The 55199-nt window shown below is 66.6% G+C and carries 56 protein-coding genes and 2 tRNA genes (2 of these 58 cut by a window edge); 21 read left to right on the top strand and 37 right to left on the bottom strand.

Features of this window, described 5'->3' with window-relative positions:
- The 4 genes from JNK84_RS11780 to JNK84_RS11795 form a co-directional block, all read left to right on the top strand.
- Positions 1-629, top strand: partial view of a class I SAM-dependent methyltransferase gene (locus JNK84_RS11780; protein WP_293424277.1) — the 3' portion only. It extends 463 nt beyond the left edge of the window; 629 of the gene's 1092 nt are visible here — the last part of the coding sequence; the start codon falls outside the window, past its left edge; it ends in the stop codon at positions 627-629.
- A gap of 153 nt (positions 630-782) precedes the next feature.
- Positions 783-1868 carry a siderophore-interacting protein gene (locus JNK84_RS11785; RefSeq protein ID WP_293424279.1) on the top strand — a complete coding sequence of 362 codons (1086 nt, stop codon included), beginning with the start codon at positions 783-785 and terminating at the stop codon, positions 1866-1868.
- Positions 1869-1926: 58 nt separating this feature from the next.
- Positions 1927-2694 (top strand): peptidoglycan editing factor PgeF, encoded by a 768-nt coding sequence (pgeF, locus tag JNK84_RS11790; protein ID WP_293424281.1) that lies wholly within the window; start codon positions 1927-1929, stop codon positions 2692-2694.
- 138 nt (positions 2695-2832) lie between these two features.
- Positions 2833-3783 (top strand): ribose-phosphate pyrophosphokinase, encoded by a 951-nt coding sequence (locus JNK84_RS11795; protein WP_293424283.1) that lies wholly within the window; start codon positions 2833-2835, stop codon positions 3781-3783.
- An 11-nt stretch (positions 3784-3794) separates the two neighbouring features.
- Here JNK84_RS11795 and ureG read toward each other — a convergent pair whose 3' ends face one another.
- From ureG to JNK84_RS11840, 9 genes are read right to left on the bottom strand one after another with little or no spacing between them, the layout of a single operon-like run.
- Complete coding sequence (gene ureG, locus JNK84_RS11800; protein WP_293424285.1) at positions 3795-4415, bottom strand: urease accessory protein UreG; 621 nt, start codon at positions 4413-4415, stop codon at positions 3795-3797.
- A gap of 4 nt (positions 4416-4419) precedes the next feature.
- A complete protein-coding gene (locus tag JNK84_RS11805) occupies positions 4420-5145 on the bottom strand; it encodes an urease accessory protein UreF (RefSeq protein ID WP_293424287.1) in 726 nt (241 codons plus the stop codon).
- The gene (locus JNK84_RS11810) at positions 5105-5785 is read right to left on the bottom strand and encodes an urease accessory protein UreE (RefSeq protein WP_293424289.1); all 681 of its coding nucleotides are present in this window, start codon (positions 5783-5785) and stop codon (positions 5105-5107) included. Before JNK84_RS11810 ends, JNK84_RS11805 begins: the two co-directional genes overlap by 41 nt.
- 35 nt (positions 5786-5820) lie before the next feature.
- A complete protein-coding gene (gene ureC / locus JNK84_RS11815) occupies positions 5821-7536 on the bottom strand; it encodes an urease subunit alpha (protein WP_293424291.1) in 1716 nt (571 codons plus the stop codon).
- 12 nt (positions 7537-7548) lie between these two features.
- A complete protein-coding gene (locus tag JNK84_RS11820; protein ID WP_293424293.1) occupies positions 7549-7854 on the bottom strand; it encodes an urease subunit beta in 306 nt (101 codons plus the stop codon).
- Positions 7851-8102, bottom strand: a complete 252-nt coding sequence (locus tag JNK84_RS11825; RefSeq protein ID WP_293424295.1) for a DUF1272 domain-containing protein — start codon at positions 8100-8102, stop codon at positions 7851-7853. Before JNK84_RS11825 ends, JNK84_RS11820 begins: the two co-directional genes overlap by 4 nt.
- Positions 8103-8117: 15 nt before the next feature.
- The gene (locus tag JNK84_RS11830) at positions 8118-8708 is read right to left on the bottom strand and encodes a HupE/UreJ family protein (RefSeq protein ID WP_293424297.1); all 591 of its coding nucleotides are present in this window, start codon (positions 8706-8708) and stop codon (positions 8118-8120) included.
- 22 nt (positions 8709-8730) lie between these two features.
- Positions 8731-9033, bottom strand: a complete 303-nt coding sequence (locus JNK84_RS11835; RefSeq protein ID WP_293424299.1) for an urease subunit gamma — start codon at positions 9031-9033, stop codon at positions 8731-8733.
- 9 nt (positions 9034-9042) lie between these two features.
- Positions 9043-9867: an urease accessory protein UreD gene (locus tag JNK84_RS11840; protein WP_293424301.1), complete on the bottom strand. Its 825-nt coding sequence runs from the start codon at positions 9865-9867 to the stop codon at positions 9043-9045.
- Between the two features lie 242 nt (positions 9868-10109).
- Here JNK84_RS11840 and JNK84_RS11845 point away from each other — a divergent pair, with 242 nt between their 5' ends.
- Entirely contained in the window at positions 10110-10307 is a 198-nt protein-coding gene (locus JNK84_RS11845) for a hypothetical protein (protein WP_293424303.1), read from the top strand.
- On the opposite strand, the gene pssA is transcribed toward JNK84_RS11845, so the two are convergent.
- The 12 genes from pssA to JNK84_RS11905 form a co-directional block, all read right to left on the bottom strand.
- Positions 10285-11154, bottom strand: coding sequence for a CDP-diacylglycerol--serine O-phosphatidyltransferase (gene pssA, locus JNK84_RS11850; RefSeq protein ID WP_293424305.1), 870 nt, complete (start codon positions 11152-11154; stop codon positions 10285-10287). The genes JNK84_RS11845 and pssA overlap by 23 nt on opposite strands.
- A 31-nt stretch (positions 11155-11185) precedes the next feature.
- Positions 11186-11932: a phosphatidylserine decarboxylase gene (locus JNK84_RS11855; protein WP_293424307.1), complete on the bottom strand. Its 747-nt coding sequence runs from the start codon at positions 11930-11932 to the stop codon at positions 11186-11188.
- Positions 11933-11965: 33 nt separating this feature from the next.
- Positions 11966-12850 carry a twin-arginine translocase subunit TatC gene (gene tatC, locus JNK84_RS11860; RefSeq protein ID WP_293424309.1) on the bottom strand — a complete coding sequence of 295 codons (885 nt, stop codon included), beginning with the start codon at positions 12848-12850 and terminating at the stop codon, positions 11966-11968.
- Positions 12847-13491 carry a Sec-independent protein translocase protein TatB gene (tatB, locus tag JNK84_RS11865; protein WP_293424311.1) on the bottom strand — a complete coding sequence of 215 codons (645 nt, stop codon included), beginning with the start codon at positions 13489-13491 and terminating at the stop codon, positions 12847-12849. Before tatB ends, tatC begins: the two co-directional genes overlap by 4 nt.
- A 71-nt stretch (positions 13492-13562) precedes the next feature.
- Entirely contained in the window at positions 13563-13847 is a 285-nt protein-coding gene (locus JNK84_RS11870) for a twin-arginine translocase TatA/TatE family subunit (protein WP_293424313.1), read from the bottom strand.
- Positions 13848-13937: 90 nt separating this feature from the next.
- Complete coding sequence (locus JNK84_RS11875) at positions 13938-15044, bottom strand: ABC transporter ATP-binding protein (RefSeq protein ID WP_293424315.1); 1107 nt, start codon at positions 15042-15044, stop codon at positions 13938-13940.
- Entirely contained in the window at positions 15041-15763 is a 723-nt protein-coding gene (scpB, locus tag JNK84_RS11880; protein WP_441343233.1) for an SMC-Scp complex subunit ScpB, read from the bottom strand. The genes JNK84_RS11875 and scpB overlap by 4 nt, the downstream gene beginning before the upstream one ends.
- Before the next feature lie 12 nt (positions 15764-15775).
- Positions 15776-16603: a segregation and condensation protein A gene (locus JNK84_RS11885; RefSeq protein WP_293424317.1), complete on the bottom strand. Its 828-nt coding sequence runs from the start codon at positions 16601-16603 to the stop codon at positions 15776-15778.
- A gap of 50 nt (positions 16604-16653) precedes the next feature.
- Complete coding sequence (gene nagZ / locus JNK84_RS11890) at positions 16654-17718, bottom strand: beta-N-acetylhexosaminidase (protein WP_293424319.1); 1065 nt, start codon at positions 17716-17718, stop codon at positions 16654-16656.
- 4 nt (positions 17719-17722) lie between these two features.
- Entirely contained in the window at positions 17723-19480 is a 1758-nt protein-coding gene (locus tag JNK84_RS11895; RefSeq protein ID WP_293424321.1) for an SPOR domain-containing protein, read from the bottom strand.
- Positions 19481-19525: 45 nt separating this feature from the next.
- Complete coding sequence (argS, locus tag JNK84_RS11900) at positions 19526-21280, bottom strand: arginine--tRNA ligase (RefSeq protein WP_293424323.1); 1755 nt, start codon at positions 21278-21280, stop codon at positions 19526-19528.
- A gap of 30 nt (positions 21281-21310) precedes the next feature.
- Positions 21311-22528 (bottom strand): deoxyguanosinetriphosphate triphosphohydrolase, encoded by a 1218-nt coding sequence (locus tag JNK84_RS11905; RefSeq protein WP_293424325.1) that lies wholly within the window; start codon positions 22526-22528, stop codon positions 21311-21313.
- Positions 22529-22692: 164 nt separating this feature from the next.
- Here JNK84_RS11905 and erpA point away from each other — a divergent pair, with 164 nt between their 5' ends.
- Positions 22693-23034: an iron-sulfur cluster insertion protein ErpA gene (gene erpA / locus JNK84_RS11910; protein ID WP_293424327.1), complete on the top strand. Its 342-nt coding sequence runs from the start codon at positions 22693-22695 to the stop codon at positions 23032-23034.
- On the opposite strand, the gene JNK84_RS11915 is transcribed toward erpA, so the two are convergent.
- Positions 23035-23568, bottom strand: a complete 534-nt coding sequence (locus tag JNK84_RS11915) for a pyridoxamine 5'-phosphate oxidase family protein (RefSeq protein WP_293424329.1) — start codon at positions 23566-23568, stop codon at positions 23035-23037.
- Between the two features lie 165 nt (positions 23569-23733).
- Between JNK84_RS11915 and xth the strand changes: the two genes are divergently transcribed.
- The gene (xth, locus tag JNK84_RS11920; RefSeq protein ID WP_293424331.1) at positions 23734-24516 is read left to right on the top strand and encodes an exodeoxyribonuclease III; all 783 of its coding nucleotides are present in this window, start codon (positions 23734-23736) and stop codon (positions 24514-24516) included.
- 6 nt (positions 24517-24522) lie between these two features.
- Here the strand turns inward: xth and JNK84_RS11925 are convergent, their stop codons facing one another.
- The 5 genes from JNK84_RS11925 to JNK84_RS11945 form a co-directional block, all read right to left on the bottom strand.
- The gene (locus tag JNK84_RS11925; RefSeq protein ID WP_293424333.1) at positions 24523-24915 is read right to left on the bottom strand and encodes a cupin domain-containing protein; all 393 of its coding nucleotides are present in this window, start codon (positions 24913-24915) and stop codon (positions 24523-24525) included.
- Positions 24916-24989: 74 nt separating this feature from the next.
- Positions 24990-26366, bottom strand: a complete 1377-nt coding sequence (locus JNK84_RS11930; protein WP_293424335.1) for a cytochrome P450 — start codon at positions 26364-26366, stop codon at positions 24990-24992.
- Positions 26367-26379: 13 nt separating this feature from the next.
- A complete protein-coding gene (locus JNK84_RS11935; protein ID WP_293424337.1) occupies positions 26380-27195 on the bottom strand; it encodes a tetratricopeptide repeat protein in 816 nt (271 codons plus the stop codon).
- Complete coding sequence (gene ilvD, locus JNK84_RS11940) at positions 27182-28909, bottom strand: dihydroxy-acid dehydratase (RefSeq protein ID WP_293424339.1); 1728 nt, start codon at positions 28907-28909, stop codon at positions 27182-27184. The genes JNK84_RS11935 and ilvD overlap by 14 nt, the downstream gene beginning before the upstream one ends.
- Before the next feature lie 339 nt (positions 28910-29248).
- A complete protein-coding gene (locus JNK84_RS11945) occupies positions 29249-31915 on the bottom strand; it encodes a valine--tRNA ligase (RefSeq protein ID WP_293424341.1) in 2667 nt (888 codons plus the stop codon).
- Positions 31916-32068: 153 nt separating this feature from the next.
- On the opposite strand from JNK84_RS11945, the gene JNK84_RS11950 reads away from it, so the two are divergent.
- On the top strand, positions 32069-33283 hold the full coding sequence (locus tag JNK84_RS11950) for an MFS transporter (RefSeq protein ID WP_293424343.1): 1215 nt from the start codon (positions 32069-32071) through the stop codon (positions 33281-33283).
- 4 nt (positions 33284-33287) lie between these two features.
- Here JNK84_RS11950 and JNK84_RS11955 read toward each other — a convergent pair whose 3' ends face one another.
- The 3 genes from JNK84_RS11955 to JNK84_RS11965 form a co-directional block, all read right to left on the bottom strand.
- Entirely contained in the window at positions 33288-33959 is a 672-nt protein-coding gene (locus tag JNK84_RS11955) for a PopZ family protein (RefSeq protein ID WP_293424345.1), read from the bottom strand.
- Positions 33960-34115: 156 nt separating this feature from the next.
- Complete coding sequence (locus JNK84_RS11960) at positions 34116-35444, bottom strand: TolC family outer membrane protein (protein WP_293424347.1); 1329 nt, start codon at positions 35442-35444, stop codon at positions 34116-34118.
- A 284-nt stretch (positions 35445-35728) separates the two neighbouring features.
- Positions 35729-36394, bottom strand: coding sequence for a protein-L-isoaspartate O-methyltransferase family protein (locus JNK84_RS11965; protein ID WP_293424349.1), 666 nt, complete (start codon positions 36392-36394; stop codon positions 35729-35731).
- Between the two features lie 169 nt (positions 36395-36563).
- Between JNK84_RS11965 and JNK84_RS11970 the strand changes: the two genes are divergently transcribed.
- From JNK84_RS11970 to JNK84_RS12000, 7 genes are all read left to right on the top strand, one after another.
- Positions 36564-36637 (top strand) — tRNA-Cys (locus tag JNK84_RS11970).
- Positions 36638-37464: 827 nt separating this feature from the next.
- Positions 37465-38472, top strand: coding sequence for a glycosyltransferase family 2 protein (locus JNK84_RS11975; RefSeq protein ID WP_293424351.1), 1008 nt, complete (start codon positions 37465-37467; stop codon positions 38470-38472).
- A complete protein-coding gene (locus tag JNK84_RS11980) occupies positions 38469-39392 on the top strand; it encodes an NAD-dependent epimerase/dehydratase family protein (protein ID WP_293424353.1) in 924 nt (307 codons plus the stop codon). Before JNK84_RS11975 ends, JNK84_RS11980 begins: the two co-directional genes overlap by 4 nt.
- Positions 39393-39442: 50 nt before the next feature.
- Positions 39443-40147 carry a class I SAM-dependent methyltransferase gene (locus JNK84_RS11985; protein ID WP_293424355.1) on the top strand — a complete coding sequence of 235 codons (705 nt, stop codon included), beginning with the start codon at positions 39443-39445 and terminating at the stop codon, positions 40145-40147.
- A gap of 17 nt (positions 40148-40164) precedes the next feature.
- Complete coding sequence (locus JNK84_RS11990) at positions 40165-40593, top strand: GtrA family protein (RefSeq protein ID WP_293424357.1); 429 nt, start codon at positions 40165-40167, stop codon at positions 40591-40593.
- Between the two features lie 16 nt (positions 40594-40609).
- Complete coding sequence (locus JNK84_RS11995) at positions 40610-41251, top strand: SAM-dependent methyltransferase (protein WP_293424359.1); 642 nt, start codon at positions 40610-40612, stop codon at positions 41249-41251.
- A gap of 533 nt (positions 41252-41784) precedes the next feature.
- On the top strand, positions 41785-43305 hold the full coding sequence (locus tag JNK84_RS12000; protein ID WP_293424361.1) for a hypothetical protein: 1521 nt from the start codon (positions 41785-41787) through the stop codon (positions 43303-43305).
- Positions 43306-43365: 60 nt separating this feature from the next.
- On the opposite strand, the gene JNK84_RS12005 is transcribed toward JNK84_RS12000, so the two are convergent.
- Both JNK84_RS12005 and JNK84_RS12010 read right to left on the bottom strand, forming a co-directional pair.
- Positions 43366-43710, bottom strand: a complete 345-nt coding sequence (locus JNK84_RS12005; RefSeq protein ID WP_293424363.1) for a transposase — start codon at positions 43708-43710, stop codon at positions 43366-43368.
- A 27-nt stretch (positions 43711-43737) separates the two neighbouring features.
- Positions 43738-44094, bottom strand: coding sequence for a hypothetical protein (locus JNK84_RS12010; RefSeq protein WP_293424365.1), 357 nt, complete (start codon positions 44092-44094; stop codon positions 43738-43740).
- 113 nt (positions 44095-44207) lie between these two features.
- On the opposite strand from JNK84_RS12010, the gene JNK84_RS12015 reads away from it, so the two are divergent.
- The 6 genes from JNK84_RS12015 (at position 44208) to sseA (ending at position 50107) form a co-directional block, all read left to right on the top strand.
- Positions 44208-44282: transfer RNA gene (locus tag JNK84_RS12015), tRNA-Asn, on the top strand.
- Between the two features lie 90 nt (positions 44283-44372).
- Positions 44373-45824: a cryptochrome/photolyase family protein gene (locus JNK84_RS12020; protein WP_293424367.1), complete on the top strand. Its 1452-nt coding sequence runs from the start codon at positions 44373-44375 to the stop codon at positions 45822-45824.
- 203 nt (positions 45825-46027) lie between these two features.
- Positions 46028-47284 (top strand): SAM-dependent methyltransferase, encoded by a 1257-nt coding sequence (locus JNK84_RS12025; RefSeq protein WP_293424369.1) that lies wholly within the window; start codon positions 46028-46030, stop codon positions 47282-47284.
- A gap of 87 nt (positions 47285-47371) precedes the next feature.
- The gene (locus JNK84_RS12030) at positions 47372-48412 is read left to right on the top strand and encodes a cysteine synthase A (RefSeq protein WP_293424371.1); all 1041 of its coding nucleotides are present in this window, start codon (positions 47372-47374) and stop codon (positions 48410-48412) included.
- Positions 48412-49131 (top strand): alanyl-tRNA editing protein, encoded by a 720-nt coding sequence (locus JNK84_RS12035; RefSeq protein WP_293424373.1) that lies wholly within the window; start codon positions 48412-48414, stop codon positions 49129-49131. The genes JNK84_RS12030 and JNK84_RS12035 overlap by 1 nt, the downstream gene beginning before the upstream one ends.
- A 115-nt stretch (positions 49132-49246) precedes the next feature.
- Positions 49247-50107, top strand: a complete 861-nt coding sequence (gene sseA, locus JNK84_RS12040) for a 3-mercaptopyruvate sulfurtransferase (protein ID WP_293424375.1) — start codon at positions 49247-49249, stop codon at positions 50105-50107.
- Positions 50108-50130: 23 nt separating this feature from the next.
- Here sseA and JNK84_RS12045 read toward each other — a convergent pair whose 3' ends face one another.
- From JNK84_RS12045 to JNK84_RS12065, 5 genes are all read right to left on the bottom strand, one after another.
- Complete coding sequence (locus JNK84_RS12045) at positions 50131-50601, bottom strand: hypothetical protein (protein WP_293424377.1); 471 nt, start codon at positions 50599-50601, stop codon at positions 50131-50133.
- A gap of 23 nt (positions 50602-50624) precedes the next feature.
- Positions 50625-51374: an amino acid ABC transporter ATP-binding protein gene (locus JNK84_RS12050; protein WP_441343242.1), complete on the bottom strand. Its 750-nt coding sequence runs from the start codon at positions 51372-51374 to the stop codon at positions 50625-50627.
- A 57-nt stretch (positions 51375-51431) separates the two neighbouring features.
- Positions 51432-52919, bottom strand: coding sequence for an amino acid ABC transporter permease (locus JNK84_RS12055; RefSeq protein ID WP_293424381.1), 1488 nt, complete (start codon positions 52917-52919; stop codon positions 51432-51434).
- A gap of 10 nt (positions 52920-52929) precedes the next feature.
- Entirely contained in the window at positions 52930-54123 is a 1194-nt protein-coding gene (locus JNK84_RS12060) for an amino acid ABC transporter permease (RefSeq protein ID WP_293424934.1), read from the bottom strand.
- A gap of 146 nt (positions 54124-54269) precedes the next feature.
- On the bottom strand, positions 54270-55199 hold the 3' portion of the coding sequence (locus JNK84_RS12065; RefSeq protein WP_441343243.1) for an amino acid ABC transporter substrate-binding protein. The gene runs 45 nt beyond the window's last position; only the last 930 of its 975 coding nucleotides appear in the window; the start codon falls outside the window, past its right edge — the gene reads right to left on this strand; the stop codon is at positions 54270-54272.

A 55199-nucleotide genomic window follows, 5' to 3' on the forward strand; every position in this document is an offset into this window, starting at 1 on the left:
TGCTCGACGCCCTGCCGGTGCGCCAGTTCGCGATGACGCCGAAAGGGTGGCGCGAGCGGGTGATCGGCCTTGCCGATGGTCGTCTCGCCTTCGGCCTCGCCCCCGATCCGGTGCCGCCGGAAATCATTCCCGAACACCTCCGGCAGGCCGGGCCAGGTGCTGTCTACGAGTGTTGCCCGGCCTTTGAGGCGCTGTGCGCTGCGCTTTCGCGCCGCGCGAGCGATGCGCCCCTCGCGGCGCTCTTCATCGATTACGGCCATGCGGGCTCCGCCCATGGCGAGACGTTGCAGGCGGTGAAGGGCCATGGCTTCGTCGATCCGCTCGCGGAACCCGGCGAGGCCGACCTCACCGCCCATGTCGATTTCGAGGCGCTTGGCCGCGCGGCTCGCGCGGCGGGCCTCGCGGCGTCGCCGATCTCGACCCAGCGGGAGTTTCTGTTCGGTCTCGGCCTCGCATCGCGCGCGGAGGCGCTGGCGCGCGCCAATCCGGCGGCCTTCGAGACGGTCCGATCGGGCGTCGAGCGATTGGTCGATCCATCCCCCACCGGCATGGGTGCGTTGTTCAAAACGATCGTACTTCATGAGTCCGGCACGGCAATTCCGGTTATTCCGGAACGCATAACACCATGACGACCGCCGCAATCCGCAAATCACCCTTGATTGTTGACATTATCAGTCAATTTTTCTAGCTGATCGCCAGACCCTTCTGAGCCAGCCCGCCCGGACGCACGGCCAACACCGTGTCCTGCCAGCCAGCCGCCGTTCCAACGTCGAGGCTGCTCCATGACCTTGCTGACTGCCGAAGCCACCATTCCGACCGCCGCGGGTTCCGCCTATGTCGCAGAGGTCTGCGAGCGCCTGCTGAAAGCCGAGTTCGCGGCAAATGCCGACCACGGCAGCGGCCGGATCGAGCTGCGCGACGGGCTCGGCATTGGCACGCTGGAGGCTTCGTCCGGGACCTTGCGCATGAAGGTCGAGGCGCCGACGGAACAGGGTCTGTCGATCCTCAAATTCCTGCTCAGCATGCATGTAGAGGAGGTCGCGGCCACCGAGAAGCCGGAGGTCGTCTGGACCGGCGACGGCTGCGGCCTCGATGTGCTGCCTAGCTTCCGCGAAATGACGGTGCTGCGCATCGCCGATGTGACGCCCCATATCCGGCGCGTCACGCTGACCGGCCATGACCTGAGGCGCTTCGAATCCGACAGCGTGCATGTCCGCCTGCTGTTTCCGCCCGAGGGCCTTGCCGTTCCCGAATGGCCGAAGCCCGGCAAGAACGGCCGGCCGGTCTGGCCGCCGGAGGATCGCAAGCCCGCGCAGCGCGTCTATACGATCCGCCGGATCGACGCCGCCGCGGCCGAGATGGACATCGACTTCGTCATGCACGAGGTGCCGGGAATTGCCTCCGGCTGGGCTGCGAAGGCGGAAGCCGGGACCATTGTCGGCCTGCTCGGTCCGGGCGGCCGCGAGATGACGCCGAACGACTGGGTGCTGCTGGCCGGCGACGAGACTGCGATCCCCGCCATGGCCCGCATCCTCGAAAAGCTGCCCGAAACCACCAGGGGCGTCGCGTTGATCGAGGTGGAGGACACCCGCGAGGTGCAGGGCCTCGTCCGCCCCGTCGGCGTCGAGGTCCGCTGGCTGTTCCGCAACGGGCAGGAAACCGGACGCAATACGCTGCTCGCCGATGCTGTCATGGCGATCGAATGGCCCACGGAAGGCAGCACGTTCGCCTGGCTCGGGGCGGAGGAAGCAACTGCCAAGCGCCTGCGCGTGCACTGGCGCGACGAAATGGGCCTTGAAAAGGGGCGCTGGCAGGCGGTGAGCTACTGGACCCACGAGGTCAATGCCGGAGAGAAGAGCGCGGCCTAGCGAGGGACCGGCATCGGCGATTTGACTTCGGGGGCCGAAGCAGATTTCGCTTCGCGGCATGCGCGTCGCCTCCGCCTCCCTCTCCGCCCTGCCCGGCATCCGCCATGCCTTCTTCACGCGGGAGGGCGGTGTCTCCTCCGGCATCTACGGTTCGCTCAATGCGGGCCTCGGCTCCGACGACGATCCCGCCCATGTCCGCGAGAACCGGCGGCGCATGGCCGAAGCCATGGGCGTCGCCGAGAACGCACTGATCTCCTGCTTCCAGTTCCATTCGCCGAACGTCGTCGTCGCCGACCGGCCACATGGCGGCGGCGATCGGCCGCGCGCCGACGCGGTTGTCTCTGCGACGCCCGGCATTGCCTGTGGCGTCGCCACCGCCGATTGCGGTCCGGTTCTGTTCGCGGACGCTAATGCGGGTGTGGTGGGCGCAGCCCATGCCGGCTGGAAGGGCGCCATATCCGGCGTGCTGGAAGCGACCATCGCGGAAATGGAGAAGCTTGGCGCGGCCCGCGCCAACATCCGCGTCGCCATCGGTCCGCTGATCCGCCAGCCGAGCTACGAGGTTGGCCAACCCTTCCTCGATCAGTTCGTCGCCGCCGATCCGGCCTATGCCCGCTTCTTCGTGCCCGGCAAGGTGGGCCATGCGCAATTCGACCTTCCGGGGTTCATCGGACATCGGCTGTCCGCAGCAGGGATCACGGCCATCGACGACCTCGGCCTCGATACCTATGCGGACGAGGCGCGGTTCTTCTCCTATCGGCGGACGACGCATCGCAAGGAGCCGGATTACGGCCGCCACATCGCGGCCATCGCGCTCGAGACCTGACGGCTCGGTCACCTTCCCTGAACCGTCACCCGATCGTCACACCCTGTTGATGGCGCGGAATTAGGTTGCGGCGCGGCATTGTGGCGCGGGGCATCGGTTGCTAAGAGGGCCGCAACGCCGCCGCCGAGACTTGAGCTTATGTCGCGAAAACCCGGGATCAAGATCGTTTCGGGCAATTCGAACCGGCCGCTCGCCGACGCAATCGGCACCTATCTCCAGACCCCGCCCGCCAAGGCGTCGGTCCGTCGCTTCGCGGATATGGAGATTTTCGTCGAGATTCAGGAAAACGTGCGCGGCGAGGACGTCTATATCGTCCAGTCGACGTCGTTCCCGACCAACGATCACCTGATGGAGCTGCTCATCATCTGCGATGCGCTGCGCCGTTCCTCGGCCAAGCGCATCACGGCGGTGATTCCCTATTTCGGCTATGCCCGGCAGGATCGCCGCTCCGGCTCGCGCACGCCGATCTCGGCCAAGCTCGTCGCCAACCTGATCACCCGCTCCGGTGCCGACCGGGTGATGACCCTCGATCTCCATGCCGGCCAGATCCAGGGCTTCTTCGATATTCCGACCGATAACCTGTTCGCCGCGCCGCTGCTGGCCAAGGACATCCGCGACAATCGCGAGATCGCCGATGTCATGGTGGTTTCCCCGGATGTCGGCGGCGTCGTGCGTGCCCGTGCGCTCGCCAAGCGCATCGACGCCCAGCTCGCCATCGTCGACAAGCGCCGCGAGCGGCCTGGCGAGAGCGAGGTGATGAACGTCATCGGCGATGTCGAGGGCAAGAGCTGCATCCTCGTCGATGACATCGTCGATTCCGGCGGCACGCTGGTCAACGCCGCCGAGGCGCTGCTGGCGCGCGGCGCCAAGGATGTCTCCGCCTACATCACCCACGGCGTACTCTCGGGCGGCGCGGTCGCGCGCATCACCGCCTCGAAACTGAAGGAACTGGTGATCACCGATTCCATCCAGCCGACGGAAGCCGTGCGCGTCGCGCGCAACATCCGCACCCTGTCGGTGGCTTCCCTCATCGGCGAGGCCATTGCCCGCACGGCGAGCGAGGAAAGCGTCTCCAGCCTGTTCGACTGAGGCGCGGCCGCTCAGGCGGCCTTCAGGCCGCCCTTCTGTTCGACGAAACGCGCGATCTCGGCAACGCCATCACCCGTCTTGATATTGGTGAAGACGAAGGGGCGCTGCCCCCGCATCCGCTTCGAGTCCCTGTCCATATTGCCCAGATCGGCTCCGACGAGCGGCGCAAGGTCGGTCTTGTTGATGACCAGCAGGTCGGAACGTGTGATGCCCGGCCCGCCCTTGGACGGGATTTTCTCGCCCGCCGCCACGTCGATCACGTAGATCGTGATGTCGGCGAGTTCCGGCGAGAACGTCGCCGCGAGATTGTCACCGCCCGATTCGATCAGGATGAGGTCGAGCTCCGGGAATTTCTGGCGCATCTCGGCGACCGCCGCGAGATTGATCGAGGCATCCTCGCGGATGGCGGTGTGCGGACAGCCGCCTGTTTCCACGCCCATGATCCGCTCTGTCGGCAGAGCGCCGGACCGCATCAGATACTCGGCATCCCACTTCGTGTAGATGTCGTTGGTGATGGCGGCGATCTCGTAGGAGCCCTTGAGCGCCTTGCAGAGCGCGTCCATCAGCGCGGTCTTGCCGGAGCCGACCGGGCCGCCGATGCCGACGCGCAGGGGGCCGTGGGGAGAAGGCATGGGGTCAGCTCCTGAACAGGCGGGTATACTGGGTTTCGTGGCGCATCGACGCCAGATCGGATCGCAGCGCGTGGCCACCGATATCGTCCAGTGCGAGCCTGCGCGCGGCGGCGGCCGTCTCAGTCACCATGGGCTCGAGGGCCGCCAGCGCCCGCTGGCCATCGGTCTGGCCCAGAGGCACGAGCCGCACGGCGGCCGAGATGAGATTGGCCGCCACCGCATGAAGGAAGGCGTGAACGGCGGTGGCCTCGTCGATGCCGTGGGCGGCGGTCGCCGCGCCAACCGCGATGGGATAGGCGACGGCATCGGGCCATGATGCCCTGACCAGTGCCAGCGCCTCAGTGGGCCAGGCAGCTTCCGTCGCGGTCATGAAGGCATTGCCTTGCGCGGTCGTCTCAAGTCGCCGCTCTTTGGAAGGCTGGAACGCGAGAGCCAGTTCCGCGACCTCGGCCAGTGCCGCGCTCTCGCCCACCGACACCGCACGGTGGGCATGGACGCAGAAAGTCGCATCCGCAATCCCGGAGCCCTCGCGCAGTACCACCGTCAGCCAATCGACAAGGGTCTTCAGGCTCTTGATGTCGCCTGCTTCCACGGCCCATTCGAGCCCGTGGGAATAAGAGAAGGCGCCGACCGGATAGGCTGGCGACATCCAGGCGAGGAGGCGATAGAGCGCCGCCGGGTCGGCAGGCTCAGCCATGCTTGTGGTGGTGATGGCCATGATCGTGACCATGGTGATGGTCGTGGCCGTGGTGATCGTGGCCGCAGCCGCAGGCATCGTCGTGGACGTGGCCAGCACTGTTCACCGAGAGCACATCACGCGGCTTTGGCGCATGCGAGTGGCCATGGTGATGATCATGACCATGATGGTGGTCGTGCGAATGCCCATGATCATGGCCGTGACTGTGCGAATGCTCGTGATCGTGGCCGGTCACGGTGCTGTGGCCATAGGCGCCGCCTTCGGGATCGAAGGGCGCTTCGATCAGCAGAACCTTCGCGCCGAGGCCGCGCACCATGTCCTCGATGACGTGATCGCGGCGGATGCGCAGGCGCGTGCCCATGATCTGCGTCGGCAGGTGGCGGTTGCCGAGGTGCCAGGCGACGCGAACCATGTGGTTGGGATCGCTTGTGCGGATTTCCACCAGCGGCTCGGCGGCGGCGACGACCAGCACGACGCGGCCGTCCTCCAGCTCCAGCCCGGCATCCGAGACCAGCGGCACGGCGTCGGCGAGATCGAGCAGGAACTGCGTGCCATCAACGCCATCCATGGTCATGCGACGACGATGGCGGTCGTCATAGTCGAGCACCACGCGATCGACGACGACGCTGTCGGCGAAGGAGCGCGGCGGCAAAACCTTGGTGGCGCGGATCATGTCGGTCGCCTCGAATGCGGACGGGAGACTTTCATCTAGAACAGGAAATATCTCTGCGCCATGGGCAGCTCTTTCGCCGGTTCGCAGGTGATCAGTTCGCCGTCCGCCCGCACCTCGTAAGTCTCGGGGTGGACCTCGATGTGAGGCGTCGCGCCGTTATGGATCAGGCTCTTCTTGGAAATGCCGCCGCGGACATTCTCGACCGGCAGCACGATGCGGTCGAGACCGAGGTCCTTGTGGACGCCCTTCTCATAGGCCGCCTTCGAAACGAAGGTAACCGACGAGGCTGTCTTCGCCTTGCCGAAGGCTCCGAACATCGGCCGGTAGTGCACCGGCTGCGGCGTCGGGATCGAGGCGTTGGGGTCGCCCATGGGAGCGGCGGCGATCATCCCGCATTTCAGCACGAGCGCGGGCTTCACGCCGAAGAATTTCGGCTCCCAGAGCACGAGATCAGCGAGCTTGCCGACCTCCACCGAGCCGATGTGCTTCGACAGGCCGTGGGCGATGGCCGGATTGATCGTGACCTTGGCGATGTAGCGCTTCACCCGGAAATTGTCGGCGCCCGTGCCGACATCCTCCGCCAGTGCGCCGCGCTGCACCTTCATCTTGTGGGCGGTCTGGAAGGTGCGGATGATCACCTCGCCGATGCGCCCCATCGCCTGGCTGTCGGAAGCCATAATGGAGAGCGCGCCCATGTCGTGGAGGATGTCCTCGGCCGCGATCGTTTCCTTGCGGATGCGGCTCTCGGCGAAGGCGATGTCCTCGGGGATCGAGGGCGAGAGGTGGTGGCAGACCATGAGCATGTCGAGATGTTCCTCGATCGTGTTCACGGTGTAGGGCATGGTCGGATTGGTCGATGACGGCAGCACGTTCTCGACCATCGCCACCTTGATGATGTCGGGTGCATGTCCGCCGCCCGCGCCCTCGGTGTGGAAGGCGTGGATCGTCCGGCCCTTCAGCGCCGCGATCGTATCGTCGACGAAGCCGCTCTCGTTCAGCGTGTCCGTATGGATCATCACCTGCACGTCGTGGTCGTCGGCAACGGCGAGGCAATTGTCGATGGCCGCGGGCGTCGTGCCCCAGTCCTCGTGCAGCTTGAGGGCACAGGCGCCCGCCTCGATCTGCTCGACGAGCGCGTCGGGGAGCGCCGCATTACCCTTGCCGGCGAAGGCGAGGTTCATGGGGAAATCTTCGGCCGCCTGCAGCATGCGCGCGATGTGCCAGGGCCCGGGCGTGCAGGTCGTCGCCGTCGTGCCGGAGGCAGGCCCCGTGCCGCCGCCGAGCATGGTGGTGAGGCCCGCCATCAGCGCGTCGTCGATCTGCTGCGGGCAGATATAGTGGATGTGGGTGTCGATGCCGCCGGCGGTGAGGATCTTGCCCTCGCCGCCTATCGCCTCGGTGCCGGGGCCGATGATGATGTTCACGTCCGGCTGCACGTCGGGATTGCCGGCCTTGCCGATGGCGGCGATGCGGCCTTCCTTCAGGCCGACATCGGCTTTGACGATGCCCCAATGGTCGATGATCAGGACATTGGTGATGACGGTGTCGACGGCCCCTGCCCGATTGGTCATCTGGCTTTGGCCCATGCCATCACGAATGACCTTGCCGCCGCCGAACTTCACCTCCTCGCCGTAGGTGGTGAAATCCTTCTCGACCTCGACGAAGAGTTCGGTGTCGGCAAGGCGCACCCTGTCGCCGACCGTGGGACCGAACATGTCGGCATAGGCGCCGCGTGTCATCCTGTAGGGCATGGAGTGCGGTCCTCAGAGTTTGCCCATGACGCTTTGGCGGAATCCGTAAACCGTGCGCGCGCCCCGGTAGGGTACGAGCATCACCTCGCGCGTCTGGCCGGGCTCGAAGCGCACGGCCGTTCCCGGCGGAATGTCGAGCCGCATGCCGCGCGCCTGCTCGCGGTCGAAGGCAAGACCCGGGTTGGTTTCGTAGAAATGGTAGTGCGAGCCGACCTGGACCGGGCGGTCGCCGGTATTCGCCACCGTCAGCACGACGTTGTTCTGGCCCTGATTAAGCTCGATGGTACCTGCCGCCGGGATGATCTCGCCGGGTTTCATGGTGCGGCCCCCGTGCAGCCCTGCGGCTTGAGCACGCGCTTGGTCGAGGCGGGAAAGCGCGCCAGCTTCTCCGCCGGCCGCACCGGACGACGGACCAGCTCGCCGCCGCAATTGGGGCACTTGCCGTGCAGCTTCTCGGACGCGCAGTCGGCGCAGAAGGTGCATTCGAAGGTGCAGATCATGGCGTTGCGGGTGTCCGGCGGCAGGTCCCGGTCGCAGCATTCGCAATTGGGGCGCAGGTCCAGCATTCGGCCCTCCTCCGGTTACATGAAAGCGCGCGCGGCGAGCACCACGCCGGCAATCGCGGTGAGCCCGCCCGCGGCGCGGGCGGCGACCGACAACGACAGCCGCGCGGCGGCAACGGTCGTCGCGATTCCCGCGCCATGGAGCAGCGCTGTGGCGAACGCGAAACCGGCCGCGTAGGCAAGGCCCGAGGCATCCGCCGGCACTTCCGTACCGTGGGCGTGGCCGTGAAACAGGCCGGCCAGCGCGACGATGGCCCCCCCGGCCGCAACGCTCGGGCTGAAGGCGAGCGCGGCGGCAAGGCCGAGCACGACCACCGAGGCGACGATGCCCTGCTCGACGAAGGGCATCGGCATGCCGGCCATGCCGAGCGCGCCGCCAAGCAGCATCGCGCCGACGAAGCTCACAGGCCAGAGCCACAGCGCCCGTCCGCCGGCAAGGCCGGCCCAGAGCCCGACTGCGACCATGGCGAGCAGGTGGTCCAGGCCGCCGAGCGGGTGGCCGAAGCCGGCGGCGAAGGCGTTGGTCGCGCCGTGGCCGGTATGGGCCTCGGCGACGGCCGTCGTCAGCGCGAGAATGGCGGCGGGGGCGATGAAGCGGAGAGAACGCATGGGTCGGGCCTGCTCGTTCGGATCAGCGGATGGGGTCGTGGACGGTGACGAGCTTGGTGCCGTCGGGGAACGTTGCCTCGACCTGGACGTCGTGGATCATCTCGGCGATGCCGTCCATGACCTGCCCGCGCGTGACGACATGCGCGCCTGCCGCCATCAGGTCAGCGACCGAGCGACCGTCGCGGGCGCCCTCGACGACGAAATCGGTGATCAGGGCGATGGCCTCGGGATAGTTGAGCTTCACGCCGCGTTCCAGTCGCCGGCGCGCCACCATGGCGGCCATCGAGATGAGGAGCTTGTCCTTCTCGCGCGGGGTGAGGTTCATGGGAGTTCCTCAGCAGGACCAGACGCGCGGAACCGGACCACGCAACAGGGTCAGAACAGCGACCAGACGACGCCGCAGGGCAAAGGGGTCCGGCGACAGGAGGCGGATGGTCAGCATTCCCTCGAAGGCACTGGCGCCGCCCTCGACCGCACCGTCGGCCTTGTCCAGAAGGACGCGCACGGCCTCAAGGCGCCCGGCGGCATCGGCAGCGACCAGAATGAGGCTCGCAGTGGCGACCGCCCCGGCTGCCACGGCCGGCGCGGCGAGAGCCCGCGCTATGGCGCCATCGATCTTCAGTCCTTCGGCATAGATGAGCCGACCGTCGCGGCGAATGCGCCAACGGTCGAACAGAAAACCCTCGTCAACACTCTCTCCGCGCGCCAGCCGGCCGAAAACCACGCTCTCGACGGCCAGGAACCGCGCATTGCCGGCCATGTCGACGTCGAGGCTGCGCCGGAGCGCGCCGCCGTCGAACAGGATGGTCTCCTGTGGCAGCCAGTCCAGCGATGCCCCGGACGACAGGGCGATGCGCGTATCGAAGGTCGCGACATCGCCCGACGAACGATAGACCTTTTCGGCGGCCTGCGACGTCACCACCGCGTCAGCATCCTCGTCCGCGGATATCGCCAGCGAGAACCGGTCACCGCCGGTCAGGCCACCGGCGGTGTTGATGACGACGGCCTCGACAGGCAGCCCCGGCTCGACGCGCGGCATCCGCACGCGCAGGCCCGCTTCCTGATAGCATTCGCGGACAATGGTCGCGGCGCCGCGCCTCGCGAAACCGATGCGCGCCACGCCGTGCGCGCGCTGAAGCGCTGCTGCCGCCTGGACCATGCAATCTCCCCGCGCGGCGATCTTGAAGAGCGCCCAGCGCGTCGGCAAGCACAGAAAATAGGCAGCCGGAACGTGCATGTGCCGGAAATCCGGACCAGCGGGAATCACCGCAGTCGGGCAGCCTCGGTGATGGGAACCTGGCGATGGTTACCGCGTATTAACCTCGCGCTGGGACGATCGGTTCAAGACGTGCATCGACCGCCATGCGAGCAGACCTTGCGTGAACTCCACCGGAGGCCGAGATGGCGCAGACCCAGTCCAGCTTCCCGACGCGCCGTGACAATCCGCGCCGGATCGACGGCCTCGAAGCCATGCTCTCGCTGCTCGGCCGGATGCGGCCACAGTCCGATTCGGAAGCCTTCGCCATCCTGCGGCGGAGCTTTCCAGCCTCGCCGCTCTGCGAGCGCGTCGCCGTCGTCAGCCGCTGGCGGGCGGGCTGACCGGCGGATCGCCGCCCGGCGGCTGAACCGGCGCTTTTTCCGCGGCGATCTTGGCATCCGCCGCCTCGCCCCACCGCCGCGCATTCATGCCAACGACGAGCAAGGACACCAGATAGGCGATCGTGCCGATCGCCAGCACTTCCCAAGGATAGCTCACCAGCAGCGCCACGAAGGCAATGGCCGCGACAAACAGCGGCAGCACGCTCTCGCGCGGCACGCGCGCGCCGAGCTTCTTGCCCGAGAAGACCGGAACCTTGGACACCATCAGGAGCGCGATGACGATCGTATAGATCGTCGTCACTAGCGGAGGGCTGAGCACGTTCGGCAGGCCGCTGCGCTCAACGTAGATCGGCAGCATCAGCAGGATGGCGCCGGCCGGGATCGGTACGCCGGTGAAATAGTTGGCCATCCAGGCCGGCTTGTTGGGGTCGTCGATCTGGACGTTGAAGCGAGCGAGGCGCAGCGCCCCGCAGATCGAGAACACCAGCACCGCGATCCAACCGAACGGCCCCGCCTGGTTCATTCCCCAGAGATAGAGCACCAGCGCGGGCACCGCGCCGAAGCTGACGAAATCCGCCAGGCTGTCGAGCTCCGCGCCGAATTTCGACGTTCCCTTGAGCAGGCGTGCGATGCGCCCGTCCATCGAATCGAGAATCGCGGCGAGCAGGATCAGGTAGACGGCAACGTCCGTCTTGCCCTCGAGCGCCATGCGGATGGCGGTGAGGCCCGCGCAGAGCGCGAGAAGCGTGATCAGGTTGGGAATGAGCAGGCGCAATGGCACCGGCCGGAACCGCCTACGGGGCGGCTCGTTGCGGTCGGGCGTGAACGGCTGAAAAAGCGATGACATGGCTGGACTTTAGCGCGGATCGACCGTCGCGTCAGCCGATCCTGACGATCCGCTGCGCCTCGGTCGAGGTCATGTCGGCGAGGACCGTCTCGCCGGCCACCGCCTTCTGTCCCTCGGCGACCAGCGGCTGGGCGCCAGCGGGGAAATAGACATCGACGCGCGACCCGAAGCGGATCATGCCGAACCGCTCGCCGACCGCGATGGGCTGGTTCTCGCCGACCCACCAGACGATGCGCCGGGCGATAAGGCCGGCGATCTGGACGACGCCGAAATTGCCATGGGGCGTGGCGATGGCGAGGCCGTTGCGCTCGTTGTCCTCGGAGGCCTTGTCGAGATCGGCATTGAGGAACTTGCCGGGCCGGTAAGCCAGTTTCGTGATGGTGCCGGCGATCGGCGCGCGATTCACATGGCAATCGAACACCGACATGAAGATCGACACGCGCGGCACGGGCTGGTCGCCTAGGCCGAGCTCGACCGGCGGCACGACCTTCGAAACCTGCGAGATGCGGCCATCGGCCGGGGCGATCACCAGCCCGTCCCGCATCGGCGTGACCCGCACGGGATCGCGGAAGAAGAAGATGACCCAGACGGTCAGCGCCAGCATCGGCCAGGTCAGCCAGGCGCCCCACCACAGCAGCACAAGCGTGCCGGCGGCGGCTATCGCAATGAACGGATAGCCTTCCCGATGAACCGGGACGAGCACCGAAGTCCTGATGCTGTCGATGATTGACATGGCGTTTCCTCGCTGGGTCCGGCTTGGTAGCCGGACCTGCCGCATCAGGTCAACGCGGGGGCCGGGCGGCGCACTGCGTTAAACGGTCGGCGTCGCTGCTTCGCCGTTCTTGTCGTCTTCCGCCTTTTCGGCAGCCGCCTTGGCTGCGTCCTCAGCCGCGCGGCGCTTCTCGATGCGGCCGACGATGAGAATGCCGACCTCGTAGAGAAGGCAGAGCGGGATGGCGAGCGAGAGCTGGCTGATCACGTCCGGCGGCGTCAGCACCGCCGCCAGCACGAAGGCGACGACGATGAAATAACGCCGCTTGCTCCGGAGGAAGGCTGTATCGACCACACCGATCTGGCCGAGCAGTGCGATGATGACGGGTAGCTGGAACGAGATGCCGAAGGCGAAGACCAGCGTCATGATCAGGCTGAGATAGTCCTCGACCCGGCCGAGATACTGGATGGCGGTGGCGGTGTCGCTCGGAGCCTGCTGCATGCCCAGCGAGAACAGCATCAGCGCACGCATGACGAAGACGAGAACGAAGAGGCCGCCGGCGAAGAAACAGACCGGGGTCCAGATCAGATAGGGCCGGAAGGCATCCTTCTCGTGGGAATAGAGGCCGGGCGCGACGAATTTGTAGAGCTGGATGGCGATGACCGGGAAGGCCAGGAAAGCGCCGCCGAACATGGCGATCTTCAGCTGCGTGAAGAAATATTCCAGCGGCGCGGTATAGATCAGCCGCACCTCGTTGCGCGGAATCTTCAGATAGTCCGCCGCCCATTCGTAGGGCAGCACGAGGATCTGGAAAATCTGCTTGGCGAAGAAGAATGACAGGATGAAGCAGACGAGGAAGCCGAGCATCGCCTTGATGAGGCGTGAGCGCAGCTCGATCAGGTGATCGATCAACGGCGCCTTGGAGGCCTCGATGGCCGCCTCGTCCGCCGTCAGCTTGTCGTCCTTGGAATCGGCGAGCGTCATGCCTTGGTCTTTCGGGCGCGCTTCGGCTTGTCGTCGTCACCGGCGCTCTCGGCAGCGGGCGCCGGGGCACTCTCAGGCTCGACTGCTGCCGCCTTGCGGGTGCGCTTCGGCTTCGCCGGCTCGGCCTCGGCCGGGGCTTCGGCGGCGGGCGGCGACAGGTCGAGCGGCGCGGCAGCCGGCTCGGCCGGGCTCGCGGTCGCCGAGAAGGGCGACGGCGGCGGGGTCGGCGCGAAGGCCTTCTGGATGCTCTCGGGATCGACCGAATAGCTGGGCGGAGCCGGAATTGCCGTCGCCAGCGGGTCGGGCTTCGGCGGGCCGATCACGGGGTCGGCGGTCGGCGCCGTCGTTCCCTTGACGTCGTCCACGGCCGATTTGATCTGGTCGCGGGCATAGTCGATCGGGTTGAAGGTCGAGGAGGTGTTGATGCCGTCGGTCACGCTGTTGATCGACGACTTGACCTTATCGACCTCGGCCTCCTGCAAGGCCTGGTTGAACTGGTACTGAAAGTCCGACGCCATGCGGCGCAGCTTGGCGAGCGCCTGCCCCATGCCGCGCAGCAGACCCGGCAGTTCCTTCGGGCCGATCACGATCAGCGCCACGATGCCGATCAGCGCGATCTCGCCCCAACTCAGTTCGAACATTGTCCGTCACCGTCGGCGACCTGCGTCGCCGTCCTGCGCCACTGGCTGCCCGCCGGAGCGGGCGCTGCCCCTCAGCCGACCTTCGGCGCGGAAGCGGGCGTCGTCTCCGCCGCCGGAGGGGTGGTCGCCTGGGCCGGGGCCGCGGGCGTCGCGGCCGGCGGCGGAGCCGGCTGATGGTCGATGGTCGTCGCGGGGGCCGCCGGCGTCTCCGGCTTGTCCTCCTCGGCAAGGCCCTTCTTGAAGGCCTTGATGCCCTTGGCGGCGTCGCCCATGAACTCGGAAATCTTGCCGCGGCCGAACAGCAGCAGCACGACGATCGCAACCAGGATCCAGTGCCAGGCGCTGAAAGTACCCATCATTCACTCCTCAAGACCTTGAGCGCCACCATCCTCCCGGAACGCTGGCGCATGTATCCGCGGGCCTTGCCCGGCCGTTCGTTGTGGAACCTAGGCGTCGGGTGAGGCAAAAACAAGAACCTCCGCCGCGTTGACGTCGATCCCGATGTCGCGGCCGGGGATTAAGGTTTCCGCGCCGCGCGCCCGGGCCGAAACCGGCGTGTCGAGCCCGTTCACCGCGATCTCCAGAAGATCGACCTCGCCGAGGAAACGGCGGGCGACGAGGCGGCCGGGAATGCAGAGCCCGGCCGGTTTCGGCACGATGGATTGTGGCCGGATGGCAGCCACCGCGGCGGTGCCCTCGGCGAAGCCCGGCGCTGGAAAGCTGCCGAGCGGCGTGACCAGAAGGCCGCCGGAGACCCTGCCCGGCACTTCGTTGAGATCGGAAAAGAAACGGGCAGCGGCGAGATCGACCGGGCGGCGATAGAGTTCGTCAGCGGTGCCCGCCTGAACGATCGTGCCCTCGCGCATCAGCACGATGCGGTCGGCCATGCGCATGGCCTCTTCCGGGTCGTGGGTCACCACCATGCAGGTCGCGTGGGTTTCCCGCATCACGGCGAGCGTTTCCCTGCGGATCGAATCGCGCAGGCGGCTGTCGAGACCGGAAAACGGCTCGTCCATCAGCAGGATGGCAGGTCGCGGCGCCACGGCACGCGCCAGCGCGACGCGCTGCTGCTCACCGCCGGACAGGGCATGCGGATAGTCGAGCGCCAGATGGGCGAGCCCGACGCGGTCGAGCGCATGCCGGGCCGCCGCTTCCGCGTCCTGTTTCGGCAGCGAGCGCAGGCCGAACATGACATTGGCGAGATTGGTCAGGTGCGGGAACAGCGCGAAATCCTGGAAGACGAGGCCGATGCCGCGCTTCTCCGGCGGCACGAAGACCGAGGGCCCCGCTATCTCCCGGCCGTCCAGCAGCACCCTGCCCGCCGATGGCCGCTCGATGCCCGAGGCGATCCGCAGTAGCGTCGTCTTGCCGCAGCCGGACGGGCCGAGCAGACAGACGATCTCGCCCGGCTCAACCGTCAGGCTGACGCCGGCCAGCGCCGGCACGCGGCCGTAGGAATGGCGCACGTCCTCGAAGGCCAGCGAGGCGGCGATGGTGGCGCCGGCCGTGCCGCGCCGGCCCCAGCGCGGGGCGGATTCAGCGGCAGGCGTCATGATGCCGGGTCGTCACCGAGCTTCGGCGCCAGCGACAGGTCCAGTTCCGGGCTGTCGTCGGGCTCCTCGTCGTCGCGCAGGCCAGCGCCGTCGTCGGGCATCGGCACCTTGAAGCCCGGCGGCAGACGGCCGTCGAGCAGGCCAGCGGCCTTGAGGTCGTCGAGGCCCGGCAGGTCGCCAATGGATTCGAGGCCGAAATGTTCGAGGAAGGCCTGCGTGGTGCCAAAGGTCACCGGGCGGCCCGGCACCTTGCGGCGGCCGCGGATGCGCAGCCAGCCGGTCTCCAGCAGGAGATCCAGCGTGCCCTTGGCCACCGTCACCCCCCTCACCTCCTCGATCTCGGCGCGGGTGACCGGCTGGTGATAGGCGACGATGGCCAGCGTCTCCAGTGCGGCGCGCGACAGCTTGCGCTCCTCGGTCGTCTCCTTGTGCAGGAGAAAGCCAAGATCTTCCGCCGTGCGAAAGGTCCACTTCTCGGCGACGCGTACGAGATTGACGCCACGCGGGGCGTAAAAGGCCTGCAGCGTCACCAGCAGCGAACGGAGATCAGCCCCCTTCGGCAGCCGCGCGGCCAGCGCCTCCTCGGATACCGGCGCCTCGGCGGCGAAAAGCAGCGCCTCGACGATGCGCAGTTGCTCGACCGGCCCGTCGACGAGCCCCACGGGTTCGCCGAGCGGCGGTCTCATGTCCTCATCCGTGCCGGACTGCTCCTCGCTCATATGCGGCTTCTATCACGTCCCGGCAGGCGTGGAACCGGGCTCATCGCGGCGCTTGCGCATGTAGAGCGTCCCGAGCGGGCGATCCTGATGCAGTTCCAGCACCCCTTCGCGCACCAGTTCCAGCGAAGACGCGAAGGACGACGCCAGCACGGTCGCGCGCTTCTCGTCGCTGACGAGGTAGTCCATCAGGAAATTGTCGAGCGGCGTCCAGTCCATGGTCGCGCCGATCAGCCGTTCCAGGATTTCGCGCGCCTCGCCCAGCGACCAGACCGTGCGCTTGACCATCTCCACATGCGACAGCGCGCTGCGCTGGCGCTGCTGGGCATAGGCGGTGAGCAGATCGTAAAGCGTCGCATCCCAGCGCTTCTGGGCGATGGCGATCACCGGCTCCGGCGCGCCGCGCGCGAAGACGTCGCGGCCAAGGCGGTTGCGCATCATCAGTTTCGCCGCCGCATCGCGCATGGCCTGCAACCGCTGCAGCCGGAACGACAGCATCTCCGCCAGTTCCGAGCCCGAGGGCTCGTCGCCCTTGGCCGGTTCAGGGATCAGCAGGCGCGATTTGAGATAGGCGAGCCATGCCGCCATCACGAGGTAGTCCGCGGCAAGCTCCAGGCGGAGCTTCCGCGCCTCCTCGATAAAGCCGAGATACTGGTCCGCCAGCGCCAGGATCGAGATCTTCGACAGGTCGACCTTCTGCGTCCGGGCGAGGCCCAGAAGCATGTCCAGGGGCCCCTCGAAGCCCTCCAGATCGACAACGAAGGCCGGCTCCGAAACCGCGCGCTCGGCTACCGCCTCGAAGGGCAGGACGTTGTCGTTGCCGGGTTTGTGCGCCTTCGCCATGGATCTCATCCGCGCCGGATCAACGCCGGCGGAGGCATGATAGCCGGAAATCAGACGCTGAGCGCGTGGGTCGCGGCGAAGGCTGTGGACGACTGCGCCTGAACCCGTTCAAGGCCGGCGGCGAAGCGGGCTCTCGCCTCCGCGACATCGAACGGCTCCGGCGCGTGGCGGATGCGGTCCAGTGCGGCCTCGGCCCGCCACGCGGCCTTGCCTGCAAGCTTCGGCGTCTGCGCCGCCACCGCGATCATCTCCGCCACCGTGCCGTTGCAATGCAGTACGATATCGCAGCCGGCCCGGATCGAGGCTCGCGCGCGTTCGGGCAGCGACCCCGCAAGCGCATTCATGGAGAGGTCGTCGGTCATGACGAGGCCGCCATAGCCGATCGCGCCACGGACGATGTCGCGCATCACTGTCCGCGAGGTCGTCGCCGGCCGGCGCGGATCGATCGCGGAGTAGACGACATGCGCGGTCATCGCGAGCGGCATGTCAGTCAGCGTTCGGAACGGCATGAAATCCCACGCCTCCAACTCGTCGCGGCTGGCCGAGACAACCGGCAGGTCCGCGTGGCTGTCGATCACGGCGCGGCCATGCCCCGGAATGTGCTTGATCACCGGCAGCACGCCGCCGGCCAGCAGCCCCTCCGCCGCGGCACGGCCGAGAAGCGCCACCTGGCCGGGGGAAGCGCCATAGGCACGGTCGCCGATAATGTCATGCGATCCCGGCACCGGCACATCGAGAACCGGCAGGCAGTCGACCGTGATGCCAAGTTCCTTGAGATCGTGGGACATCAGCCGCGCGCCGAGCCGCGCAAGCTCGCGGGCAGCGAGCGGGTCGTTGGCCGCAAGGGAGGCATAGACCCGGCTCGCCGGGTATTTCGGCCAGTGCGGCGGCCTAAGACGCTGGACACGCCCGCCCTCCTGATCGATCAGGACAGGGGCATCGTCGCGGCCGACCACGGCGCGAAACTCGGCCACCAGAGCGCGCACCTGATCCGGATCGACGCAGTTGCGCCGGAACAGGATCAGGCCCCAGGGATCGGCATCGCGCAGGAAGGCGATCTCGTCGGCTTCCAGCCGGGGACCGGCGCAGCCGACAATCAGAGCATGGACGGCCATGACGTCAGTTGAGGACGCAGGAGCCGCCCGCCGACTTCAGCCGCTGGCAGAAGCTCTGCGCTTCCTCGCGCGAGAACGGGCCGACGCGCAGGCGGTGCCAGGTGCCGCGTCCGGCGATCTCGGCCGTGCGGATATTGGCCGACTGGCCCTGCAGCATCGGGTAGCGCCGCTGTGCGCTGGTGAAGGCGCTGCGAGCCTCCGAATCCGACTGATGGGAGGAAATCTGGACGAAGGTCGAGCCAGAGGCGGTTGCCGCCGGGCGAACGGTCGCGGTGCGCTGGGGACCGAGATCGACCGGGGTTGCCGATCCGGTCGTGCGCGGGGCAGCAACCGGGCGGGCCGGCTCCTGCACCGGCTCGGCGCGGGCGACGCGCACGGTCTGGACCGGCCGTGAAGCAGGCGCCGGCGTGGAGCGCGCCTCGGCGGCGGCAAGGGCGGGCGCACCCGTCACGACGGAGAGCGGCTGCGCGGCTGGCGCGGGAGCCGACCGCGCCTGCGGCGCAGCCGCAGGCTGGAGAATGCTGCCGTCCGGCCCGACCTGCACGGTGCGGACGCGGCGCGGCTCCTCGCCGGCGCGCGGCGTCGGCACGGGCGCGGCCGCGGGCTGTGTCGCGACGGATGACGGCGCATAGGCCGGCGCGGCGGCGGGGGCCGGCACCGGCACCGCGCTGACCGTGCGGACCGGCGCCTGGCCGGGATCGGTGACCATGCCGATCGGGGCCGCCGCCGGAGCGGGAACGAGCGGAATGACGCGGCTCGGGGCCGGCGGCACCTGCACCTGGGCGGCCTGTTCGCGCTGGCTGACCGGGCGCTCCTCGCGCGACACGATGCGCTCGCCGCCGGGAACACGGTCGGTGACCGGCTTCGGATCCTGCTGGACCGCGACGCGGACCGGTTCGGGATTGGCGCGGACGATGCGCGGCTCGCCGCCGGCGGAACCACCACCGGTAACGGCGCGATAGCCAAAGACGGCTCCGCCGCCAAGAACCGCGAGGCCGAGCACGGCCGCGATGGCGGTCATGCCGGCGCGGCGGCGGCGCGGCGGAGCATCATGCTCCGCATAGGCGGAATCGTAGGCGGCATGCCCGTCCGGTGCCGCATAGCCGCGGTCGGAGGCATGATGAGTCGTAGTCTGGCCCTGGGCAGCAGCCTCGCCGGCACCGGGCTTTCCGCCTGACCGGGCCTTCCAGGCGAGCGCGGCAGCGCCGCCGGCCGCAACGGCGCCAAGCGCCGCGGCCCCGAAACCGAGACGGGAGCGACCCTGCTCCACGGGAGCCTGTTCGCCGCTGTCGCGGAACTCGTCGGCCAGCAGACGCTCGAGATCGGCGGTCGTCGCGTCGCGGCCATCCCAATCGCGATAGCTACCGCGCAATTCGTCGGAAGCATCCTCGTCGGAGGTGTGCATGTCGGCGTCCGGCGCATGCTCCGTGCGCTGGTAAGTCTCAAGCTCGGCCTCGAGATCGTCCCAGTCGATTTCGGCCGTTGCCGGCACATCCGCGCCGCGCAGATTCATCGCGGGAATATCGAGTTCGCCCTCGTCAGCCTCATCGGCATAGCGGGACTCGTCGGCCGCCGGCAGATCGTCGCGGGTCCGCGCCACCGACTTCAGAAGATCGGCATAGCCCTGATCCTGCCCCATGATGCGCGCCAGTTCGGCAAGCGGATCACCACCGCCGCGACGCGGCTCCAGATCGGCCGCATGCGCATCACGGTTATAGGCGTCAAAATCTCGGTAGCTACGCAGACTGCTCTCGTTGGCCATGGGCCCCGCCGTCGGTGGGCGCCGCTTCGACTACGCGCGGCGCGATCAACGCATCTCTTCGACAGCCTCAACGCCGAGGATAGCAAGACCCGATCTGAGAACGGTCACGATACCCTGGACCAGCGCGAGGCGCGCCGACGACATTTGTCGATCATTTTCCATAATGAAGCGTAAATGCGGCGAATCCTTCCCGCGATTCCACTGCGAATGGAAGTCTGACGCAAGCTCATAAAGGTAGAAGGCGACGCGGTGCGGCTCGTGCGCCTGGGCCGCCGCCTCGATCAGGCGCGGGTATTGCGCGAGGCGCTGGACGATGGCGATTTCGCCGGCGTCGTCGAGCCGATCGAGCGGTGCCGCGGCCAAGACAGCGGGCGAGAGATCGAGGTCGGGCAGCGCGGCCCGCGCATTGCGCAGGATCGAGCGGCAGCGCGCGTGGGCATACTGGACGTAGAAGACCGGATTGTCCTTCGACTGCTCCACGACCTTCGCCAGATCGAAGTCCAGCGTCGCGTCGTTCTTGCGGTAGAGCATCATGAAGCGAACCGCGTCGCGGCCGACCTCGTCCACCACCTCCCGCAGCGTGACGAAATCGCCGGAACGCTTGGACATGCGCACCGGCTCGCCGTTGCGGAACAGGCGGACGAGCTGGACCAGCTTCACGTCGAGCGCGGCCGTGCCACCGGAGATCGCCTTCAGCGCGGCCTGCATGCGCTTCACATAGCCGCCATGGTCGGCGCCCCAGACATCGATCTGGTCGAGGAAACCGCGGTCGGCCTTGTCCTTGTGATAGGCGATGTCGGAGGCGAAGTAGGTATAGGTGCCGTCCGACTTCATCAGCGGGCGATCGACGTCGTCGCCGAAGGCGGTCGAGCGGAACAGCGTCTGCTCGCGCTCCTCCCAATCGGCATCGTCGGCGCCCTTCGGCCGCTCCAGCACGCCCTCGTAGATGCTGCCCTGCGCGCGCAGTGTGTCGATCGAGGCGCGCACCTTGTCGACCGGCGCCTGCAGCGAGCGCTCCGAGAAGAACACGGAATGGCTGACGTTGAGGGCGGCAAGATCCTTGCGGATTTCCGCCATCATGGCGTCGATCGCCGCATCCCGGCAGATCGGCAGCCACTCCGCCTCCGGGGCGTTGTGGAGGCTCGCGCCATATTTCGCCTTCAGCGCCTCACCCACCGGCTTCAGGTAGTCGCCGGGATAAAGCCCCTCCGGGATCGTGATCATCTCGCCCAGCGCTTCGCGGTAGCGCAGATAGGCCGAGCGGCCGAGCACCTGCACCTGCGCACCGGCATCGTTGATGTAGTACTCGCGCGTCACGTCGTAGCCCGCGACGTCGAGCAGGCTCGCCAGTGCGTCGCCGAACACCGCGCCGCGGCAATGTCCCACATGCATCGGCCCGGTCGGATTGGCGGAGACATACTCGACATTGACCTTCGCGCCGCCGCCGACCGTGGCGCGGCCGAAGGCATCGCCGGCCGAAACGGCGGCTGCCAGAACCTTCGGCCAGACGGAAGCCTTCAGGGTCAGGTTGATGAAGCCGGGGCCGGCGATGTCGACCTTCGCGACATCGGCGAGCGCGCCGAGGCGGGCGGCGATCTTCTCGGCGAGGTCGCGCGGCTTCATCCCGGCTTCCTTCGACAGCACCATGGCCGCATTGGTCGCGAGATCGCCGTGGGTCGCATCGCGCGGCGCCTCGACCACGACGCGGTCGAGCGCTGCCTGCGGCACATTGATGCCGTCCGAGCCCAGTTCCGCGACGGCCTGCCGCACATGCTGGGTGAAAACCGAGAAAATGTTCATGCCGAAAACCCGAAAGACGCGTGCCGCGCTCTACCGCAGATCGGGGGTATGGGCAAACAGCCGCCGGTGTTCCTCCTGCGCGTAACGGTCGGTCATGCCGGCAATGTAGTCGGCGGCGCGGCGGGCCCGGCGCGCCTCGTCCAGCGCCTCGATGCCGTCGGACCATTGGGGTGGCATGGTGCGCGGATGTTCGAAATAGGCGGCGAACAGGTCGCGCACGATGATGCCGGCATTGCGGCGGATCGGCACGACGCGCGGGTGCCGATAGACATGCGCGAACAGGAAGGTCTTGATGCCGGCGTCGTAGTCGCGGATCTCGGGTGAGAACTGCACCAGCGTCCGGCCGCAGCCGCGGATGTCCTCGACGCTCTGGGGGTTCAGGTCGCCGAAGGCGCGCGTCGCCTCGCCGATAATGTCCTCCACCAGCCGCGTGATCACCCGGCGGGTCAGTTCGTTGATCTCGCGGCTTTTCTCCAGCGTCGGATGCCGGTCGCGGATTTCCGCCAGGAATTCGCGCGCCATGGGCACGTCGGCGCCGAGATCGTCGAGGGTGAACAGCCCTGCCCTCAACCCATCGTCGATATCGGCGGCGTCATAGGCGATGTCGTCGGCAATGGCGGCGGCCTGAGCCTCGGCGCTGGCGTGGCTGGCAAGGTCCAGCGGGTTCAGGGCGTCGTATTCGAGGATTGCGACGGGTATGCCTCGCTCCGCATAACGCGCGATCGGGCCGCCGTCGGGCCGGAGCAACGGGCCGTTGTGCTTGACGAGGCCTTCCAGCGTCTCCCAGCAGAGGTTGAGCCCGTCGAAGCCGGCATAGCGACGCTCAAGCCGCGTGACGATGCGCAGCGACTGGGCATTGTGGTCGAACCCGCCATAGGCGCGCATGACCTCGTCCAGCGCATCCTCGCCGGTATGGCCGAACGGCGTGTGGCCGAGGTCGTGGGCAAGCGCCAGCGTCTCGGCGAGATCCTCGTCCAGCCCGAGTGCGCGCGCCAGCGAGCGGGCGATCTGCGCCACCTCGATCGTATGGGTCAGGCGGGTGCGGTAATGGTCGCCCTCGGGCGCAACGAAGACCTGCGTCTTGTGTTTCAGGCGGCGGAAGGCCGTGGCGTGGACGATGCGGTCGCGATCGCGATGGAACTCGGTCCGGGTCGGCGATGCGGGCTCCGGCACCAGCCGTCCGCGGCTCCGGCGCGCGTCGGAGGCATAGCGCGCCAGCGGCGGGTAGAAATAGCTGGCGACCGCCATGGCATCCCCGACAGCGACCCGATGCGCCATCCGCAGGGCTGTTCCCCACGCGGATTGACCGGGCCATGGGGCGCACATACCTATTGGGTCATGGGGCCGCAAGCCGGCGGCCCGCCAGATATTCGTGTTTCCGGCCTTGAACCGGGGAGACGGAGCCGAAACCGATGATCACCCAGACGACAGAGCCCGTCACAGTCACCGACCGCGCTGCCTCGCGGATCGCCAGGATCATGGCGAGCGAACCGCCGGGCTCGATGCTGCGCATTTCCGTGGAAGGCGGCGGCTGCTCGGGCTTCCAGTACAAGTTCGACTTCACCACCACCCGCAACGACGACGATCTCGTCATCGAAAAGGGTGGCGCGACCGTGCTGGTCGACGAAATCTCCCTGCCCTACATGGCCGGGACGGAGCTCGACTGGGTCGAGGACCTGATCGGCTCGGCCTTCAAGCTTCAGAACCCCAACGCAGTCGCCAATTGCGGCTGCGGGACCAGCTTCTCGATCTGATCAGTACAGCGTCGATTTCTGCCGGGCGTCGAGCGCCGCGTCGTAGGTCGCGGCATCGAAACTCGCCTGCGCGCCCTTCAGCATCTGGCCGGGGGACGGCAGTTCGGTGCGGATGCGATGCAGCGAGGCATCCCAGAGCTTCGAGCGGTGCAGCGCGCGCGAGCACTGGAAATAGACCGCCTCGATGGTGATGACGAGCGCCGTCCGCGGCGTCTTGCCGTCCATGGCGTAGCGCTCCAGTAGGCCCGCATCGGCGGTGATGCGGGCGCGGCCGTTGAGCCGCAGCGTCTCGTTGACCCCGGGCACGAAGAACAGGAGCCCGACGCGCGGGTCGCGAACGACGTTCAGCAGGCTGTCGATCCGGTTGTTGCCGCGCCGGTCGGGCATCAGCAGGGTTCGGTCGTCGAGCACATCGACGAATCCGGCGGGGTCGCCGCGCGGGGTTGCGTCCAGCCCGCCCTCGCCCGCCGTTGCCAGCACGCAGAAGGGCGAGGCTTCGATCAGCGCGCGATATTCCGGCGTGAGGGAAGTCACCTCCTTGATGATCGAGGCTTCGCCCGCTCGCCATAGAGGGCCTTCAGGGCCGCCTCGCCCTCGATCCACATCGATTCTCTCCCTGCTGACGCATCGCGTGCCGCCTTGTGGCAGAGACGAGCCATCGAGGGCTAGAGTGCCTTTCGTTGGAATCGCGGGCAGGCCATGATCATCGCCACGTGGAACGTCAATTCGATCAAGATCCGGGTGGAGAACACGCTCGCCTGGCTGAAGGAGCGCAATCCGGACATCGTCTGCCTCCAGGAGCTGAAATGCGTCGACGAGGCGTTCCCGCGCGAGGCATTCGAAGCCGCCGGCTACAATGTCGCGACCCACGGCCAGAAGACCTATAACGGCGTCGCCATTCTCTCGAAGCTGCCGCTGGAGGATGTGACGCCGCGCCTGCCGGGCGACGATTCCGACGAGCAGTCCCGCTATCTGGAGGCCGTCGTCTCGACGCCGTCGGGCGCTGTCAGGATCGGCGCGCTCTACCTGCCGAACGGCAACCCGATCGGCACCGAGAAATTCACCTACAAGCTCGCGTGGATGGACCGGCTGATCCGCCATGCGAAGGACCGGCTGGCCCTCGAGGAGCCCTTCCTGCTGTGCGGCGACTACAATGTCATTCCGACGCCGCGCGACGCCAGGAACCCCGCAGACTGGGTCAATGACGCTCTGTTCCAGCCGGAATCGCGCGGCAGATGGCGCGAACTCGTCGCGCTCGGCTTCACCGAGGCGACGCGGGCCTGCGACGATTCTGATGGCCTCTACTCGTTCTGGGACTATCAGGCCGGCGCGTGGCAGCGGAACAACGGCATCCGCATCGACCACCTGATGCTCTCGCCCCACGCCGCCGACCGGCTGGTGACGGCCGGCATCGACAAGCACGTGCGCGGCTTCGAGAAGCCGAGCGACCACGTGCCGGTCTGGTGCGAGATCAGGATCTGAGGCGCTTCAGGCGTCCTGTGTCGGGAATTCGGCGGGAAGCGTGATCTCGATGAGTTCGAGATCGTCGGAGTGGCCGAGTTCCTTGTGGACGATGCCCGGCGGCTGGTGCACGCAGCTGCCCGGCTCCAGAAGCACCTCGCCGACTCCCTCGTACCAGAAGCGCACCCAGCCCTTCAGCACATAGACCATCTGGAACTGCAGCGTGTGGGTGTGGCGACCGCCCTCGGCATGGGCGCCCGGCACCGCGCGGATGACGTGGGCGCCAACACGGCCGCCCGTCGCCTTGCTGATGCCGAGGTCGCGGTAGACGAAGAAATTGCGGAGTCCCTGCCCCTTGAACTCCGCGTCCCGTGCGTGCGCGGCCGAAAATGCGCCGGCCTCCGTCGCGATGACCTCCATGCCGCTCCTCCTTCGGTGCTCGCCCGGCCCCTTCAGTCCCAGCCTGCCTCATCGAAGGCGAACGAGGCAAGCGATCAGCGGCGCGCCACCATCATCGGCATGCCGCCGTCCGGCCTGAGCGTCAGGCGCGTATTCGGCTTCGGCCGATGGCCGGGCACAGGCATGAAGCGCAGGGCGCGCATCAGCGTCGCGAAGATCACCACCGCCTCGACCTGCGCGAAAGACGCCCCGATGCAGATGCGCGGGCCTGCCCCGAAGGGCAGATAGGCCCCGCGATGGCGGCCCTTCGACCTTTCCGGCGAGAAACGATCGGGGTCGAAGCTCTCGGGATCGTCCCAGATCAGTCGGTGTCGATGGATCGCATAGACCGGCACGTAGACCGGCGTGCGTGCGGCGACCTTTTCGCCGCCCACCGTCACGTCCTCGGATGCGATACGCGGGATGAGCGGCGCGGGTGGAAAGAGGCGCATGGCCTCCTGAATGACCTGTTTTGTGTAGACGAGCTTGTCGACCTGGCCGGCGTCGATGGCCGCATCTCCCGCGACCGAAGCGATCTCATCCAGCACCCGGCTTTCCACATCAGGCGCATTGGCCGTCAGCCAGAGCGCCCAGGTCAGCGCCAGCGCGGTCGTCTCGTGGCCGGCGACGACGAAGGTCAGGAGATTGTCGGCGAGTTCCAGGTCGGTCATCGCCCGGCCGGTCTCGGGGTCGGCGGCGGCGATCAGGAAGTCGAGAAGGTCCGGCGTCGTGCCCGGATTTGCGCGCCGCTCGGCGATGACCCGCGTCATCTCCGCCTTCAGGAACCGGTTGCCAGCGCGCGCCCGGCGCTTGCCAGGATAGGGCATCCAGGTCGGCAGCCGCAGCACGGTGATGGCGGCGATCCAGCCGACCGTCTCGAAATAGTGGGAAATCTGCGCTCCGAACCGCTCGGTATCGAAGGAGCCGCGCCCGGACAGCATGGTTTCGACGATCACGTCGAAGGTCGTCGCCATCATGGCTTCCGAGACATCGACCGCCTGCCCCGCGGGCGCGTCGCGCAGCCGCTCGGCAGCTGCCTCGGCGGCCTGCGCCATGGCCGGGACGAAGCCGAGAATCGTGCCGTGGCGAAACGGCGGCGAGGACGCGCGGCGCTGCCAGCGCCAGTCGGCGCCTTCGGCCGTGAAGATCGACTTGTTGCCGACGGCTGCCCCGATGGCGCGCTGGACGATGGGGGCCTTGGGGAAAACCTCCGCCTTGCTGACCAGCACCTCCTCGACCATGGCCGGGTCCATGACGAAGAGCAGTGGCCGGCCGGCAAAGCCGAGCCATTGGGAGCGCTCGTGGAACAGCGCCTCGGGCCAGGTTTCGAGCGGATTGCGGACCAGGGTGCGCAGGAAGCGCAGCGCCTTGAGCGGTTCGGCCGGATGATCCAGCCCCGGCGGAACGAAACGCTGCGTCTCGACCAGGGTCATGGGCCTTGGCCCCTTAGCGGCGGATGGTCTTCAGCCAGTTCTCGACGAGACGCAGCGCGACGCCACGCTCGTCATCGGAGGCCGAGCGCATGGCCTCGTCGTACATTTCCGAGATCCAGGTCTCGTTATCCGTCGCGGCTTCCTTGGCCAGCGTCAGGAACATCAGCCCGCGCGGAGCCGCGCGCGGCACGTCGCGGCCGGCGAACAGCATATGGCCCAGCACGGCCTGCGCCTGGTGGTGGCTTTTCGCTGCGGCGAGCTGCAGCCAGCGGGCTGCCTGGCGCGGGTCGCGCGGCGTACCCTTGCCCTCCAGGAACATGCGGCCGAGGCGGAACTGGCCGTCAGCGTCGCCGAAGGTCGAGGCGGCGTAGAAATAGAGTTCGAAGGCGCGCTGCGGATCGGGGCGCACGTAGGAATTCGGGATGCCCTCGACGAGATAATTGCCCATCTGGACGAAGGCCGAGGAGATGAATCGCGCGTCCGGCGAATTCGGCCCCTCATCGCGCCGGTCCATGGTGATCCGGCGGAAGGTCTCGAAGGCCTTGAGGTCGCTGCGCGCGACGCCCTCGCCTTCCATGTACATGCGGCCGAGCCGCCAGGCGGAGGCGGCATGGCCGCCGCTCGCCGCATACTGAAGGGCGGAAACAGCTTCCTCAGCCCGGCCGTCGCGCAAAGCCCGCGCACCGGCGCGAAACGCGTCGAGCGCCGAGCGGGCATCGCCCGCCGGCTGCCCGTCGAAGGCGAAGGCCGATCCGACGCCGATGGGGCTTGCCGCCACCACCAGCGCCACGACCACGGCACGGACTGTCGAAACCTCAGATATCCGCATAGACGTGCTTTTCCCCGGCGCCGCCCGGATGGGTCACAGCGCCGTCAACCGCAGGACCGACCTGCTGCGCGTATTTCCAGATGGCGCCCGAACCGTATTCGGTGTCCTTCGGGCCTTGCCATTCCTTCTTACGCGCCCGCAATTCGGCGGCCGTAAGGCGAACTTTGAGCGTTCCCTTGACGGCGTCGATCTCGATTATGTCGCCATCGCGGACATGAGCGATCGGGCCACCGACCTGAGCCTCGGGGCCGACATGGCCGATGCAGAAGCCGCGCGTCGCGCCGGAGAAGCGGCCGTCGGTGATCAGCGCCACCTTGTCGCCCATGCCCTGCCCGTAGAGCGCGGCCGTGGTCGCCAGCATCTCGCGCATGCCGGGGCCACCCTTCGGCCCTTCGTAGCGGATGACGAGAACCTCGCCCTCCTTGATGGTGCGCTCGGTGACCGCCTTGAAGCACTCTTCCTCGCGGTCGAAGCAGCGGGCCGGCCCCTTGAACTTCAGCTTCTTCATGCCCGCGACCTTCACGATCGCGCCATTGGGGGCGAGGTTGCCCTTGAGGCCGACGACGCCGCCGGTCTTGGTGATCGGTTTCGACGTCGGATAGACGACATCCTGATCGGGGTTCCAGCGCACCTTCTCGAGGTTCTCGGCCATGGTGCGGCCGGTGACCGTCATGCAGTCGCCATGCATGAAACCGCCGTCCAGCAGCGCCTTCATGAGCAGCGGGATGCCGCCGGCCTCGAACATGTCCTTGGCGACATATTTGCCGCCCGGCTTGAGGTCCGCGATGTAGGGCGTGCGCTTGAAGATCTCGGCGACGTCGAACAGGTCGAACTTGATCCCGGCTTCATGCGCCATGGCCGGCAGATGCAGCGCCGCGTTGGTCGAGCCACCCGAGGCGGCGACCACGGTCGCGGCGTTTTCCAGCGCCTTGCGGGTGACGATGTCGCGCGGGCGGATGCCGCTCGCGATCAGCTCCATCACCTTCTCGCCCGCCGCATAGCAGAAGGCGTCGCGGATGTCGTAGGGAGCCGGCGCGCCGGCCGAATAGGGCAGCGCAAGGCCGATGGCCTCGGAGACGGTCGCCATGGTGTTGGCGGTGAACTGCGCGCCGCAGGCGCCGGCGGAGGGCGCGCCGACGCGCTCCAGCTCGTCGAGGTCCTCGGAGGACATCTCGCCGACGGAATGCTTGCCGACCGCCTCGAACAGGTCCTGCACGGTGACCTGCTTGCCACGGAACGTGCCGGGCAGGATCGACCCGCCATAGATGAAGATCGACGGCACGTTGAGCCGGATCATCGACATCATCATGCCAGGCAGCGACTTGTCGCAGCCGGCAAGGCCGACCAGCGCGTCATAGGCATGGCCGCGCATGGAGAGTTCGACCGAGTCGGCGATGATCTCGCGCGACGGCAGCGAGGACTTCATGCCGGCATGGCCCATGGCGATGCCGTCGGTGACAGTAATGGTGCAGAACTCGCGGGGGGTCCCTTGAGCGGACTCGACGCCCTTCTTCACCGCCTGCGCCTGACGCATCAGCGCGATGTTGCAGGGCGCGGCCTCGTTCCAGCAGGTCGCCACGCCGACGAAGGGCTGGTGAATCTGCTTGGTCGAGAGACCCATCGCATAGAGATAGGAGCGGTGCGGCGCGCGGGCCGGCCCCTCGGTGACATAGCGGCTCGGCAGCTTGCTCTTGTCGAACTTCGGGCTGGTCATTTCGCTCCCCATGACAATGCGGTCATCACTTCCATCGCCGGAAGCGTTGAGCGGTGTCCTGACATCGCGGGGAGAACTTGAAAAGGCATCTACTCGCTGGACCACACATGCGGAACGACGCCAGTTAGCGACCGTTCGAACCAAATTTGTCGCGGAATTTCTGCGCTTTGGCCTGTGGCGGGATTGCGGCGGAAAATGGTGAACAACTTCCGCGGATGCGAGCAGTTCCAATCTGTTGCGGAAATGACACGAAATAGAACGTGATGCTGCGCCGCAGCTAAGACCGCCCGGCAGACAGCCGGGCGGCCCAGAGTCATTTCACGACGGCGCGAAGGCCAATCAGCCGAGATCGGCGAGCCGTCCGATGGCGGTCTCGATCCGCGCCTTGCGCTCGGCCGCCTCGGCGCGCTTCTCGCGCTGCTCGTCGATGACGTCCTCCGCCGCGCGTGCCATGAAGTTGGCGTTGCCCAGCTTGCCGTCGCAGCGCGCGATATCGCCCTCGGCTTCCTTCAGCGCCTTGGTCAGGCGCACGCGCTCGGCCGAGACATCGACGATGCCGGCGAGCGGCAGGGCCAGCGTCTCGCCGCGCACGACGATCTGCACCGAGCCCTTCGGCGCGGCGTCGGCCGGCGTGACCTCCGACAGGCGCGCGAGGCGGGCGAGCAGGTCGTGATGACGCGCCGCGCGCTCAGCCGTCTGTGCCGAGACGCCGGCCAGAACCAGCGGCACCTGCGCGCCCGGCGCGACGTTCATTTCGGCGCGCACCGAGCGGATGGCGGAGATGGTATCGACCAGCCAGCCGATCTCGGCTTCCGCCTCGGCGCTTTCGAGCCCCTTGAGCTCAGGCCAGCGGCTCAGCGCCAGCACGCCCGTGCGCGCCGGCCCCTCCTCGCCCGTCACCGTCCACAGCTCCTCCGTGATGAAGGGCATGAACGGGTGCAGCAGCGCGAGGATCTGGTCGAGCGTCCAGGCGGTAGCGGCGCGCACCTCGGCCTTGGCCGTCTCATCCGCGCCGTTGAAGACCGGCTTGGCGAGTTCCAGGAACCAGTCGCAGAAGATGTTCCAGACGAAGCGGTAGGCCGCGCCGGCCGCCTCGTTGTACTTATAGGACTGGATCGCGGCCTCGGTCTCCGCGACGGCCTTCGCGGTCTCGCCGACGATCCATTTCGCCAGCGTCGTCTCGACCCTGGCCGGGTCGAATCCCGCGACGCGGCGGCATTCGTTGACCTCGGTGAAACGGGCGGCGTTCCAGAGCTTGGTCGCGAAGTTGCGGTAGCCCTCGACGCGCGAGCGCGCGAACTTCACGTCCGATCCCTGGCTCGCCTGCGCGACCAGCGCGAAGCGCAGCGCGTCGGCGCCGAACTCGTCGATCAGGCCAAGCGGATCGACGACGTTGCCGAGCGTCTTCGACATCTTGCGGCCCTTGTCGTCGCGGACGAGGCCGTGGATGACCACGTCGGAGAACGGCTTCTCCTTCATGAAGTGCAGGCCCAGCATCATCATGCGGGCGACCCAGAAGAAGATGATGTCGAAGCCGGTGACGAGCGTGGAGGTCGGGTAGAAGCGCTTCAGCTCCGCTGTCTCGTCCGGCCATCCCAGCGTCGAGAAGGGCCAGAGCCCCGACGAAAACCAGGTGTCGAGCACGTCGGGATCGCGGGTGAGCCGAACCCCCGCCCTGCCGAAATGCTTGTCGGCGAGCATTTGCGCGCCAGCCTCATCAGCCGCGACGAAAATTTCGCCGTCCTCGGCGTACCATGCGGGAATCTGATGACCCCACCAGAGCTGGCGCGAGATGCACCAGGGCTGAATGTTCTCCAGCCAGCGGAAATAGTCGCCGGCGAAGCGCTCCGGGACGAAGCGCGTCTCACCCTTGCGCACGGCTTCGAGGGCGGGCTTGGCGAGCGTCGCGGCATCGACATACCACTGCTCGGTCAGCCAGGGCTCGACCACCGCGCCGCCGCGCTGGGCGTGCGGCACCATATGGGTGTGCGGCTCGATCTTCTCGACGAGGCCGAGTTCCTCGAGATCCGCGACGACCTTCTTGCGCGCGTCGAAGCGGCCGAGGCCGCGATAGGCCTCCGGCGCATTCTCGTTCACGACCGCCGAAGCGTCGAAGATGTTGATCAGTTCGAGATTGTGGCGCTTGCCGACCTCGAAATCGTTGAAGTCGTGGGCCGGCGTGATCTTCACCGCGCCGGAGCCCTTTTCCGGGTCGGAATAGGTGTCGCCGACGATCAAAATCTCGCGGCCGACCAGCGGCAGGACCACGGTCTTGCCGATCAGGTGCCGGTAGCGCTCGTCCTCGGGATGAACGGCGACCGCCGTGTCGCCCAGCATCGTCTCGGGGCGCGTGGTCGCGACGACGATATACTCGCCGGGATTGTCCTTCAGCGGATATCGGAAATGCCAGAGGTTGCCCTTGACCTCGAGGCTGTCGACCTCGAGGTCGGAAATGGCCGACTGGAACTCCGGATCCCAGTTCACGAGGCGCTTGTCGCGGTAGATCAGGCCGCCCTTGTGCAGTTCCACGAAGACCTTGATGACGGCCTTCGACAGGCCCTCGTCCATGGTGAAGCGCTCGCGCGACCAGTCGCAGGACGCGCCGAGGCGCTTCAGCTGGTTGACGATGGTGCCGCCACTCTCGGCCTTCCACTCCCAGACCTTTTCCAGGAACTTCTCGCGGCCGAGATCGCGCATCTGGATCTGCTTGTCGGCGAGCTGACGGGAGACGACGAGTTGCGTCGCGATGCCGGCATGGTCGGTGCCCGGCTGCCAGAGCACGTCCTTGCCGCGCATGCGCTCATAGCGGCAGAGCACGTCCTGCAGCGTGTTGTTGAGCGCGTGGCCCATATGCAGCGACCCCGTGACGTTCGGCGGCGGGATGACGATGCAATAGGTTTCCGCGCCCGCGCGGTCGGGGCGGCCAGCCTTGAAGGCTTCGGCCTTATCCCAGGTCTCGGCCATGCGGGCTTCGATGTCCTTGGGCGAGTAGGTCTTCTCGAGCATGACGGTCCGGGTTTCGCGCAGGGGGCGCCTGTCAGGGCAAGGCACTCATATAGGGTGCGCACCAAAGCCGTGCCGGGCGCGGGAAGTCAACATTTCTGCCATGCGCCCCCGCGACTTGCCGCAGCGCAAGAGAGGGGCGCATAGGGTCGGTGCATGGCCACAGGCAGCATCGAGACCGCCCCGCTGGAGCCGGTGCCGTGGCGCGCGCTGTTCGTGCTGGGCGCGGCCTCCTTCGCATCCTCGGCGGCGCTTCGGTTCTGCGACCCGCTTCTGCCCAAGCTCGCACTGGCCTTCAACACGACCCCCGGCGGGGCCGCCATCGTCGTGACGACCTATGCCGTCGCCTATGGCGGCTTCCAACTGATCACCGGCCCGCTCGGCGACCGTTTCGGCAAGGTGCGGGTGATCGCCCTCGGCGCCCTGCTCTGCGGATTGTTCACCACCGCCTCGGCCTTCGCGGCCAGCCTTGAACAGCTCGCCCTGCTGCGCTTCCTCGCGGGGCTCACCGGCGCCGCCATCATTCCGAACTGCCTCGCCTTCATTGGCGACACCATTCCGATGCCGCAGCGCCATGCCGTGCTCGCCCGCTACATGATCTTCATGAGCACGGGCACCGTCTCGGGCCAGGCCATTGGCGGGGTACTCGCCGACATCTTCGGCTGGCACGCCGTGTTCCTGATGGTGGGCGGGTTCCTGCTGTTCGGCGGAGCGGTCCTGACGTTGCAGATGCAGACCAACCCAGTGCTGTCGGCCCGCTCGCCGCCGCCCGAAGGCGGGCTGATGGGTTCGTTCCGCCAGATCGCGGCGGTCCGCAACAGTGTCACCGGCCGGCTCGTGCTCGCCACCGTCGCCATCGAAGCGGCCGTCTATTTCGGCGCCTTCACCTTCCTCGGCGCGCATCTGCGCGAGGCGTACGGCATCAGCTACACCGCCATCGGCGCGTTGACCGCACTCAGCGCGGTCGGCGCCGTGACCTATTCGACGCTCGCGCCCTACCTGCTTTCACGCATCAGCCAGTCCGGACTCATGCTGGTATCGGCGACGCTGTTCGCCGCCGGTTTCATCGCTTTCGCGGCAACCCCGGCGCTCTGGCTCGTGGCGCTGGCCATCGTCGTCTGCGGCGCGGGATTCGCGCTGTTTCACAACTCGCTGCAGATCATGGCGACGCAGATCAATCCGCAGGCAAGGGGTGCATCCATCGCCATCTTCGCCTTCGCCTTCTTCGCGGGACAGACGATCGGCGTGTTCATCACCAGCCTCGCCTACGACCGGTTCGGCGCGTCGCCGCTCTTCGCGACGACGGCCGTGCTGCTGCCCCTGATCGTGCTGTGGTTCCGCGCCCGCGTGGTGACGCGGTTCGATCTCTGACGGCTCAGCGGCCCGAACCGCCCCGGGAGACGCGCTCGATCTCGGCGCGCACCAGGCGTTCGACCAGCTGCGGAAGGTTGTCGTCCAGCCAGTTCTTCAGCATCGGGCGCAGCATGTCCTTGACGAGGTCGTCGATCGTGCGACCGTTGCCCGAGAGCATGGTGTTGGCGAGCGAGCCGAAGGCGGCGCCGACAGCGGCATGCGTCTCCGCCGAGATGAGCGCCGAGGCCGGCGCAACAGCAGCCGGAGCCGGTACCGGGGCCGGCGGCGGCGCGGGCGGCGGTGACGGCTGATCCATGAACTCGACATCGGCCCGCTGGGCGATGGGGCGGATCATTCCGACGCGCTCGGGGACGGCATCGGCGCGCGACAGCTCGAAAATCTCGGGTTCCCGCGGCGCGGGGGCCGGCGGCGGTGGAGGTGGCGGCGGAGCGGCCCTGACCACCGGCGGCGGAGCCGGAGGGGGCGGCGGCTCGGGCTCGTCGTCGAAGCCGGCAAGCAGGGCGTCGATATCGTCCTGCGACTTCGGCGCCTCATCGGCCACGGGCATCAGCACCGGCTCGGCTGCCTTGGCCGCGGGCGCGGCTTTCGGCGGCTCATCGTCGGCGATGATCCGTCGGATCGACGCGAGGATTTCCTCCATCGACGGTTCATTGGCCTTGGCCGTCTGCGACATCCCAGCCCACCCCACGAGTTGCACGCATCGGTGCGGCCCATTTGCGGTCTGCGCAGAGCACGAATCGCCACCGAATCAACAAGGCCGACTATGCACTCGCAATGATGCGATGGCTAACGGCCCCTGGGGCGATCCACAGCGAAGTGGACGGGCGGATCAGCGCCCGTCGGGCGTGCGGACGCCGATCCAGAGATCGCGGACCTGATCGTAGTGGACAGTGGGGTCGTAGATATCGGTGCGGAGCGCCAGACGCGAGCCGCTGAGGCGGCCCATGGCAGCGAGCACCGAATAGGACAGCACCACGCGGTCGCGCTGCGCGCGGACCAGCGCCACGCGCGCCTCGGTCAGGGTCTGGGTCGCATTCAGCACGTCGATGATCGTGCGCTGACCGACCTTGTATTCCTCGCGGATGCCGTTGACCGCGATTTCCTGCGCGCGGACCTGCACCTCGGCGGCCTGGATCTGGGCGCGCGAGGCTTCGAGCGCGGCCCAGGACTGCATGACCGCCTGACGGACGCTCGCCGCCGCCGTCTCGATCTGGATGCGCCGCTGCCCGTAGGCTTCCTTGGCCTGACGGATGGTCGCATAGTCGCGGCCGCCATTGGCGAAGATCGGAATGGTCAGGGTGGCGCCAACGGCCGCCGAGAAGGACTGCGTCGCCGGGCCGGTCTGCTCCGCCGAACGGGTGACAGTCGCGGAGAGGCCGAGCGTCGGATAGAGCGCCGATTCGGCGATGCGGACCTGCAGCATCTGCGCGTCGGCGCCGTGGCGCGCGCCGCGGATGGCGGGATGTTCGGACTGCCCGGTGATGACAGCGCCATCGAGATTGCGCGGCAGGAGACGCTCGATCGTTCGCGCCGGCGTCAGGCGCCCCGGCGCGATACCGACCTGCTGGATATAGACTGAACGCGAATTGGCGAGATCCGATTCGGCGCCGGTCGCAGCGGCGACGGCAGCCTGAAGCGCCGATTCGGCCAGCGCGACGTCGGTGCGGGTGACCTCACCGACATTGAAGCGATCGCGGGTCGCGCGCAGCTGCTCGCGCAGCACCTCGACGTTGCGGCGGCGCAGATCGAGAACCGCCTGCTCGCGCAGCACGTTCATATGCGAGGTGGCGGAAGCCAGGAGGACAGTCTGCTCGGTGTTGCGCAGCGTCTCGCGCGCAACCAGCACGTTCTGGTCGGCCTGCCGCACCGTATTGGTGGTTCGGTTGCCGTCGAACAGCGGCTGCGTCGCCGTGATGCTCGCCGAACGGGGCATGGTGCGCAGCGTGCGGTCCGCGCCCGGCGCGCCGAGGATCGAGCCCGAGGCCGATTCGGTGTACTGCCCGGCCGCCGTGACGGTGGCGTTGACCGACGGGCGGTAGCCGGAGAGCGCGGCAGGCACGCCCTCATTGGCCACGCGCACGCCCGCGCGGGCCGCGTTGAGATCGGGATTGTTGCGATAGGCCTGAATCAGCGTCTGCTCGATGGACTGCGCGTGCACAGCCCCCGGCAAAGCCAAGCATGCGAAGCCCGTGAGGGCGGCGGAAACAAGACGGGAGCCTACGCTGCGCATAGAGGCTCGAACCATAGCAACACCTGCATTTGGGCCATTCCCGACGGTTCCGCCAAAGTCGAGACGTTCATATGTGGTTAAACATCCGCCCTTAACTGCTGGTTAAAGGCAAACTCCATTCCGAGAAACCCTAAACATGGCCTAGGCCGCACTTTCCCTGCCCCACTGGGGCATGTCGGCAACACTCCTGTAGGGTCTCCCGGCTACGCCGATCAGAACACGAATCCCCTCGGCTTGGCGAATCCGGGCAGCGGCGGAATGGCCGCGTCGAAGGCCGGACGGGCGCTGATCTCGTCGCCGATACGAGTGTGGACGAGGCATTTCGCCGCGCGGCCCTGCCCGACCACCGCGACCAGGCGCCCGCCCGGCTTGAGCTGGGCGAGCAGCGCGTCGGGCACTTCCTCGACCGAACCCTGCAGCAGAATCGCGTCATAGGCGCCGCCCGCCGCATGCCCGGCCTCGAGCGCCCCCTCGACGACGACGGCATTGGCAAGGCCGGACAGCAAGGTCTTGGCCGCTGCCGCAAGCGCTGCATCCGCCTCGAGCGCCGTCACCTGACCCGCGATGCGCGCGAGAACCGCGCTCGAGTAACCGGTGGCCGGCCCGACATCGAGGACATGGGCAGCCGAATCGAGATCAGCTTCCTGAATCATCCGCGCGAGGACCATCGGCTCGATAATGTAGCGCGCCGGCTGGCCGTACGCGGCTTCGGTGACGGCGAGATCGTCGTCGAGATAGGCGAGCGCGCGGCGATTCTCCGGCACGAAGGCCTCGCGCGGGACCGCCATCAGCGCCTCGACGATGCGGGAATCGGTGACGTCGTTCACGCGAATCTGCGTGTCGACCATGGTGCGTCGGGCGCGCTCGAAATCCATCATCACACCGTCCTCGGATCGCCGCCGGACGCGGCCCGGCTCGAGGCCCAGTCTTTACCGGCGCTGGCCCTACCCGCGCAAGCCGGGTGGCGCTCGGGGATTGTTGCGGGACCCCGACCCACGTGCTAGAGCGAGCCCACTCCGCGCCGGTATTCCCGGCGATGACCCGGACGGCCTCGTGGCGGAGTGGTTACGCAGAGGACTGCAAATCCTTGCACCCCGGTTCGATTCCGGGCGAGGCCTCCAACTCTCTCGACGATCAAGAGCGAAAGCCAGCCGCGCTTGCGTCCCCGGTTCGGGTTTGGCCAGGAACTGAGCGACCCCACCTTCGATCCAGGCGCGGTGTCCCGTCCTGGCTGTTCGGAACTTGGCGACATGGGCAATCGGATCGTGCGGCAACTCCCATGCCCGGCCAAGTCAGGCGAAGAGCGACCTCAACGCTTCCAGGCGTTGGATGGCCTGTTCCGGCGCCTCGGCGCGCCGATCGTGCGGCCTCATGATATGCTTCGGCTAGAGCCGTGCCGGAGGGCGCCCCACATCAGAAGGGCTGCATTGTTGCGGTCGATCGGCTCCACGCGCATGCTCTCAAAGAGCCGCCGCCGGGCCTGAATCACAAGACAGAAGCGGAAAATCCTGTTCTCAACGGTCACATAGAGACTGGGAGACTGGTTCAACAACCGCCGTCTCCTCGAGCCCATTGGCAACATACGACCCGCAGAGGCAGAGGAACTCCACTACGCCGCGCTGGCAGAGCAGGCGATGACCGCGTCGATTACCACAACTGGCCTGCAGCAAAATCCGGGCAGCTCAAGGCTCCGACCCTGATCATCTCAAGCAATGAACGTGTCGCACCACAGTGGAGGGGCGCGCTGAATTGCCATGGCCCGCGTAAGACACTGCACAACCGCTTCATCTGCTGGAGCCGGCTCGGGGCGTCGATCGGATTTTCTTCGCGCGATCGCACGTTGTTCCATGCAGCTTCCCGATCGCACCGGCCGTAAATTGCACCACGGGGTCACTGCTGGTACACAGCACGGCTCATCCAGCACATTCTACCGCTCGGACAGCCTGCCTTGGACAAACCCGTTCTGATCTCGGTCGTCGTACCAGTCTACGCGGGACAGGACTATCTCCCGAGGCTGGTTGAAGCGCTGGCAGCCGTCCGCGCCTCGTGGGAGAGCGAGGGTGCGCCGATGCGCCTGGGCGAGGCGGTCCTCGTTGACGACGAGGCGATCGATCGATCTGCCGAGACCCTCGATGCTCTTGCAAAGGCATATCCCTGGGTCGTGCCGTTGCACTTGATGCGGAACTTCGGCCAGCACGCAGCAACGATCGCCGGCATCCAGCACACGTCGGGCGATTGGGTCGTCACGATGGACGAGGACCTCCAGCATCCGCCTGCCGCCATCGAAACGATGCTCCGCAAGGCGGTCAGCGAGAGCGCCGACATTATCTATGGAACGCCCGACAGCGACGTTCACGAGGCGCTCTCGCGCGATTGGGCCTCGCGCGCGTTCAAACAGCTTATGGTTCGCCTGAGCGGCAATTCGAATGTCCGCTACTTCTCGAGCTTCCGGTTGATCCGAGGACCACTTGCCCGCGCGGTGTCGAGCGTCTGTGGCCACGACACCTATTTCGATGTGGCCCTGTCGTGGTTCACGACCCGGGTGGCAACCGTGCCAATGACGCTGAAGGACGAGCGTTACATCAGCAAGGGCCAGTCGGGCTACAAGCTGTCGCGGCTCCTCTCGCATGCTAGGCGCATGCTGATTTCAAGTCAGGTCAAGGTGCTGCGCGTTTGCGGCCTGTTCGGTCTCGCCGTCGTCGGGTTGAGCATTCTTGCCAGTATCGGTCTGGTATTGCAGCACTTTCTCGTGCCTGAATCAATTCTCGCCCGAGGCTGGACCTCACTTGCGCTCATGGGGCTCTTCTTTGGCGGCTTCATCACCTTCATGATCGGCATCGCGCTTGAATACCTATCTTCACTCGTTCTGGTCGCGCACGGCAAGCCGCTCTACTTCGTCGCGGACAGGTCCAGCGACAGTGCCATAGCCGCCCATTTTCATCGGAAGACCCCGTGATCTTGCTGCGAAGGCACATGGCCGGCGGGGAAAGGCAGGTACTCGCCATTCTCGGGCTCGGCCTGATCGGGCAGGCCATCCTGGCCGCAACGAGAAGGCATTGCGCCTTCGACGAAGTGAGCTTGCCGATCAGCTGGACCGATACGGCACTTCGGCGCGACCAGCTGGCCGCTGTCCTGACGGCGATCGGTTCGCGGGATCACCCGCCGGCACGCATCGACATTGTCTGGTCCGCCGGAAGAGCCGGGTTCGGAGCCAGGCAAGATGAACTCGCTGCCGAGGAAGAGCCCTTCCTCGATATCCTCGCCCTCGCCGACCGTCTCGTCGACATTGCGCCCAAGGCTCGGCACGGTTTCCATCTTATGAGTTCGGCGGGCGGCCTCTTTGAAGGCTGCCGTCTGGTGGATGCTACGACCGAACCCTCGCCGCGCCGGCATTATGGCATCGCGAAGGTACGTCAGGAGACACTGGTCAAGGCAATGCGCCCCGAGATTGCATCCTTCATCTACCGTCCGTCATCGACATACGGCCTATCCGACGGCACGGCACGGCTCAGCTTGATCAATGTTCTGATCGCCAACGCCCTTAACAAAAAAGTTTCGCATCTGTTTGGCGACCAGACGACGCTGCGCGATTATATTCAGGCTGGCGATATCGGCTCCTTCGTCGCAGGCCGTCTCGTCGGCCATGCGCCGAACCCCGGCACCTTCCTTTTGGCCAGTGGCCGGGCGACCGCCCTTCAGGCCATTGTCCATCTGGTGGAAGCCGCTCTTGGAACACGATTGCTCCTGCGCATCGACCCGCGGCCGAGCAATGCTGAGCACATGTCATTCCGTCCAGCTGCCCTTGCCCCCGGCTTCGTCGCGACTGATCTTGCCACCGGCATTAGGCAGATGGCCCAGCGCCATTTATATTGCTGAGCGGCAGAATGAGCGCATGCAAAGCGCTTGGCACCCCAAAAAGTCCCCTTATGAACTCTAAAAAGCACGACACAGCAGAGATATTCGATTCATATCGGAACAATTATTCCGATACGGTCGACGACGCGATCGCGTTCACGGGCCTGAAGACCGATTTTTTCACGCGGGTTAAGGCGGACTACATCGTCGATATCGTGCGTGGGCATTTTGGCAGGCAGCTGGTCGATGCCCTCGATATCGGCTGCGGCGTCGGCAATTACCATCAGCACCTCGCGCCGACATTCCAGTCCCTGTCGGGAGTTGACATATCCTCCGCCTGCATCGAGACCGCTCGGCGCTGTAACCCCTTTCAGTCCTACCAGACTTACGAAGGCGATCGCCTCCCCCATCCTGACGCCTCGTTCGACGTCGCTTTCGCCATCTGCGTCCTCCACCACGTTCCCGTCGCGGACTGGCATGGATTCGTGCGCGAGATGCGGCGGATTCTTCGTCCCAATGGCCTCGCATTGATCTTCGAGCACAATCCCGGCAACCCACTGACGATGCGGGCGGTCAACAATTGCCCCTTCGATGCCGACGCGGTCCTCCTGCGCGCCAAGGAGACCGAGCAACTCATGGAGGCCGCCGGATTCGATGACGTCGCGAGCCGCGCCATCCTTTCCGTTCCGGCGGCTGGACAGTTTCTGCGAGCGGTCGATCGACTGTTCGCCCGCCTGCCATTCGGCGCGCAATATTACGTGCGCGGTACGGCATGATCGGAGGCGACGGCCCCTTGGCGCGCCTGACACTGACTGGTGACGGCATAGCCGGGAAGGCCGTGCGCTTTGGCGTGGTCGGCGTGCTCAGTGGCGCGATCTACGTCGCGGTGGCGGGCACGCTCGTCCATCTTGATCTGTGCGGACCGACCATGGCGGGCATCATTGGCTATGTCGCGGCGATACCGGTCAACTTCATTGGCAATCGTCGCTTCTCATTTCGATCCGAAACGAACCTTGCGAGCGATCTGCCGCGCTATGTCCTCCTGCACATCGCCAACAGCCTGCTGGCCGCGGCCACGATGGCCCTGACGATCGATGGATTGCGGCTGCACTATCAGGTTGGGCTCGTGGCGACGATCGTCGTCATTCCAGTGACCAGTTTCATCGCCATGAACCTCTGGGTCTTCGGCCGCCGGCGCGGAACGGCCGACACCGCAACCTGAGCCTGATGGAACTGGAATGCTCAAGAACGCGCTCAGCTCGCCGGTCGTCTACCAGAAGTTCCAGGAAATCGGCGGCTTCTTTGGCGCTCGCGTCAAGGCCATGGCTGAATTCCTGACGCTTGAGCCCGGAATGCGCATTCTCGATATCGGCTGCGGCCCCGGCAATATCCTCGACCACCTTCCCAAAGGCATCCATTACTTCGGTTTCGATGTCGACGACCGATATATCCGGCACGCCCAGAGATCCTTCGCGGGACGCGGAACATTCTTCTGCCGGCACTTTGACGCCAGAACCGTCGACCTCGTCCAGCCGGTCGATGTCGCCCTGATGAACGGCGTGCTGCATCACGTCACGGACGAGGAGCTTCGCCCTCTGCTTGATGCCATACGAGCAAGCCTTCGGCCTGGCGGCCTGCTGTTTACGCTCGACGGCTGCTACGTTCCCAACCAGCACTGGTTCAACAGGTGGATGCTGGACAATGATCGCGGCCGCTTCGTCCGGGACGAAGCCGGCTACCGCCGCGTGCTCCAGCGCTCCTTCGGCGACGTCGCGGTGCACGTGCGCGAGACCTATTCGCGGGTACCCTATACATTCGCCGTTGGCATCTCCCGCACGGCTGGCGGCGCGGGGCGCTTGCGCGATGTTCCGGTCGCCTGACCCTCGCCGCCACCGGCATTGGCAAGGCCCCGGCGAGCATGTCGCGATGATCGCCGGGGCCACCACTTGGGGGAATCCGCGATGCGCACGAGTTTGGTGTGAGCTGGCCGCCGGTAATGTTGGCGACCTCGCCAATGCGGCTTATAGTAACGGCGAAATTCGGCGTGCCCACCTTGGGCGATGTTGGCAAATGGTACCATCGTTCTCATGGCTGCAGCGACATCACCAGGTCATGACTTAACGTATTTCATGGCATTCTGTTTGTGATCAATGCAATTGCGGGCCGCCTCGGAGATTTGGTGGGCAGGGCTATTTCCTTCAGCAGGATACCATACTGCTCTTGGCGCCAAATAAACGGGTCCACTCGTCAGGATGCGTTCAACTTGGTTTGCCTGGCGGTCATGTGGGTTGCCGCAGCTCTGGCCATTGGCCCCCGGGGCGAATTTCCTCTTGTTGATGACTGGGTGTACCGCTGGTCCGTCGACGAATTATTGAACGGGCGCCTCATACTACATAGCTGGACGTCCGCGACGATGGTCGGCCACATCTTCTGGGGGGCGCTGTTCTCCAGGCTTTTCGGCTCGGGGTTCGAAGCCCTGCAAATATCGGGCTTGGTTGCGGGATTCTTGGGTGGGGCGGCATTATATTTCTGGCTTCGCAACGCTGGTGTTCAACCTGGCCGCGCATTCGCCGGTTCTCTGTGCCTCATCTTCAATCCATTGTATTTCGTTCTCTCCATTACATTCATGACCGACGTGCCTTACGTCGCCGCCCAGACCGCGGCCATGTGGGTTCTAGGTTACGCCTCCGCTCGAGGCGGCTTCGCAGCAGCGGCGACCGGTTGGCTCCTGGCCCTGTTCGCCCTGTCGATCCGCCAGGTCGGGGTTGCGATCCCTGCCGGGATCGGAATCGCCAACTTGTGGAGGGACGGTGTCCATTGGCGTTCCATCGCGACCGCCATAATCCCGGTGGTAGCATTCGTTGCGTTTCAGCAGGGGTTCGAGGCCTGGCTTGCCGCGAAAGGAGCGCTGCCGCTTCAGTTCGGCGTCAACTCCATCGAGATTGCGGATCGGCTGGCCGGACCGATCTCCGACATCATGAAACACGCCAGCATCGGCGTCGCCTATCTGTACATGTATGGCGGCTTGTTCATGCTTCCCGTCGTGATTCTGGCCTACCGGGACCTCATCGCGCAGCACCGATCGAACAGACTGATCATTCACGCCGCAACATTCGGAGCGGCGGGTATCGTCACACTCATTGTCATCCTGGTTCACCGTCCCATGCCCATTTGGGACCACGGCGTGCTGTCGTCTTCGGGGATTGCCCTCGGCCTCTACGGAATGCCCGAAGCGCCTGGCTGGCTCCGGGGCATTGTCACAGCGCTGGCGTCCGGCGGCGGCGCTATGGCCGTTGTCGTTCTTGGCACCCGGATACGGCAACTGCTCACCGGGAGCCTGCCGACCGAAGCAACGGCTGCGGTGGTGGCCGCGCTTGCCACCGGCGCAGTTCTATTCGCCCCCCTTTTGGTCATGCCAAACCGGTTCGATCGGTACCTCCTGCCCATCGTCCCCTGCATGATCGTCGTGATGCTGGTTTCGGGCAGCAACACGCGGCAACTCGGCACCCCCGCCGGCCACCGGGGCGCTCGGCTCGCCGCCTTGTCGTCGGTCGTTCTCTTCGCGGGCTTTGCCGCCTTTGCAATAGCCGGGACGCGCGACAGCTTGGCCGATCAGCGCGCGCGCCTGGCGGCGCTCAACCATGCGCTCTCGCTCGGCTACCCTCGCGATCAGATCAATGCCGGTTGGGTGCTCAATGGTTGGCACCTATATGGGCGGGTCGGCGCCTTGAAGGGGATCGGCGCGCTCGCCAGTTGGTATAATGATCCGCTGATCGAGATCGGACATCATCGGTCCCACGGCTACGAGGTGATCGCGCGCATGCCCGTCAACCGAACCTTGCCATGGGCTTGGGGTGCCGATGCGCCGGTTTTGGTTGAGCGCCGATTGCCCGGCGAGGGAACCTTTGTCGGCCCTCCCATGCAGAATCGTTGACCGGGACTCGAGGGGCCGCTTCCTCTCCGCGGCTGGACGGGGCCTGATTTTTGGCAATGCCTAGCGGAGCCGAACCGGAGTGCTATCGATTCTGTGTCCGTCTATGGCCTTCAAGAGCTTTGTGATCAAGGATTTGAGGCCCTCGCGGCGCTGGTTGAAGCGGTAGCAGGTTTCATCGAGGTAGAACTGGAAGAAGCACTTTTGCGTGCCTCGGTAGGGATAAAGCCAGTTCTTGGAATATGACCAGAAGCCCTCGATGCCGTTGATGTGGTCGCGTCCGACCGGGCACCACTTCTCCTCGCGGATGACGACATGGTCGCCACGCGGGCGCAAGGTTGCATAGGCCTGCCACTTATCGGTGTAGTAGAGCCAGCCCTCGCGGCTCCCGGCCTGTATCCCTTTCATGGTCGAGGTGCGGTCGCGCCCGGCGCGCTAGCCGCCCTGCCCCGGCTTCAGCCTGGCGTTGAGCCGCGGCCAGCGCCGGCCGATACGGATGGCGAGGCGCCGACGCGTACGGCGCACGAACGGACTGTCCACGGACAGAATCAGAAAGCCGACCGGGAACATCCAGGGCCCCAGCACCGGCAGAAAGCTGAACAGCCCGCCGACGATGAAGCCCCAGCCGAGCACACGCCGGCGCGGGCGCGTCGCCGGCACCGGCCAGTCGCGCCCAAACATCCGCAGCCGCTGCGGCGGCGCAAGGCCGGTTTCCGGTTCCATCCTCGCGATAAAGCCCGGCCCGGGCGTCCTGTCCACAGCGGCCATCGTTCGGCCATTCTGGCGGTTCATGGATAGTGTCTGTTCACAGGCCGTCGGCGCATCTTTCACGCTTGACCGCTTTCGCTCTTGGCAACCGTCGAAGACCTGTGTTATTCGCGCCGCTCACTCGCAGCGAGCGATGATCCTCGGTAGCTCAGTGGTAGAGCAACCGGCTGTTAACCGGTTGGTCGCTGGTTCGAATCCGGCCCGGGGAGCCAGTTTCGAGAAGGCGGAGAGACGCAATGTCTCTCCGCCTTTTTCGTTTCCGGGGATGAACCGGAACGAGCGGTGCGCGTATCCTCTCCTCGATGACCGATAGAGCACCCGTCCTCGTCTGGCTCCGCGACGACCTGAGACTTGGCGACAATCCCGCGCTCGACCGCGCCTGCGGCGCCGGCGCGCCGCTGATCCTCATCTATGTCCTCGACACCGATGGCGCTGGCGGACGGCCGCTCGGCGGCGCTGCCCGATGGTGGCTGGCGCAGAGCCTGAAGGCGCTGTCGGGCGCAATCGCGCGGCGCGGCGGTCGCCTCGTCCTGCGCTCCGGATCGCCCCGCGTCGTCATTCCCGCCATCGCGCGCGAAACCGGCGCGAGCCTTGTCACATGGAATCGCCGCTACGAGGCGGATGGAATCGCCTGCGACACCGCCATCAAGGCCGAGCTGAAGGCCAACGGTGTGGCGGTGGAGACCTTCTCGGCGAATCTCCTGCGCGAACCGTGGACGATCGAGACGCAGGCCGGCGCGCCGTTCAAGGTGTTCACCCCGTTCTGGCGCGCGCATGGCGGCCTTGGCGAGCCCCGCGCCGCCCTGCCCGCGCCCTCGAAGCTCTCCGATGGCTCGGGCGACCTCCTGAGCGAACGGCTCGACCACTGGAGGCTGGAACCCGCCTGCCCGAACTGGGCGGCTGAATTTCCCGGGCACTGGCAGCCGGGCGAGGACGGCGCGAAGGAAAGGCTCGCCGATTTCCTCGACGAGGATCTGCCGCACTACACCGGCGACCGCGACCGGCCGGACAAGGCTTTCACATCGCGGCTGTCGCCGCACCTGCGCTTCGGCGAAATCTCGCCGGTACAGATCTGGCACGCCGGCCAGCACGCTGCCGCAGCGCGCGGCGAGCGCGGCCTCGCGAAGTTCATGTCCGAGGTCGGCTGGCGCGAGTTTTCCTACCACCTGCTCTTTCACTGGCCGAAACTCGCCAGCGAGAACTTCCAGCCGCGTTTCGACGCCTTCGGCTGGGCCGACAATGCCGCCGCGCTCGAGGCGTGGCAGCAGGGCCGCACCGGCTATCCGCTGGTCGATGCCGGCATGCGGCAGCTCTGGCGAACCGGCTGGATGCACAACCGCGTGCGCATGATCGCCGCGTCCTTTCTGGTGAAGCATCTCCTGATCGACTGGCGCGTCGGCGAGCGCTGGTTCTGGGACACGCTTGTCGATGCCGATCCGGCCAGCAATGCCGCGAGCTGGCAATGGGTCGCTGGAACCGGGGCCGATGCCGCGCCCTATTTCCGTATCTTCAACCCGGTGCTGCAGGGCGAGAAGTTCGACCCGAACGGTGACTATGTCCGCCATTGGGTGCCGGAACTGGCCGCGCTCCCGGCCGAAGTGATCCATGCGCCGTGGCAGAACCGCAGGGCGCTGGAGGCAGTGGGCATCGTGCTCGGCCGCGACTATCCGGAGCCCGTCGTCGACCATGCCCGGGCACGCGCGAGGGCACTGGCCGCGCTCGCCGCCACGCGCGAAGCGGCGGGAGAGCATTGACGGCAATCCTTCGTTGCCTGCTGACGCGAAACCGATCGCACCCGTTGAACGTTTCTGGAATGCGCCTAATTTGTCCGGTGGCGCCGGATCGTCCCCGCCTGCAAAGGCCCATCGGGCTCGACGATCGCCCGGGGGCCTGCGCCGTCGTCGGATGGTCTGGTGCGACTGCTCCGTTGCACCATTCCGGAAGGCATTGCGCAGCCATGGGCCTCGAAACCACATCCCGTCCTTCGCAGACCGACACCATCGAAGTCACCCGCGACACACTGAAGCGCGTCGCCGCGGGCCTGCCCTCCCCGATGCGCGTCGCCCTCGGCTATGCGCTGAGCATCCGGCGCGGCCTGTTGACCATGCGGCTGCCGGATGGCCGCCGCCTCGTCTTTCGCGGCGCCGAACCCGGTCCCTCCGCCGACATCACCATCCATGATTTCCGCTTCGCCCGACGGCTCGTGCTCGACGGCGATATCGGCTTCGCGGAAGCCTTCATCCGGCGCGAATGGGACAGCCCCGACCCTGCCGGCTTCCTCTACTTCTTCTGCGTCAACACGGATTCGGTCCGCCATCTCACCCGCTACAACCCGCTCGCGCGGCTGATGCAGCGCTACCGCCACTGGCGCAACCGCAACACCAAGGCGCAGGCGCGGCGCAACATCGTCGCCCATTACGACCTCGGCAATGCCTTCTATCGCGCCTGGCTCGACCCCTCGATGACCTATTCCTCCGCCTATTTCGGCGCGGGTGCCGCGGACCTTCCCGCCGCCCAGCTCGCCAAATACCGGGCGCTGGCGGATCGCATCGGCCTGAAGCCCGGCGACCGCGTGCTGGAGATCGGCTGCGGCTGGGGCGGCTTCGCCGAGGTCGCCGCGAGGGAGTATGGCGCTGTCGTCACCGGGCTTACGCTCTCCGACGAGCAGCACGCCTATGCGACGCGCCGCATGGCGGAGGCGGGCCTTGCCGACCGGGTGACCATCAAGCTGCAGGACTATCGCGACGAACGGGGCCAGTACGACGCCGTCGCCTCGATCGAGATGTTCGAGGCCGTCGGCAGGGAATATTGGCCGGTCTTCTTCGACAAGGTGGCGGGATGCCTGAGGAGCGGCGGCCGCGCCGGGCTGCAGGTCATCACGCTCGCCGACAATCTCTGGAAGGACTACCTGCGCGAGATCGATTTCATCCGCGCCTATGTCTTTCCCGGCGGCATGCTGCCCACCGCGGCGCACCTGCGCGAGATGCCGCGGAAGGCCGGCCTCAATCTCCAGAGCGAGGAAGCCTTCGGGCAGGATTACGCGGCGACGCTGCGCATCTGGGCGGAGCGCTTCGGTGCCGTCTGGCCCGATCTGTTGCAACTCGGCTTCGACGAGCGGTTCCGGCGGCTATGGGTCTATTACCTCGCCTATTGCGAGGCGGGGTTTCGCGCCGGCACCATCGATGTCCGGCAACTCGCCTATGTACGGACCTGAACGGCCCGATCCTTCCTTCGGCGGCTTGAGCGACCGGCAGGGCTCGGCTAGCGTCGCCGGCCGGCCCTCAAGGCCGCGGAGCGCCGCATGACCGTCCATTCCTCCGTCGTCGATGCGATCGGCAACACGCCGCTCGTCAAGCTGAAGCGCGCGAGCGAGGCGACCGGCTGCACCATTCTCGGCAAGGCCGAGTTCATGAACCCCGGCCAGTCGGTGAAGGACCGTGCCGCCCTGTTCCTGATCCGCGATGCCATGGCCAAGGATCTCGTGCGCGCCGGCGGCACCATCGTCGAGGGCACGGCGGGCAATACCGGCATCGGCCTCGCCATGGTCGGGCGGGCGCTCGGGCTCGAATGCGTCATCGTCATCCCCGAGACCCAGAGCCAGGAAAAGAAGGATGCGCTGCGCCAGCTCGGCGCAAGCCTGATCGAGGTGCCGGCCGCGCCTTACGTCAATCCCAACAACTACGTGAAGGTCTCCGCGCGCACGGCCGAGCGGCTGGCGAAGGAAAACCCGAACGGCGCCTTCTGGGCGAACCAGTTCGACAATGTCGCCAACCGGCAGGCCCATATCGAGACGACGGGCCCAGAGATCTGGCGCGATACCGCCGGCAGGATCGACGGCTTCGTCTGCGCCATCGGCTCGGGCGGCACGCTGGCCGGCACGGCCATGGCGCTGAAGGAGCGGAACAGCAAGATCACCATCGGCTGTGCCGACCCCATGGGCGCGGCCATGTACGAGTGGTTCACCAACGGCCAGCTCAAATCCTCCGGCTCATCGATCACGGAGGGCATCGGTCAGGGCCGGGTGACGAAGAACATCGAGGGCGCGCCGGTCGATATCGCATTCCAGATTCCCGACGAGGAGGCGATCCCCGTCATGTTCGACCTGCTCGACCACGAGGGCCTCTGCGTCGGCCCGTCCACCGGCATCAATGTCGCCGGTGCGATCCGGCTTGCGAAACATCTCGGCCCCGGCCACACGGTCGTGACCATCCTCTGCGACTACGGCTTCCGCTATGCCTCCAAGATCTACGATCCCGCCTTCCTGCGCTCGAAGGGCCTTTCCGTTCCGCGCTGGCTGGAGCGCAAGGCCGAGCCGCTCGTCGATCTCGTTCCGGTGACCTGATGGCGACCGAATTCCTGTTCCGCGACGACGCCTATCTCACCGAATGCGACGCGACCGTCACAGCCGTCACCGAGAAGGACGGGGCTATCGGCGTCGCGCTCGACCGCACCGTGTTCTACCCGACCGGCGGCGGGCAGCCCGGCGATGTCGGCAGCCTCAGTTTCGGCGGCCAGACCGTGGCGGTGGCGACGGCAGTCTATGGCGAAACCAAGCAGGACATCGTTCACGTTCTGGCTCCGGGCTCCGCCGCACCCGCCGTTGGCGCGACGGCAAGAGCCATCATCGACTGGCCGGTCCGCCACAGGCGGATGCGCATGCATACCGGTCTGCACCTGCTCTCGGTCGTCCTGCCCTTTCCGGTGACCGGCGGATCGGTCGGCACGGACGAGGGTCGGCTCGATTTCGACATTCCGGAATCCGGCCTCGACCGCGACGACATCACCGCGAAGCTGAACGACCTGATCGACAGGGACGCCGAAGTCACCGAGCGCTGGATCACCGATGCCGAGCTCGAAGCCAATCCCGGCCTCGTCAAGACCATGTCGGTGAAGCCGCCGATGGGATCGGGGCGCGTGCGCCTCGTCTCGATCGAGGGGCTGGACCTCCAGCCCTGCGGCGGCACCCATGTGAAGCGGACCGCCGAAATCGGGCGCCTCGTTGTGTCCGCGATCGAAAAGAAGGGCAAGCAGAACCGGCGCGTGCGCGTCGTGTTCGGCTAGAGCATTTTCAAGCGAAGTGAGCATCGGTTCGCGTTAAGAAAATGCGACAAGACAACAATTTGGGGATTCCCACCTTTTAAGGAAAGGTGGAAAACTCCGAAGGAGAACGATTGACATGACCGCCCTGCCCTCGACCTGGCTGCGCTCGACCGACTGGCTTGCCGAGCATCTCGGCTATCCCGACCTCGTCGTGCTCGACGGCTCCTATTACCTCCCGACGCAGAAGCGCGACGCCGATGCCGAATTCCTCGCCGGCCACATTCCCGGCGCACAGCGCTTCGACATCGACGTGGTGAAGGACAAGGACAACGACCTGCCGCACATGATGCCGGATGCCACCGCCTTCGCGGCGGCCTGCCGCAAGCTCGGCATCGGCGACGGCAAGTCGGTGCTGGTCTATGACGGCGCCGGGCTGTTTTCGGCGCCGCGCGTCTGGTGGATGTTCCGCACCTTCGGCGTCGAGCGCGTGTTCATCCTGGATGGCGGTCTGCCCAAATGGGTCGCCGAAGGCCGCGAGGTCGAAACCGGCCCGGCCCGCCCCCGCGAGGCGCGCCATTTCACCGCCCGCCGCAACCATGGCGCGGTCGCCGACCTCGGCGACGTCAAGAAGGCGCTCGCCAGCGGCAAAACGCAGGTGGTCGATGCCCGTTCCGCCGAGCGCTTCCGCGGCGAGGCGCCGGAGCCCCGGGCGGGCCTGAAGTCCGGCCACATGCCCGGCGCGTTCAACGTGCCTTCCTCGGCGCTGGTGGAAAACGGCCGCCTCGTCTCGCAGGAGCGCATCCGCACCGCCTTTGCCGCGGCGGGTGTCGATCTCGACAAGCCGGTGATCACCAGCTGCGGCTCGGGCGTCTCCGCCGGCATCCTCTGGCTCGGGCTCGAGGCGCTCGGCAAGCAGCCGGCGGGCCTCTACGACGGCTCGTGGAGCGAATGGGGCGCGCGCGACGACTGCCCGGTGGCGACCGGGCCAGCGAAATAGGCCGAAGCGCAAGCCCCCTCGTTTCAGGCGACGAGGGCCACGAGCGTCAGGCCAAAAGCCGCCACACAGACAAGAACGCGCAGGCGATGCCAGGCCGCCCAGCGCGCCAGGGCTGCCGGCAGGTCTGCGGCGGGCACGGCATGCCGCGCGAAGGCGTCGTTGGCCGCCTTGAAGTAGACGAGGTAGATGACGACCAGACTGCCGGCCAGCACGGCCGCGGCGATCGCCGCGAGGCTGCGCGGCGCGAGGCCCCCGGACTGCAAGGTGACCTGCACGGCCGCCAGCACGGCGGCCGGCGGCGCCGCCATCGTCAGCGGCGCGAAGAAGCGATAGAGCAGCGGCCCGTAGGTTGGGTGGAGTTCGTAAAACGTCTCCGCCGACAGCGTGCGCCAATAAGGCAACAGCAGCCGGTCTTCGGCCAGCAGGGCACCAGCGAGAAGACCGAGACTGGCGGCTGCGATGAACGGCAGCAGATGGCTTGCCAAACCCGTCACGCGCGCTCCCGGCCTACCCCCGATCAGTGCAGGATCTGGCTGAGGAACAGCTTGGTCCGCTCGTGCTGCGGGTTGGAGAAGAACGCGTTGGGCTCGTTCATCTCGATGATCTGCCCGTAATCCATGAAGATCACGCGGTTGGCGACCTGCCGGGCGAAGCCCATTTCATGGGTGACGCAGAGCATGGTCATGCCCTCCTCCGCGAGGCCGACCATGGTGTCGAGCACTTCCTTGACCATTTCGGGATCGAGCGCCGAGGTCGGCTCGTCGAACAGCATGATCTTCGGGCTCATGCAGAGCGCACGGGCGATGGCGACGCGCTGCTGCTGACCGCCCGAGAGCTGGCCCGGATATTTCAGCGCCTGTTCGGGAATGCGGACGCGCTTGAGATAGTGCATCGCGACCTCTTCGGCGTCCTTCTTGGGCATCTTCTTCACCCAGATCGGCGCCAGCGTGCAGTTCTCAAGGATCGTCAGGTGCGGGAACAGGTTGAAGTGCTGGAACACCATACCGACCTCGCGGCGGATGCCGTCGATGCGCTTGAGGTCGTTGGTCAGTTCCACGCCATCGACGATGATCGTGCCCTGCTGATGCTCCTCCAGCCGGTTGATGCAGCGGATCATGGTCGACTTGCCGGAGCCGGAAGGCCCGCAGATGACGATGCGCTCGCCGCGATGGACCGAGAGGTTGATGTCCTTCAGGACATGGAACTCTCCGTACCATTTGTGCATGCCGGAAATGCTGATCGCCACCTCGTTCGAGGTGGTCGGCATATGCGCGGGGGCTGGGCTGGCCATGCGTGAACTCCTGGACGGTACGAGCGCTCGCTCTTAGCGGCGACGGCCGGTATTGAGGCGCTTCTCGACGAAGATCGAGTAGCGGGACATGAAGTAGCAGAAGGCGAAGTAGATGATGCCGGCGAAGGCGAAGCCTGTATAGAGCGTCACCGGGCTTGCCCATTGGGGATCGGTGAAACCGGCGCGCAGGCCGCCGAGCAGGTCGAAGATCGCGACGATGGAGACCAGCGTCGTGTCCTTGAACAGGCCGATAAAGGCGTTGACGATGCCGGGGATCACCAGCTTCAGCGCCTGCGGCATGACGATCAGGCCCATCATGCGCGGATAGTTAAGGCCGAGCGCCATGGCGCCCTCGAACTGGCCCTTGGGGATGGCCTGAAGGCCGCCGCGGATCGTCTCGGCCATATAGGCGCCCGAGAACAGCGAAACGCCGACCAGCACGCGCAGCATGGCGTCGGGCGAGCGCTCCAGGAACAGCGGCAGCATGTAGGTCGCGAAGAACAGCACGGTGATCAGCGGCACGCCGCGCACCAGTTCGATCATGCCGACCGACAGGAAGCGGATGATCGGCATCTTCGAGCGTCGGCCCAGGGCGAGGGCGACGCCGATCGGCAGGGCCGCGACGATGCCGGTGGTCGCCACGACGAGCGTGACCAGCAACCCGCCCCACTGGCGGGTCTCGACCACGGGAAGCGCCGGCGCGTTGAAGACGCCGAGGCGGACCAGCGCGAAGGCGACGAAGGCGACGAAGGCCGCGATGCCTCCATAGGTGAGCCAGGTATCGAGCGGCCTGTTCTCCATGACGCCGAGCGCCAGCGCCGCAATGGTGCCGAACAGGACAGCGACGGCCAGTATCTCCATGCCGCCAAGACCGAGCAGCCGCCATGCGACCACGCCGCCGACGACCATGGCGAGAGCAATGGCGCCATAGAGCATGGTCGGCTGGTTGAGCGCTTTCTCCGACAGGCTGACGAAATGGACGATCAGCAGGCCGAGGGCGGCAATGGTGCCGAGCCAGGCAATGACGCTCAGCCACGGATTGATGACCGAGCCGCCGTAGAGAAGGATGAAGGCAAGGATCGGAAAGACGCCGAAGAACAGGATGGCGTTGAGCGCCTTGCGCGGCACGGACGGAATCAGCAGCGGCACGAGCAGCGCAAGCGCGATGATATAGGTCAGATTGACCCGCCAGCGGTGTTCGACGGGATAGAAGCCGTACATGAACTGGCCGAATTTCGCCCAGATGAAGGGCCAGCACGCACCCACCGAGCGGCCGACCTTCTCGTCGAGGCAGGCGTCACGGTCGGCGCCGGTCCAGACCGCGCGGATGATGGTGAAGTCGACGAAGGTCCAGATCAGCTTGTAGGCGATGTAGGCGCCGATCAGCGTCAGGACGATCTGCAACGGCGACGAGAACAGATTGGCGCGCGCCCAGCCCCAGGGGCCGACGAGGTTCGCCGGCGGCGGCGCCGGCTGGATCAGTTCGGAACGGATGAAGCTGTCGGAAGCGGTGGTGGTCATGGCAGCGCCCTCACCGTTCCACCAGCGCGATGCGCTCGTTGTACCAGTTCATGAAGATCGAGGTGACGATGGAGATGGTCAGGTAACAGCCCATCCACATGGCGATGATCTCGATCGCCTGTCCGGTCTGGTTGAGGATGGTGCCGCCGACCGAGACCATGTCCGGATAGCCGATGCCCACCGCCAGCGACGAGTTCTTGGCAAGGTTCAGGTACTGGCTGGTCAGTGGCGGGATGATCACCCTGAGCGCCTGCGGAATGACGATGAGGTTGAGGATGCGGCCCTCCGCGAGGCCGAGCGAGCGGCCCGCCTCCGTCTGGCCGTGACTGACCGCCTGGATGCCGGCGCGGACGATCTCGCCGATGAAGGCGGCTGTGTAGGCGACCAGCGCGATGACCAGCGCGACGAATTCAGGGATGATCGTCATGCCGCCGGTCAGGTTGAAGCGCCCCTGTTCGGCATAGTTGAACGAGATCGGCATGCCCGTCGCGAGATAGGCGAGGATCGGCAGGCCGATGATGATGCCCCACATGGCCGGCACGACCGGAAACTGCTCGCCGGTCTCGGCCTGCCGCTTGTAGGCCCAGGAGCGAACCACGAAGGCCGCGACGATGCCGAGGACCAGCGCCACGCCGATCCACACCGCACCGGCCTCGAAGACCGGGCGCGGCGCGGTGATGCCGCGCTGGTTGGCGAAGAACAGCCCGAACAGCGAATAGGAATTGCGCGGGGCCGGCATGGCCGCGAGCACCGCGAGATACCAGAACAGGATCTGGAACAGCAGCGGCAGGTTGCGGATGATCTCGACGTACCAGTAGGCGATCTTGGAGATCACCCAGTTGGGCGAGAGGCGCGCCACGCCGACGGCGAAGCCGAGGATCGTCGCGAGGAAAATACCGACAACGGCGACGAGCAGCGTGTTCAGGAGGCCGATGACGAAGGCCCGGCCGTAGGACATCGATTCCGCCCAGGGGATGAGCGTCTGCGAGATGCCGAAGCCGGCCGTCTGGTCGAGGAAGCCGAATCCCGCGGCGATGCGCTGGTTGGTCAGGTTGGTGACGGCGTTGGAGATGGCCGTGTAGATCACGAAGATCAGCAGGGCGAGCGCCAGAGCCTGAAAGATCAGGCTGCGAACCTTCGGATCGTTGAAAAACGCCACTTTGGGCGCAACGTCCCCGCGCGCGGGCAACGTGCCGTCCGTCATGTCAGCCATCCCCATCTCTGGCCCGGCGAGAGGCTCTTCTCGTTCCCTTTTGGGGCGGAGAGCCAGTTCTTCACCGAATGCACGTCCCGGATCGTGGACCCGGGACGCGCGTCATGTCCAGTCGTTTTCGCAGTCGCGAACAGCGATTAGCGGATCGGCGGCGCGTATTGCAGGCCGCCCTTGTTCCACAGCGCGTTCAGGCCGCGGGAGATGCCGAGACGGGTGGTCGGGCCGACATTGCGGTCGAAGACCTCGGCATAATTGCCGACATGGCGGACGATGCGCACCACCCAGTCCTTGGTCAGGCCGAGCGCCTCGCCGTTATTGCCCTCGATGCCGAGCACGCGGCGAATCTCCGGATTGGTCGACTGCAGCATCTGGTCGAGATTGGCCTTGCTGATGTTCAGCTCCTCGGCCGTGATCATGGCGAAATGGGTCCACTTGACGATGTCCATCCACTGGTCGTCGCCATGGCGGACCGCCGGTCCGAGCGGCTCCTTGGAGATGATCTCCGGCAGGACCATGTGATCGTCCGGGCGCTGCAGCTTGACGCGCTCGGCATAGAGGCCCGAGGCGTCCGTGGTGAACACGTCGCAGCGGCCGGCGTCATAGGCCTTCACGGTCTCGTCGGCCGTGGCGAACACGACCGGCTCGTACTTCAGGTTGTTGGCGCGGAAGAAGTCCGCGACGTTCAGCTCGGTGGTCGTGCCGGTCTGCACGCAGACGGAGGCGCCGGAAAGCTCGCGGGCGCTCTTCACGTTGAGCGACTTGCGGACCATGAAGCCCTGGCCGTCATAGTAGTTGACGACCGAGAAGTTCAGGCCCAGCGAGGTGTCGCGCTGCAGCGTCCAGGTCGTGTTGCGCGACAGCACGTCGATCTCGCCGGACTGAAGCGCCGTGAAGCGGTCCTTGGCCGACAGCGGCGAGAAGCGGACCTTCGAGGGATCGTTGAACACGGCGGCGGCGAGCGCGCGGCAGAAATCGACGTCCATGCCGGTCCAGTTGCCAGCGCTGTCGGGCATCGAGAAGCCGGCGAGCCCCTGCGTCACGCCGCACTGGATGAAGCCCTTGGCCTG

Origin of the sequence: Phreatobacter sp., from assembly GCF_016793595.1 — a bacterium.
In the GTDB taxonomy this organism is placed as follows: Bacteria; Pseudomonadota; Alphaproteobacteria; order Rhizobiales; family Phreatobacteraceae; genus Phreatobacter.

What these genes read in the sequence shown, in the direction of transcription:
- JNK84_RS11995 (WP_293424359.1), top strand. Translation starts at nt 40,610, where the DNA reads ATGCTCAAGAACGCGCTCAGCTCGCCGGTCGTCTACCAGAAGTTCCAG.
- JNK84_RS11895 (WP_293424321.1), bottom strand. Translation starts at nt 19,480, where the DNA reads ATGGCCAACGAGAGCAGTCTGCGTAGCTACCGAGATTTTGACGCCTAT.
- JNK84_RS11965 (WP_293424349.1), bottom strand. Translation starts at nt 36,394, where the DNA reads ATGATGGATTTCGAGCGCGCCCGACGCACCATGGTCGACACGCAGATT.
- pssA (WP_293424305.1), bottom strand. Translation starts at nt 11,154, where the DNA reads ATGTCATCGCTTTTTCAGCCGTTCACGCCCGACCGCAACGAGCCGCCC.
- JNK84_RS11810 (WP_293424289.1), bottom strand. Translation starts at nt 5,785, where the DNA reads ATGATCCGCGCCACCAAGGTTTTGCCGCCGCGCTCCTTCGCCGACAGC.
- sseA (WP_293424375.1), top strand. Translation starts at nt 49,247, where the DNA reads ATGACCGCCCTGCCCTCGACCTGGCTGCGCTCGACCGACTGGCTTGCC.
- JNK84_RS12005 (WP_293424363.1), bottom strand. Translation starts at nt 43,710, where the DNA reads ATGAAAGGGATACAGGCCGGGAGCCGCGAGGGCTGGCTCTACTACACC.
- JNK84_RS11845 (WP_293424303.1), top strand. Translation starts at nt 10,110, where the DNA reads ATGGCGCAGACCCAGTCCAGCTTCCCGACGCGCCGTGACAATCCGCGC.
- tatC (WP_293424309.1), bottom strand. Translation starts at nt 12,850, where the DNA reads ATGACGCTCGCCGATTCCAAGGACGACAAGCTGACGGCGGACGAGGCG.
- erpA (WP_293424327.1), top strand. Translation starts at nt 22,693, where the DNA reads ATGATCACCCAGACGACAGAGCCCGTCACAGTCACCGACCGCGCTGCC.
- JNK84_RS11795 (WP_293424283.1), top strand. Translation starts at nt 2,833, where the DNA reads ATGTCGCGAAAACCCGGGATCAAGATCGTTTCGGGCAATTCGAACCGG.
- JNK84_RS12010 (WP_293424365.1), bottom strand. Translation starts at nt 44,094, where the DNA reads ATGAACCGCCAGAATGGCCGAACGATGGCCGCTGTGGACAGGACGCCC.
- JNK84_RS11955 (WP_293424345.1), bottom strand. Translation starts at nt 33,959, where the DNA reads ATGTCGCAGACGGCCAAGGCCAATGAACCGTCGATGGAGGAAATCCTC.
- nagZ (WP_293424319.1), bottom strand. Translation starts at nt 17,718, where the DNA reads ATGGCCGTCCATGCTCTGATTGTCGGCTGCGCCGGTCCCCGGCTGGAA.
- JNK84_RS11985 (WP_293424355.1), top strand. Translation starts at nt 39,443, where the DNA reads ATGAACTCTAAAAAGCACGACACAGCAGAGATATTCGATTCATATCGG.
- JNK84_RS11820 (WP_293424293.1), bottom strand. Translation starts at nt 7,854, where the DNA reads ATGAAACCCGGCGAGATCATCCCGGCGGCAGGTACCATCGAGCTTAAT.
- JNK84_RS12000 (WP_293424361.1), top strand. Translation starts at nt 41,785, where the DNA reads ATGGTCGGCCACATCTTCTGGGGGGCGCTGTTCTCCAGGCTTTTCGGC.
- tatB (WP_293424311.1), bottom strand. Translation starts at nt 13,491, where the DNA reads ATGTTCGAACTGAGTTGGGGCGAGATCGCGCTGATCGGCATCGTGGCG.
- argS (WP_293424323.1), bottom strand. Translation starts at nt 21,280, where the DNA reads ATGAACATTTTCTCGGTTTTCACCCAGCATGTGCGGCAGGCCGTCGCG.
- JNK84_RS11935 (WP_293424337.1), bottom strand. Translation starts at nt 27,195, where the DNA reads ATGCGGATATCTGAGGTTTCGACAGTCCGTGCCGTGGTCGTGGCGCTG.
- JNK84_RS11950 (WP_293424343.1), top strand. Translation starts at nt 32,069, where the DNA reads ATGGCCACAGGCAGCATCGAGACCGCCCCGCTGGAGCCGGTGCCGTGG.
- JNK84_RS12030 (WP_293424371.1), top strand. Translation starts at nt 47,372, where the DNA reads ATGACCGTCCATTCCTCCGTCGTCGATGCGATCGGCAACACGCCGCTC.
- JNK84_RS11825 (WP_293424295.1), bottom strand. Translation starts at nt 8,102, where the DNA reads ATGCTGGACCTGCGCCCCAATTGCGAATGCTGCGACCGGGACCTGCCG.
- ureC (WP_293424291.1), bottom strand. Translation starts at nt 7,536, where the DNA reads ATGCCCTACAGGATGACACGCGGCGCCTATGCCGACATGTTCGGTCCC.
- JNK84_RS11875 (WP_293424315.1), bottom strand. Translation starts at nt 15,044, where the DNA reads ATGACGCCTGCCGCTGAATCCGCCCCGCGCTGGGGCCGGCGCGGCACG.
- JNK84_RS11840 (WP_293424301.1), bottom strand. Translation starts at nt 9,867, where the DNA reads ATGGTCCAGGCGGCAGCAGCGCTTCAGCGCGCGCACGGCGTGGCGCGC.
- JNK84_RS11885 (WP_293424317.1), bottom strand. Translation starts at nt 16,603, where the DNA reads ATGGCGAAGGCGCACAAACCCGGCAACGACAACGTCCTGCCCTTCGAG.
- pgeF (WP_293424281.1), top strand. Translation starts at nt 1,927, where the DNA reads ATGCGCGTCGCCTCCGCCTCCCTCTCCGCCCTGCCCGGCATCCGCCAT.
- JNK84_RS11805 (WP_293424287.1), bottom strand. Translation starts at nt 5,145, where the DNA reads ATGGTCACGATCATGGCCATCACCACCACAAGCATGGCTGAGCCTGCC.
- JNK84_RS11945 (WP_293424341.1), bottom strand. Translation starts at nt 31,915, where the DNA reads ATGCTCGAGAAGACCTACTCGCCCAAGGACATCGAAGCCCGCATGGCC.
- xth (WP_293424331.1), top strand. Translation starts at nt 23,734, where the DNA reads ATGATCATCGCCACGTGGAACGTCAATTCGATCAAGATCCGGGTGGAG.
- JNK84_RS11930 (WP_293424335.1), bottom strand. Translation starts at nt 26,366, where the DNA reads ATGACCCTGGTCGAGACGCAGCGTTTCGTTCCGCCGGGGCTGGATCAT.
- JNK84_RS12020 (WP_293424367.1), top strand. Translation starts at nt 44,373, where the DNA reads ATGACCGATAGAGCACCCGTCCTCGTCTGGCTCCGCGACGACCTGAGA.
- JNK84_RS11835 (WP_293424299.1), bottom strand. Translation starts at nt 9,033, where the DNA reads ATGAACCTCACCCCGCGCGAGAAGGACAAGCTCCTCATCTCGATGGCC.
- scpB (WP_441343233.1), bottom strand. Translation starts at nt 15,763, where the DNA reads ATGAGCGAGGAGCAGTCCGGCACGGATGAGGACATGAGACCGCCGCTC.
- JNK84_RS11785 (WP_293424279.1), top strand. Translation starts at nt 783, where the DNA reads ATGACCTTGCTGACTGCCGAAGCCACCATTCCGACCGCCGCGGGTTCC.
- JNK84_RS12055 (WP_293424381.1), bottom strand. Translation starts at nt 52,919, where the DNA reads ATGACCACCACCGCTTCCGACAGCTTCATCCGTTCCGAACTGATCCAG.
- ureG (WP_293424285.1), bottom strand. Translation starts at nt 4,415, where the DNA reads ATGCCTTCTCCCCACGGCCCCCTGCGCGTCGGCATCGGCGGCCCGGTC.
- JNK84_RS12025 (WP_293424369.1), top strand. Translation starts at nt 46,028, where the DNA reads ATGGGCCTCGAAACCACATCCCGTCCTTCGCAGACCGACACCATCGAA.
- JNK84_RS11870 (WP_293424313.1), bottom strand. Translation starts at nt 13,847, where the DNA reads ATGGGTACTTTCAGCGCCTGGCACTGGATCCTGGTTGCGATCGTCGTG.
- JNK84_RS11925 (WP_293424333.1), bottom strand. Translation starts at nt 24,915, where the DNA reads ATGGAGGTCATCGCGACGGAGGCCGGCGCATTTTCGGCCGCGCACGCA.
- JNK84_RS11905 (WP_293424325.1), bottom strand. Translation starts at nt 22,528, where the DNA reads ATGGCGGTCGCCAGCTATTTCTACCCGCCGCTGGCGCGCTATGCCTCC.
- JNK84_RS11830 (WP_293424297.1), bottom strand. Translation starts at nt 8,708, where the DNA reads ATGCGTTCTCTCCGCTTCATCGCCCCCGCCGCCATTCTCGCGCTGACG.
- JNK84_RS12050 (WP_441343242.1), bottom strand. Translation starts at nt 51,374, where the DNA reads ATGCCGACCACCTCGAACGAGGTGGCGATCAGCATTTCCGGCATGCAC.
- ilvD (WP_293424339.1), bottom strand. Translation starts at nt 28,909, where the DNA reads ATGACCAGCCCGAAGTTCGACAAGAGCAAGCTGCCGAGCCGCTATGTC.
- JNK84_RS12035 (WP_293424373.1), top strand. Translation starts at nt 48,412, where the DNA reads ATGGCGACCGAATTCCTGTTCCGCGACGACGCCTATCTCACCGAATGC.
- JNK84_RS11855 (WP_293424307.1), bottom strand. Translation starts at nt 11,932, where the DNA reads ATGCGGCAGGTCCGGCTACCAAGCCGGACCCAGCGAGGAAACGCCATG.
- JNK84_RS12060 (WP_293424934.1), bottom strand. Translation starts at nt 54,123, where the DNA reads ATGACGGACGGCACGTTGCCCGCGCGCGGGGACGTTGCGCCCAAAGTG.